The sequence below is a fragment of the Micromonospora sp. MH99 genome, assembly GCF_021442385.1.
Taxonomy (GTDB): domain Bacteria; phylum Actinomycetota; class Actinomycetes; order Mycobacteriales; family Micromonosporaceae; genus Micromonospora.
Map to the genome: position 1 here is coordinate 1 of NZ_MUZA01000049.1, position 50821 is coordinate 50821.

Consider the following 50821-nt stretch of genomic DNA (forward strand, 5'->3'; position numbering starts at 1 on the left):
TGACGGTGGCGGCTGGTGGTCCCGGCAGGGACCGACCGGGGCGGCGGCCCCCGGCCCGGCCGCGCCGCCCGCCACCCCGGTCACGGCCGGCACGAACGAGCGGGGCCTGCCGATCCGCGTGCCGATGGCGCAACTCTCCGCGGTCACCCGCCCGGCCCAGCCCGAGTCGGCGCCGGCGCGCGCCGAACTGGACCCGGAGGCGGTCGGTGGCATGCTTTCCCGGCTCTACAGCGGGGTACGGCGTGCCGAGGCCGAGGACACCACCGAGATACCGGTGCCACCCTCGTGGGGGCACGACGAAGGAGGACGACGACAGTGACGACGTTGAGCCAGGAGGCACGTGACCTGAGCTGGCTGGTGAGCGCGTTCGCGGAGCGGGTGCCGGGTGTGGCGCACGCGGTGGTGGTCTCCTCCGACGGGCTGCTGGTGGCCATCTCCGACCATCTGCCCCGCGACCACGCCGACAAGCTCGCCGCGGTGACGTCCGGGCTGATGAGCATCACGGCGGGCGCGGCACAGATGTTCGACGGCGACATCGTCAAGCAAACGGTGGTCGAGATGGGCCGGGGCTACTTCCTCGTGATGCAGGTCCGCGACGGGTCGATCCTGGCCACGCTCGCGGCCGGCGACGCGGACATCGGCGTGGTGGGCTACGAGATGGCCCGGTTGGCGAAGCAGGCGGGGGAGATGCTCACCCCTGCCCTGCGGGCGGAGTTGCAGCAGGCGCTGCCCCGCTGAACGTTCCCGACCGGAACCCGGACGGTCACCGGCTCACCCGGAGCCGAGCCGTCCGGGCCCGGCCGTCCGGGCGGCCCGCTCAGAAACCGCCCTCGGCGATGACGGAGCGGTACCAGTGGGCGCTGCGCTTGAGCACCCGACGCTGGGTGGTGTAGTCCACGTAGACCAGGCCCCAGCGTTGGTCGTACCCTTCGTCCCACTCGAAGTTGTCGAGCATCGACCACACGTGGAAGCTCTCCAGCGGCACTCCGGCGCTGATGGCGCGGTGCGCGGCGGCCAGGTGGTCGCGCAGGAAGGTGATCCGGCCGCTGTCGTCGACGGTGTCGTCGGCGGCCAGGGTGTCGGGGGTGGGCAGGCCGTTCTCGGTGACGGTGAGCGGGATCGGGCCGTAGTCACGGGTGACCCGGGTCAGGATGTCGTACATGCCGTCGGGGTAGATCTGCTGCCAACCGGCCTCGGAGGTCGGCCACCGGTGTTCGGTGCTGCCGTCGGCGGTGACGTAGATGGGCGTGTAGTACTGCACGGCCAGCAGGTCGACCGGGGCCGAGATCACCGCCAGGTCGCCGTCGCGGATGCCGCGCACCATCCGGCTCTGCGGGCCCAGGTCGGCCAGCACATCCTGCGGGTAGCTGCCCTTGAGCAGCGAGTCGAGGTAGAGGCGGTTCTCGTAGCCGTCGTACAGCTGGGCGGCGGCGGCGGCCTCGGGGGAGTCGTCGGTGGGGTAGCAGGGGTGCAGGTTGAGCGCGGGACCGATCCGGCCGGTGCCGTCGGCGGCGCGCAGCGCCCGGACCGCGAGACCGTGAGCCAGTTGCAGGTGGTGGGCGACGAGGTAGGCGGCGTCCGGGTCCTGCCGGCCGGGCGCGTGGTGGCCCATGAGATAGCCGTTCTGCACGACGGTCTTGGGCTCGTTGATGGTGAGCCAGACGGGCACCCGGTCACCGAGGGCGGTGAAGACCGCGTCGGCGTAGTCGGCGAAGCGGTAGGCGGTGTCGCGGAACTCCCAGCCGTCGGCGTCCTGCAACGCCTGCGGCAGGTCCCAGTGGAACAGGGTGGCCATCGGGGCGATGCCGCGCTCGTGCAGGCCGTCCAGGAGACGGCGGTAGAAGTCGAGCCCGCGCTGGTTGGGCGCTCCGGTGCCGTCGGGCTGGACGCGGGGCCAGGAGATGGAGAAGCGGTAACTGCGCAGACCCAGGTCGCGCATCAGGTCGAGGTCTTCGGCGTACCGGTGGTAGTGGTCGGCGGCCACGTCGCCGGTGTCGCCGTTGCGGGTGCGCCCGGGGACACGGCTGAAGGTGTCCCAGACCGACTCGCCGCGGCCGTCCTCCTTGGTGGCGCCCTCGATCTGGTAAGCGGAGGTGGCCGCGCCCCAGCCGAAGTCGCGGGGAAAGCGCAGCGGGCCGGCGGGCCCGGTAGGTATCGACATGGATTCTCCTCGTGGATACGGGGCCGCCGCCGAGATTCGGGAGCGCTCCCAGAATAGGCCAGGAGCGGCCGGCCCGGTGAGCCGGCCGTCAGGGCGGCCGGCGTGGCGGGTCGAGGCGGGTGAGGGCCCCGGACAGCGAACGAGGCCGACCGGGCGGCGCTTCGCGCCTGTCCCGTCGGCCTCTTTTCCCATTGTGTACGGGGGTTTAGTGTGGGGACGGGGGAGGGCAACCCCCGTCCCCACCGTAACTGCACACACACGGGCGGAATTTGGGTCCTGCCGTGCGTGTCGCGCGGGAGCCGGGCCACGCGAGTGGCTCTGGTTCCACCTCCCTCCCTGTGGCGGGATGATGGCTGACGGCGGCGTCCGGGCTGGCCCGCCGTCGGCCTTCGGGTTGGTTCCCCGGGCCCGCCACGAGGACGGTCCCGGTGATCTTCCAGTTGGAACCTTTGTCGATGGAAGCGCTCCCATCGACCGATGTTGCGACTGTAACGCCCGTCACGCCTTTGTGAAAGACCCAAAACGAGATCGAAACAACTGGGTGATCCCGCCCCCTGTGCGCTTGTTGTGGGAGCGCTTCCATGGCACACTGTCGATTCAACGCGACAGGAGCCAGATCGCGTGGGCTTGGGTCCGCCGAGGGCAGCCGGCAGCACGACTTCCGGTCACGGCACCCGATCGCAGCCGGCGGGACCCCCTCCCGCGCGGGCCGCACCGCCGTACCCCGGCCGGGCCCGGGGCGACCACCTTCCCGGCGCCTCGAATCCCCCGCGTACCACCACACCCGCGGGCAGGCGCCTCGCCGGGGACCATCCCGGCCTGGTCCGAGGAGACACCGCGCACATGAGACAACTGGCACGACGCCGCCGAGTGGCGATTCTCGCCGCCGCCGCGCTCGCCATCGGCGGGGTGACGCTGCCCGCCGGCGCCGCGCAGGCAGCACCCGCCTGCGACGTGGTCTACGCGACCAACGACTGGAACACCGGCTTCACCGCGAACGTGACCATCAAGAACCTGGGCGACGCGGTCAGCAACTGGACCCTCAAGTGGACCTTCCCGAACAGCAGCCAACGGGTCACCCAGGGCTGGTCGGCCAGGTTCAGCCAGTCCGGCAGTGAGGTCACCGCGACCAACGAGTCGTACAACGGCAACCTCGGCACCGGTGCTTCCACCACCATCGGCTTCAACGGCTCCTACTCGGGCAGCAACCCGAAGCCCACCTCGTTCACCCTGAACGGCACCTCCTGCAACGGCACTCCGGCCAACCAGCCGCCGACCGTCTCCCTCGCCCTGCCGAGCGGGCCGTTCACCGCCCCGGCCGACGTGCCGCTGACCGCCACGGCCAGCGATCCGGACGGGACGATCAGCAAGGTCGAGTTCTACCGCAACGGCCTGCTGATCAACACCGACACCACGGCGCCGTACGCGTACACGCAGGAGGACCTGCCGGCCGGCAACTACACGGTGCAGGCCAAGGCGTACGACAACGCCAACGGCATCGGGGTCGCCGAGAAGGCGTTCACCGTCGGCGCCGCCAGCGGCCCGACGCTGATCGCCACGCCGTCCGCGGTCAGCGTCAACGAGGGTGGCACGACCACCTTCAACCTCAAGCTCAGCGCCGCGCCGACGACCAGCGTGCCGGTCACCCTCACCCCCAGCGGGGACACCGACATCACGGTCTCGCCGACCAGCGCCACGCTGACGCCGACCAACTGGAACACCGGGGTCACCGTCACGGTCGCCGCGGCGGAGGACACCGACACCGTCGGCGGCGCCGCCACCATCACCGCGTCCGCCACCGGTCTCGCGCCCCTGGCGGTCACCGCCACGGAGATCGACAACGACACCCCCGGCGGCGACAACGCCTACATCAAGAAGTTCCTCGACCAGTACGGCAAGATCAAGAACTCGGGCTACTTCAGCCCCGAGGGCGTGCCGTACCACTCGGTCGAGACGTTGATCGTCGAGGCGCCCGACCACGGCCACGAGACCACCTCGGAAGCGTTCAGCTTCTGGATCTGGCTCGAGGCCCAGTACGGCCGCGTCACCCAGAACTGGGCGCCGTTCAACAACGCCTGGACGGTGATGGAGAAGTACATCATCCCGTCGCACGCCGACCAGCCCACCGCGGGCTCCGCCGGCACCCCGCAGTACGCCGCCGAGTACAACCTGCCCAGCCAGTACCCCTCGGCGTTGCAGCCCAACATCTCCGTCGGGCAGGACCCGCTCCGCTCGGAGCTCCAGTCCACCTACGGCACCGGCGACATCTACGGCATGCACTGGCTGATGGACGTCGACAACACCTACGGCTTCGGCCACTGTGGTGACGGCACCACCAAGCCGGCGTACATCAACACCTTCCAGCGGGGCACGCAGGAGTCGGTGTGGGAGACCGTCCCGCAGCCGTCCTGCGACACCTTCAAGCACGGCGGTCAGTACGGCTACCTCGACCTGTTCGTCAAGGACACCGGCGCTCCCGCCAAGCAGTGGAAGTACACCAACGCCCCGGACGCCGACGCCCGTGCCGTGCAGGCCGCGTACTGGGCGCTGACCTGGGCCAAGGCGCAGGGCAAGCAGGCCGACGTCGCCGCCACCGTGGCCAAGGCCGCCAAGATGGGCGACTACCTGCGGTACGCGATGTTTGACAAGTACTTCAAGAAGATCGGCAACTGCGTCGGGGCCAGCACCTGCCCCGCCGGCAGCGGCAAGGACTCGGCGCACTACCTGCTGTCCTGGTACTACGCCTGGGGCGGCGCGTACGACACCAGCCAGAACTGGTCCTGGCGGATCGGTTCCAGCCACAACCACTTCGGCTACCAGAACCCGTTCGCGGCCTGGGCGCTGACCAACACCCCGGAGCTCAAGCCGCAGTCGTCGACAGCTGTCGCCGACTGGACCAAGAGCTTCGACCGGCAGTTGGAGTTCTACACCTGGCTGCAGTCGTCCGAGGGCGGCATCGCCGGCGGCGCGACCAACAGCTGGGACGGCAGCTACGCCCAGCCGCCGTCGGGCACCAGCACCTTCTACGGCATGTTCTACGACGTCGACCCGGTCTACAACGACCCGCCGTCGAACCAGTGGTTCGGCATGCAGGCGTGGTCGATGCAGCGGATCGCCGAGCTGTACCTGCAGACCGGCAACGCGAAGGCCAAGGCGCTGCTGGACAAGTGGGTGCCGTGGGCGATCGCCAACACGACCGTCGGCACCAACTGGTCGATCCCGTCGGACATGAAGTGGACCGGTCAGCCGACCACCTGGAACCCGTCCAGCCCGCAGCCCAACACCAACCTGCACGTCGAGGTGATCAGCAAGGGCCAGGACGTCGGCGTCGCCGCCTCCTACGCCCGGATCCTGATCGCGTACGCGGCCAAGTCGGGCAACGCGGCGGCGAAGACCACCGCCAAGGGCTTGCTGGACGCGCTCGACGCCGCCAGTGACGCGAAGGGCGTCTCCACCACCGAGACGCGTGGCGACTACAAGCGCTTCGACGACGTCTACGACGCGTCCACCGGGCAGGGCCTCTACGTCCCGCCGGGTTGGACCGGGAAGATGCCGAACGGTGACGCCATCGCCGCCGGCAAGAGCTTCCTCGACATCCGGTCCTTCTACAAGAACGACCCGGACTGGCCCAAGGTGCAGGCGTACCTGAACGGTGGTGCGGAGCCCAGCTTCAACTACCACCGCTTCTGGGCGCAGGCCGACGTGGCCATGGCGTACGCCGACTACGGGACCCTGTTCCCGAACGGCTGACAACGACCCGGGGTGGGTGGAGTGCCCCGCCCACCCCGGGGTTCGGCCGGGTCCGGGGGAACGACGGGACCCGGCCGGCGGACGGCCTGACACCCACGGTCAGGCCGGGGTGGGCCGGTCATCTGGCCAACGCAGCGGGTCGACCGGCCCACCCCACCGCCCGGACTGAAGACTGCCGCGAAAAAGCCCAGAAATTCCGGCTGTCGCGGGATCACACCACAGAGGATGACGGAGTAACGTACGTCACCGGAGAGGCCGCTCCCCCCGTGGCGGCCTCTCCACTTTTATGCCCGCCGGGACCCTTGCCCGGCCTGCTCGTCGGGCCGGACGTCCGGGTCGCCGGTGACCGGGTGACGCAGCCCCGGGTGCCCGGTCGGCAACGACCGGCGCAGCACCACCCAACTCACCGCCAGCGCCGCCGCGACCAGCGGCCAGGTCAACGCGATCCGGGCCACCACGAGCGCGAGCACCTGCCCACTCAGGTACAGCGGGACGAACACCGCCACCCGCACCACATAGGTCGCCGTCCACACCCAACTGGCCCTGCCGTACCCGCGCAGCAGCGCCGGGTCCCGCCGCCACCGGGTCCGCTGGCCCAGCGCCGCGCCGACCAGCACGCCGAGCAGCGGCCAGCGCACCACGATGCTCACGGCCCAGGCCAGCGCGCTGGCGGCGTTCGACAGCAACTGGATCAGAAAGAAGTTCTCGGCCCGCCCGGTCCGCACCGCGATCAGCGCCGCGACGCAGACGGCGAGCAGCCCGATCAGCACCGAGCGCGGGCGGTCACCCCGCCGCAGCCGTACGCCGGCCACCACGACGCCCACGGCGAGCGCCGCGCCCACCCCGGCCCACAGCGACTCGCCCCCGATCAGCCAGCCCAGCGCGAACGCCACCGGCGGCAGCGTGGCGTCCACCGCGCCCCGCCGACCGCCCAGCAGGTCCGCCAGGGACTCGACCGGGGCCGTCCCACCGGCGTGTGGACCGGCCGCCGTCGCCCGGTCCGGCCCGGGCTCGACCTGGCCGGACTCCCGCCCCGGTGTGCCGTCCACCGCCACCTCCTCGCCTCGGTCCCAACCTAACCGGCGGGAGCCGGTGGGCCACCGACCGACCGGCCGGCACCGGCCGCTACGGTGTGCGGATGCGCGCGACGGCACGGGGTTGGACCGCGGTCTGGTTGGTCGTACTGGCCCTCGTCCAGGCGGCCGCCCTCCTCGCCGTCTGGCGGGTGGCCCTGCACACCGAGATCGGCCAGTGGGTCGACACTGTCGCACTGACCGGCAACCAGATCGGCCACGACCGCATCGACGGTCCGGTGGACCGGATCCTCAACGCGATGTCGGTGGTCTCCCTGCTCGCCGCCACCGCGATGATCGGCTTCATCGCGCTCATCCGGGGGCGGATCGCCCTGGCCGTCACCGCGACCCTGCTCATCGCCGGGGCGAACGTCTCCACCCAACTGCTCAAGTACGGCCTGAGCCGGCCCGACCTCGGCCTCGACCCGGACCGGGCAGCGGTGGGCAACAGCCTCCCCAGTGGGCACACCGCTGTGGCCGCTTCGGTGGCGGTCGCGCTCATGCTCGTCCTGCCGCCCAAGGTGCGGGCCGTCGGCGCCTTCGTCGGCGCGAGTTACGCCGCCCTCGCCGGCGTGGCGACCCTGTCCGCCGGTTGGCACCGGCCCAGCGACGCGGTCGCCGCCTACCTGGTGGTGGGTGTCTGGGCGGCGCTGGCGGGACTGGTCCTGCTGATCACCCAACGCGAGCAGGCCCAGATCGCGCCCGGCGACGCCCACCGTGTCGCCGCGATCGTGCTCGGCGTGGCCGGCGTGCTCGCCCTGATCGCCTCCGGGCTGGCCCTCACCTGGCTGGTGGACCTGCGCGGGACCGGGCCGGAGGAGTTGAGCCGCCGCCCGCTCTTCGTCGGGTACGCGGGCAGCGCCGCCGGCATCGCCGGCACGATGGCGCTGGTGATGGCGCTGGTGCTGACCGTCGTGCATCGGCTGGTGCCGAGGGTCAAGGGGTGAGCCGACCGATGGACCCGGTTCGTGCCGCGTTCCGTGCCGAGTGCGGACGGCTCACCGAGGTCCTGGCCGAGGTGGACGACGTCGACCTCGACCGGCCCACCCCCTGCCCGCCGTGGACCGTCCGGGAGTTGCTCGCGCACGTGCGTACCGGCGCCGGACGGCTGGCCGACATGCTCGCCGCCCCCGCACCTCCGCGCGCCGAGGTGGACGCCGCCCGCTACTTCGGCGCGGCGAAGTTCACCCCGCAGGTGGACACCGACCGCATCGCCGGCGGCCGCCGCGACGCGCAACAGTCGAGCGGGGAGGCGTTGGCGACCGGGTTCGAGCGGGCCTGGCGGACCGCCGACGCGGCGGTCGCCGGAGCCCCGCCCGATCGGGTGGTCCGGACCCGGCACGGCGACGCGATGCTCCTCACCGAGTTCCTGCGGACCCGGGTGGTCGAGGTGGGCGTGCACGGCCTGGACCTGGCGGCGGCGCTGGACCGCCCGTCGTGGCTCACCCCGCACGCCGCCGCGGTGATCGCCGAGCTGCTCACCGCGGGGCGACCCGCGCCTGCCGCGTTGGGCTGGGACCGGCTGACCCTGATCCGCAAGACCACCGGACGTGCCGCGCTGACCGGCCCGGAACGGGCCGCGATCGACGCCGCCGGCTTCCGCTGGCTCGCCTTCGGCCGCTGACCCGACCGCCCTGGCCCGTCACCGGGTGCCGCTGCCGCCGGCCCGTCCGGTCAGCTCGCCGGGCGGGGTGCGGGAACGTGCGGGGCGACGCCCCGCAGGTGCGTGAGCACCACCGGGTCGATGCGGCCCGGCACCAGCCGCTCCTCCAGGTTCTCCAGCCCCGCCCAGGAGAACAGCGCCGCCTCCGGCCCGTCGTCGCCGACCGGGTGACCCAGCGCGGTGAGCAACGTCGCGACCTCGTCGGCGACCGCGCCGCTCAGGTCGAGCAGGGTCGCCGGGTCGGGCCGGCTGAACAGCAGGGTGTGCACGGCCAGCAGCCGGCCCAGTTCGGTGACCGGGTCGGGGTGGTCGTCCAGCCGCTCGGCGAACGGCAGCGCCGAGGAGGCCAGCCACGTGTCGCCCAGCGCGTCGACGACCTCCGGGCCGGTGAGGATGTTGCCCTGCGCGGCCCAGCCGTCGCCGGTGCGCCCGCCGGCCCACGGGTGGCAGGCCGGGCCGGTCCAGCTCGCGCCCGGCCCGCTGACGCCCACCACGCCGAGCTGCCGGTGCTCCCGCTCGGCGTCGGCGGCGACCAGGCCGGCCACCACGTCGGCGGCGCCCACTCCGGTGCGGAGCAGAGTGAGCCCCTGCGGGCGGTAGGCGAGGTTGACGTGCGCCTGGGTGGCCAGCGCGCCGACCTCGGCCTGCGCGGCCGGCACCAGCGCCCCGGCGGCGAGGAACTTGCTGGCCACGACGACGCCGTGGCGGCGGCCGTCGGCGGATCGGGCGACGAGGGAGAAGGTCACCCGCCGAGACTATCCGGCCGTTCGGCGTACGCCGACGGCTCAGAACGGCGTCGCGGCGGCCTCCGGCGGCCCACCCCGCGCCCGGCGGGCGTCGGCGACCGCGACGCCGCCCAGCACGACCACTCCGGCGGCCGACGCGGCCAATCCCGGCAGGAACAGCAGCGGTACGGCCACCGCCGCCAGCACCAGGATGGCGATCCAGCGTGACGGGGAGACCCGCCCGAACACCTCGTACTCGAAGCGGGCCCGGCCGGCCAGGAACAGCGCGGGTCCGCCGAGCGCCATGGCCAGCCACGTCGGTGGGGCATGGCCCAGCGGGTGGTCGATGATCAGCTCGTAGCCGACCGCCGTGGCGGCCAGGCCGACCACCATGACGAGGTGCGTGTCCGCCGCCGAGCGACCGATGTTGGCCGGGTGACGGGCCGTCATCACCGCCTCGGCCAGGATCTGCCCGGCGCGCTGGACGTAGATCCGCCACAGCATGATCGACGTGGCCACCGCGAGCGCGAAGGCCCAGACGTGCCCCGACCCGTACGGGCCCTTGCTGTACGCGAAACCGGCCACCAGGATCGTCTCGCCCAGCGCCACGAGGAAGAACTGCTGGTACCGCTCGGCCAGGTGCTCCCCGGCGATCTCCCACTTCGAGACCGTCGACCGGCCCAAGCCCGGCACCGGCCAGCCGCACCGCGCCGCCAGGTACTCGATGAGCAGCGCCAGCGTCCAGAGCATCACCTGCCCGTTGGTGGCCAGCAACGCCCCACCGATCCAGAACACCCCGCTGACGGCGAACACCACTGTCATCCGCACCTTCAGCCGGCGGTACGGATGTGGCCCCAACGCGATCGACAGGATCAGCGGCCGGGTCACCTGCGCGATGACGTACGCCGTCGCGAACATCAGCGAGGTCTCGCTGAAGGCCCGGGGGATCGCGACCCCCATCACCATGCTGGACACGAGCGCGGTCAACACCACTGTCTGCAGCGGCGCCCGGTACGGGTCGTAGCGGCTGGTCGTCCACGCGGTGCCCTGCCAGACCGACCAGAGGGCCAGCAGCAACAGCAGTGTCTTGCCACTGCCGGTGACCGCCGCCCAGAGGTGCTGCCGCGCCGGGCTCTCGGTCAGGTCCTCGAACGCGCGCGCGGAGATCCGGGTGAGCGCGAAGACGTAGACCAGGTCGAAGAAGAGCTCCAGGAACGTGGCCCGACCGGGCGCGACCGCCGCCGGGACCGGCTCCAGGTGTCCCGCCGCCCTGGAACCCATGGTCAGCGGCCTGCGCCGGTGCTCCGGTCCACCTCGAAGTGGTAGCACCTCGGCCGGGGCGCGCGGCCGCGAACCGGCGATTCTGCCCACTTCGGGGATCTTGCTCGCGGGCACCGTCAACGGGCACGATCGATCGGTGACGAATCGATGGGGCATGACGGTGCCGTTGGGCGGGATCCCGCTGGCCGATCACCAGGCGGTCTACACGACCCTTGATCGCGCCGGGTTCACCGACGTGTGGTCCTCCGAGGTCGCCGGGACCGACGCGTTCACGCCGCTGGCCCTCGCTGCGGCGTGGCAGCCGCGGCTGCGGCTGGGCACCGCGATCACCCCGGTCTTCACCCGTGGCCCCGGGCTGCTCGCCATGAGCGCGGCGGCGCTCGCCGAGGCGGCACCGGGCCGGTTCGCGCTCGGCATCGGCGCGTCCTCGCCGGTGCTCGTGCGGGACTGGAACGCGGTGCGGTTCGACGAGCCGTTCCGGCGTACCCGCGACGTCCTGCGGTTCCTGCGCGCCGCGCTGCGCGGCGAGACGGTGGACGAGGTCTACGACACCTTCACCGTGCGCCGGTTCACCCTCGAACGGCCACCGGCGGTGCCGCCGCCGATCCTGCTCGCCGCGCTGCGCCCGGGCATGCTCCGGCTCGCCGGCGCCGAGGCGGACGGGGTCATCCTCAACTGGCTCAGCGCCGACGACGTGCCTCGTGCCCTCGCCGAGCTGGGTGAGCGGCGTGCCGGCTTCGAGATCGCCGCCCGGATCTTCGTCTGTCCCACCGAGGACACCGCGTACGCCCGCACCCTCGGCCGCCGGCTGATCACCAGCTACCTCACCGTGCCGGCGTACGCCGAATTCCATCGGTGGCTCGGCCGCACGGAGGCGCTGGCGCCGATGTGGGAGGCCTGGGCGGCGGGTGACCGGCGTGCCGCCAGCGCGGCGGTGCCCGACGAGGTGGTCGACGCCCTGGTGCTGCACGGCTCGCCGGAGCGGTGCCGGGCCCAGGTCCGCCGCTACGCCGACGCCGGCGTGGACGTGCCGGTCCTCGCGCTGCTGCCCACTCCCGAGGTGACCGCCGGCAGCGCCGCCGCCCTGATGACCCTCATCGCCCGGTTGGGCACCGAGCCCGTGGGAGCGTCCGCGTGAACCTGACCGACCGGATCGCGGTGGTCACCGGCGGGGCCGGTGGCATCGGGGCGGCACTGTCGCGGCGCTTCGCCGCCGAGGGCGCCGCAGCGGTGATCGTCGCCGACCTGGACGCCGAGGCGGCCCACGCGGTGGCCGAGGGCATCGGCCCGGTGGCGCACGCAGCCGCCCTCGACGTCACCGACGAGGCCCAGGTCCGCGCGCTCGTCGACGACACCGAACGACGCTTCGGCCGCATCGACCTGTTCTGCGCCAACGCGGGAGTGACCACCGGCGGGGGAGTGGAGGTCGACGACGCGGCCTGGGACCGCGCGTGGCGGGTCAACGTGCTCGCCCACGTCTACTCGGCGCGCGCGGTGCTGCCCGGCATGCTCGCCCGCGGCGGCGGCCACCTGCTGCACACTTGCTCGGCGGCAGGGGTGCTGACCGCGGTGGGCGACGCCGCCTATACCACGACGAAGCACGCCTCGGTGGGCTTCGCCGAGTGGCTCGCCATCACCTACCGGGACCGGGGCATCCGGGTCAGCGCCCTCTGCCCGCAGGGTGTGGACACCCCGATGCTCGCCGACGGCATCGTCGAGGGCCACCTGGGCGCCCGGGTGATCGCCGCCTCCGGAGCGGTGCTCAGCCCGGACCAGGTGGCCGAGGCGACAATCGCCGGGCTGGCCGAGGAGCGGTTCCTGATCCTGCCGCACCCGGAGGTCGCCGACTACGCCCGCCGCCGCGCCGAGGACCCGGACGGCTGGCAGGCCGGCCTCCGCAAGCTGGTCCGCCGGCTGACCGCTTAACGCCCCGGGACGCGTCCGGCGACCAGGAGGTGCGCGCTCGATCCGACCAGCGCTGGCTCGGTGCTGTAGACGCGGGCCAGATCCAACGCCGCGGAGAAGACCGCGTCCTGCCCCGGCCCGCCCGCCGCGGCCTCCGCCGCCGTCCATGCCGGGCCCTCCACCCCGTGTACGACGACGTCGGTCAGCCCCGCCGCCGAACACTCGTCGGTGATCTCCTCGACCCGATGGAAGTAGGCATGGGTGAAACCGGTCCGTGGATCGTTGGTGCCGTCGGTCAGCAGGCTCTCGGCCTCGTCGAGGAGTCGCTCGTCGAGGCGTCCGGTGGCGGCGAAGTCCAGCGGGCCGGCGAAACGGGAGATGGCGGCGGCCACGACGTGACCGCCGGGGCGGGTGACCCGGACGGCCTCCCGTAGCGCCTTCAGCCGGTCGGCACGGTCCACCAGGTGGTAGAGCGGCCCCAGGAGGAGCGCCACGTCGTACGCGTCGTCGGCGTCGGGAAGCGCCCGCGCGTCGGCCACCCGGGCCTCGATGGACGGCTGGCCGCCGCGTGCCTGCGCGACGTGACTCGGCACCAGGTCGACGAGGCGGACCTCGTAGCCGGCACCGGCGAGGGCCCTCGCGTACTCGCCGGTGCCTCCGCCGATGTCCAGGACGCGGGCACCCGGGCCGGGCAGGAGATCCCGCAGGAGCTGGGTCGTGCGGATCCATTCCAGCCGTGCCTGGGGGCGGGCGGACAGCCGCTGGTCCTCGCGGTAGCGCAGCGTGTAGTAGTCGACGATCTCGCTCGTGTGCTGATCCACCCCCTGATGCTCGTCGTCGCGCCTACCGGCCGCCACCGTGTTTCCGCGCCGGCGCGCGACTCCTCCCTCGAAGGCGGGAACGGGTTCACCTCCGCCGGGGAGGAGGCGCGCGTCCGGCCCGCAGATCATCGGTTCATGAATGTCACTCGATCCGCAGCGATCTCCCGGGTGCGGCGACGGGCGGTGGCCTGCGGCGTCTTCGTCGTCGGTGCGACTGCCCTGCGTCTCTACTGGATCGCCCTCGATGATCGGAACGCGCATGACATCCACTGACCCGGGCCGTACCTGGGCCGCCGCTCCCGCGCCCTGGGCTGTCGGGGCCGCGTACGCCGTCCCGCTCTGCGTCCTGCCGTCCGCGATCTGGCGACTGTCCCTCGTGTTCACCGACGACGCCGTCACGACGTGGTACATGATCTTCCTGTCCGTCCTGTCGATGGGCCTGGCCCTGTCGACACTCGGGCTGGTGCACCACTGGGGACAGCAGGTGCCGCACTGGGTGCCGCTGTTCGGGAGGCGTTCGATCCCGGCACGCCCGGTCGTGCTCGCCGCGGTGGTCGGCGGTTCGTTGCTCGTCGCCATCTGCCTGTACCTGGTGCTGAACAGCACGTTCCACGTCGTGGACCGCGGCTGGGTGGGGATGGGGCGCGACGAACCGGCGCGCACCCCGCCCGGCTGGGACGTGCTGCGGTACTACGCCCCGCTGGCCGCCTGGGGCCCCCTGGTGATTGCCGTGGCCGCCGACTACGGCCGCCGCGCCCGGCTCCGATCCCCCCAACCCGCCACCGGTGATCAAGAGGTTCGGGTCAGGAACGGGTCCTGACATGACGCGAACCTCTTGATCACCGCGCGGGTCGGCGGGGGTGGGAGTGGGGGGACCGGCGGGCCTGGTGCAGGGGGGAGGGGTGGACGGACCAGAGCAGGCGACGCCACCAGGGGCGGGCCGAGCGCAGGTTGGCGACGTAGGCCGTGGCCACCTCGGCGGCGCGGGCCGCCTGATCGGCCGCCGCGGCCTCGGGGGCGAAGCCCACCTGATTGAGCAGCGTCGCCAGTTCGTCGACCGCCGGCTCCGCACCGGGTGTGGCGCTGCCGGTCGGGCCGCTGCCAGGTGCGCTGCCACCGCTGGGCGTGCCTGCTCGGGCTTCGGCAAGGGCCTGACGGGCCTGCGCGGCCACCTCGGTCGCCGCCAGGTCGTCACCGACCGGACGGCCGGCCAGTCGCAACGCGTCGGTGACCTCCCGCCAGGCGCCGGCGATGCGCTGGCCGGGGTCACCACCCGCCAGCCGCTTGCGGGTGAGGGAGCGGCGCATCGCCACCAGGGTGAGCAGCAGCGCCCCCACCAGGAGCAGCAGCGCACCGCTGCCTCCCGCGACCAGCACCGGCGTGGACGCGCCACCCCGTGCGGGCGGGCCCTCGGCGGCGGCCACCGGCTCCGGCGACGCGGTCGGCTCCACAGTGGGCGCCGGCGCCTCCGACTGCGGCGGGTCCTCCGGGGTCGGACGGAAATCCTCCTCCACCGGCCTCGGCTCGTTCTCCGGGCGGGGCAGCGGGTTGAACGCCACCCAGCCCAGCCCGTCGAAGAGCACCTCCGGCCAGGCGTACGCGTCACCGGCCCGCACCGGGCCCTGACCACTGCAGGAGAAGCCGACCACCACCCTCGTCGGCAGACCGGAGAGCCGGCCGAGCACCGCGAACGAGGCCGCGAACTGCTCCGACGTCCCGCGCTGCCCGCCGCCGTTGCGCGGACCGAAGAGGAAGAACGCCAGATTCGGGTACGCGTGCCCGCTCGGCGCGTCGGCCACCACCCGGTAGTGCTCGGCCAGGAACTGCTCGATCGCCACCGCCCGCTCGTAGGGGGCGCCGTTCTCCTCGGCGAGCTGTGTCGCCAACCGGCGCATCGGGTCGGGCACCCCGTCGGCGACCCGCAGCACCCGGGCCACCTCCTCGCCGGCCGGTACGTTCGCGGTGGCCAGCAGGTTGTTGTCCGGGCGTTCCCGGGCCGACGTCACCGTGTACCGCAGCCCCGGCGTCAGTCCCTCCGGCCTGATCAGCGTGCCCGTCGCCGGGTCGTACGCCACCCGCGCCCCGCTGACCTCGCGCGGCGTCGCCACGGCCGGCAGCAGCCGACCGCTCAGCTCCGCCACGGTGATCTCCTGCCGAACACTGTCCACCGTGCTGTCCCGGGCCGGCGCGGTGGCCGGCAGGATCCGCCCCGCGTTGCGGTACGTCGCGCCGACCCGCCAGGTGATCCCGTCGTAGTCGCTGAGCACCGCCAACCGGATCTGTACGCTGCGACCCGCCTTGGAATCGTCCGCGCCGCCGGTCGCCTTCGGGTCGTTCGCTTCGCCGGCCGGCGGGGTGGCACCCACCGTGTTCACGTCGAGGAGCTTCTGCTCCGGGCGCAGCGCCCACCCGGAGATCCGGATCAGGGGGTTCTCGTCGAGCGTCTGCACCTGCGGTGGCTCCACGTACCGGCGCGGATCCACCGGACGCCCGTCGACCTGACCGGCGACCACCGGTCCGAGCAGCGCGACCAGGCCGATCACCAGCGCGACGCCGAGCGCCGCCGAGGCCGCGAGCCGAAGCCGTACCGCCGCGCGCGTCCCCGGGGCGAGACCGGCCGTCGGGTCACCGCCGGCCGACGGCGTACCCGAAGGCGCGGCCAGCCCGACCGCCGCGACCGCGACGAAGGCGACAGTCGTCCCGATCGCCGGTTCGGCGTTCGGGCCGACCACGTAGAGGGCCGCCGCGTAGAGCCCCGCCGCCGGCAGGTAGCCGAGCAGCACCCGGCCGGTGCGCAGCGCCACCTCCGCCCCGGCCAGACCGGCCAGCCAGGCCGCCACCACCGGGACCAGCACCGTGTCCGGTGTGGGCTCCACGGGAATCATCGCGGTGAGCAGCCGGGGAATGCCGTTGCGGGCGGCGTCCGCGCTCACCTCCAGCAGGCTGCCCGGCAGGTCGGCGTGGGTGGCGGCCAGCCGCAACGCCCACAGCGTCCATCCGGCCATCGCCGCCATCGACACCGGTGCGACAAGCCAGGACGGCAGCCGTCGGCTCGCGACGCTCACCAGCACCGAGCCCACCGCCGCGCCGATCACCAGCCGGGTCAGCAGGTCGCCCGCGTACACCCGACCGAGCACCACCCCGGCGAGCGCGGTGAGCGTGATCAGCGCCAGCGGCACGACGGCCGCCCGCAGCGCGCGTACCACCCGCGCCGCGGCGCTCGGGCCGCCGCCCGCCGGCGGCGCCTGTCGAGGGGCCGCCGTCTCCTCCTGCGGCGCGATGCCCGTCACCACCGGCGTACCCCGTCCCACTCGGCGGCGAACTGCGCGCCGTCCGCCGCGTCGACCACCACCAGGCCGGCAGTGCCCGCCGGCGTCGGCTCGGCCGCGCCGAACACCCCGACCACCACCGACGGGTACGCGCCGCGCAGCGCGCCGACGTGTCCCAACCCGTCCCGACCACCGGGGCCGGTCAGGAAGACAAGTGTGTCGCCGAGCCGATCCTGGCGCAGCCGGGTGGTGACCGCGCGCAACGCGTCGGCCTCGTCGGACAGGTCGGCGGCGGCAAGCCGGTCCAGGGGCCCGAGCGCGGGGCCGTCCCCGCCGTCGCCCTGCTCCGGGCCGACCAGCAGCATCAACACCGGCAGGTCCGCGCGGTGCGCGGCGGTGACGACCGACGCCGCCGCCTCACACGCGGACTCGAACGACTCGGCCACCCCGCCGGACCGCTGCGGATGCGCGGCGGCCCGGTTGTCCAGGAGGACCACCAGGCGCGGCAGGCTGGTGTCCACGTTCTCGCGCACCATCAGCTCGCCGACCCGGGCACTCGTGCGCCAGTGCACCCGACGCAGTTCGTCACCCACCACGTACTCCCGCAGCGAGTCGAACGTGATCGACCCGTGCGGCACACCGTCCACCCGGCCGTCGAGGCTGCGCCCCGCGCCGCGGGGCACCGCCGTGAGCGGATGGATCCGGGGATGCACCCAGACCGGCGTCGTCCCGCCGTACGGGCGGGCCAGCGCCACCAGACCCAACGGGTCGCGCCGCGTCACCCGCAGCGGACCGACCGGCACCACCCCGCGGCGGTCGGTCGGCACGTCGTAGCTGACCTCGGTGTCCCGACCGGGCCGCAGGCGCAGCAGCGGCACCGGCACGGCACGGCTCCCGCACCGGTCCTCGGCCAGCAGGTTCGCCGAGCGCAGCCGGCCGGCGTTGCGCACGGTGAGCGTCATGCTCGCCGGCTCCCCGCGCGCCACCCGGTCCGGGTCCGCCTGGCGGTCGACCACCAGTCGGGGCCGCCAGGCCGCGGTCAGCGCCGCGTAGCCGACGGCCGCGCCGGCCGCCGCGCCGAGCAACGTCAACTCGGGGTACGCGAAGCGGAACCCCAGGCCGAGCAGGACGACGGCGGCGACGAGCAGCCCGACTCCGCGGGCGGTGATCCCCATGGCGCTGCTGCCGGTCAGCCCTGCACCGGGGCGGGCTGCCCCGACGGCAGCGGCACCGGCACCGAGGCGATGGCCTGGCGCAGCACCTCCGCAGGGGTCACCCCGCGCACCTGCGCGTCCGGGGTCAGCAGCAGCCGGTGCGCGAACACCGGCTCGGCGAGCGCCTTCAGGTCCTCCGGCATGATCCAGCCCCGACCGTCGATCAGGGCGTACGAGCACGCCGCCCGGGTCAACGCGATCACGCCCCGAGGGCTGACCCCGACGCGTACCTGCGGATGCGTGCGGGTGGCGGCGGCCAGCCGGACCGCGTACGCGTAGAGCGGCTCGGCGATGTGCACCCGGCGGGCCATCCGGACCATCTCCCCGACTGTCGCGGTGTCGGTGACCGGGGCGAGCGCCTCGGGGGAGCGGACCGTCGCGCCGCGCAGCACCTCCACCTCGACCGCCTCGTCCGGGTAGCCGACGGACAGCTTCACCAGGAAACGGTCGAGCTGCGCCTCGGGCAGCCGGTAGGTGCCGTCCATCTCGACCGGGTTCTGCGTGGCGACCACCAGGAACGGCGCGGGCACCGGGTGCCGGACGCCGTCCACAGTGACCGTGCGCTCCTCCATCACCTCCAGCAGCGCCGACTGGGTCTTCGGCGACGCCCGGTTGATCTCGTCGGCGATGACGATGTTGGCGAAGACCGGCCCCGGATGGAACTCGAAGTCACGGGTCGCCTGGTTGAAGATGGTCACGCCGGACACGTCCGAGGGGAGCAGGTCGGGCGTGAACTGGATGCGCCGCCACTCACCCTTCACCGTCGCGGCGATCGCCCGCGCCAGGGTCGTCTTACCGACCCCCGGCACGTCCTCCAGCAGCACATGACCCTGGGCGAAGAGCGCGGTCAACGCCAGCCGGACCACCTGCGGCTTGCCGAGCACCACCGCGTTGACGTTCTCGGCCAGCCGGGCGGCCAGGGCGGCGAAGCCCTGCACCTCCGGCTGGGTGAGCGGCTCGTGGGTGTTCACGATCGGTGGTGCTCCTCGGCTGGTGGTTCAGCAGGTGGGCAGGACGTTGATGTTGTCGCCGCCTTCCAGGTTGAGCCAGGCCCACGGGATGTAGTTCTTCCCGCTGTACTCGACCTGCACCCACCAGGTGCTGCGCTTCTGATCGTTGTAGATCCACGAGTCGACGTCCTCGCCGGACTTCTTGCAGTACGCCTTCAGCCGGGTGCCGGGCTTCGCCCAGCCCTCCTGCTTGTCGTTGTCCTGTCGGGGCACCGAGAAGATCTCGTTGCCGTTGCGGCCGTCGACCTCCCTGTTGCAGTACGTCCGCTGGTCGCCGTCGGGCCCGTTGTTGCACGTCGCGATCCCGTACAGCGGCTCGGTGCTGTCCGCCCGCTCCGCGGTGCCCTTACCGGCGGCGTTGCTCGCCGTCACGGTGAACGTGTACTTCGTGCCCGGCGTCAGACCCGTCATCGTGATGCTGGAACACGCCCCGGCCTTCGCCGGCTCACCCGACGTGCTCAGCGAGCAGGTGGCCTTACCGCCGCCCGCGTCCACGGTGAACGTGACGGTCGCCGACGTGGCGGTCGCCGACGAGCCGGTGACCGTGACCCGGGGCGCGGCGACCGTACGGGCCGTGGCGGTGGCCTCTGGACCGGGCCCGGCCTCGTTGACCGCCTTCACCTTCACCGTGACGTTCTGGCCGTTGCCCAGCCCGGTGACTGTCGTGCGGGTCTCGGTCACCTCGCTCGTCCTGCCACCGACGTCCACCTGGTACTTCGTCACCGGTCGGCCATTGGCCTCCGCCGGCGACCACTGCACGGTGACCGCGCCCGGCTGGTCGGCGACCGTCCCGGCCTGCAGGTCGAGCGGTCGACCCGGCGCCGCGAACGGCACCACCGTGTTGCTCACCGGCGACGCCGCCGAGCCCGCGCCCTTGTCGTTGACCGCCACGACGGTGAACGCGTACTGGGTGCCGAACTCCAGCTCACCGGCCGGCACCACCAGTTCCGTCTTCGTCGACTCGCCGGCCGGCGCGTTCGTCCCCGCCGACGTGGCCGTCACCGCGTACTTGGCGATCTTGTTGCCCTGCCCGTTCGCGGCCGGCCACTTCACCACCACCGTGCCGTCCGGCCGCTCCTGCGCCGTGACGCTGGCTGGTGGATCGGGCACCGCTGCGGTCGGGGTCACCGGATTGCTGCTGCGCGCCGGGCCGTCACCCTTGGCGTTCACGGCGTGCACCGCGAAACGGTACGTCTCGCCGTTGGTCAGCCCCTTGACCTCCACCGAACGCTGATTGGCGCCCACCTCCAGGCGTTGACCGGCACCCTGCACCACGTACCTGATGATCTCGGCGCCGTTCGCGGCGGCCGGCCGCCAACTCACCCGGGCCTGGGCGTTGCCCGCGGCGGCGGTGACGCTGCGCGGCGCGCTCGGCTTGCCCACCCGGGGCTTCTTCGGCGGGGGCGGCGGCGGGGGAGCCGGCGGCGGGTCACCGCCCAGCACGTCGTTGGCGTACTTGTCGACCTCGCGCACCTGGTGCTTGTCGTCCACCACCCGGGCCGTCGCCGAGTCGGGCGAGTTGATGAAGAGGTGGTTCTCCCGCACCTCCATCTCCAGCGGCCCGTTCGCCCTGCCCTTGATCGTGTCGACCAACTGGCCGCCCGCGTCGAAGGAGTAGATGGTGCCGGTCGCCTCGTCGGCGCAGTAGAACCGGTCCGCCCAGGCCACCGCCGGGCTCAGCCGGTCGCCGCTGCCCGGCACCGTGAACGCCCGCTCCTCACCGGCGTCACCCACGACCAACACCCGCCGCTCGGCGGGCACCGTCACCGGCACCCGCGGCCCGGAGGTGCGGGTCGGCATGGCCGCCGGGCCGGGCAGTGTCAACGGCGTCGGGCGGACCTCGCCGCGCTGCACCCGCACCAGCCGGGCGGCCGTACGGTCGAGCACCGCCACCCCGTCGTCCAGGGTGGAGACCACCAGCTCGTGGCTGGCGTCGGCCACGTCGTACGTCTCGACCCGCTCCGGGCTGAGCCCGCCACCTGCCGGCGCGGCCGAGGCCGGCGCGGACGGCAGCTTCGCGGCGGTGATCGCCGAGACCGTGCCCTCGCTGGGCACCGCGATCCAGAGCCGGCCCTCGCCGTCGAACGTGCCGCCGGTGATGCCCGGGGGATAGCGCACCGGCTCGCCGACCGGGCTCAACGACCGCGGGTCGAGCTGCCGCACGATGCCCTGCACGGCGTCGACGACGAACGCCGCGTCCTCGTGCAGGGCGACGCTCACACCCAGGCCGGGGGTGGTCGGCGTGGTCGCGGTGAGCTGCAGCGTGGCCAGGTCCAGCGAGCTGATCTGCCCGGTCTGCAGATCACGCAGGATCAGCAGCCGATCGGTCTGGGCGACCTGCATCGGGTGCCGGCGGGCACCGGGAACCTCGGTGCGGGTGTCCACCCGGGCGGTGACCCCGTTGACCCGGGCCAGCTCGCTGCGGACCGCGCTCCACAGCCAGGAACTCGCGTCGTAGTTGGCCACCGCGTTGTCCGCCGCCCCCAGCCCCAGGACGGTCAGCCCCATCGCGGCCAGCAGCGCGGTGACCGTGCCGACCGTCACCAGCCCGCCGCGCAGTCGGGACCGGGAACGGGGGGCGTCGGTCCGCTCGGCGTCGTCGATGCTGGCCACAGCCGGCTGCCTTCCCTGAGTCGTGGCAGGTGGCGTACGCCTCGCGGCGACCCCTCCCCTGAGCCGGGTGCCATCATATGGCTCGGCCGGGAACGGGGGAACCCGCACCGTCACCCCTGTGGATACCGAGCGTGCGCAGTGGACGCCCAGCTCAGCTCGACGATCGCGAACCCGACTGTGTCGACTCGGCGGCGCGGACCGCTCACGATCAGCTCGGCGGTGTGGACCGTTCCCGCTTGGTGCAGACCTGGCTCGAGGTGGCGAAGCTGTCCGTGGAGTAGACCGCGAGCACTGTGAAGCAGTAGTCCACCCGGGAGCTGAGACCGTTGATGGTGTGGCTGGTCCGCCCCGGTTCCACGGTGGCCATCACCCCCAGCGCCAGACCGGCCCGTCCACCGGCGACCATGAACGGCACCGCACCCCCGGACGGGTCCGTCCAGGTCAGAGTGATCGTCACGAGGTCGTCGCGCAGCTTCAGGTCACCGGGAGGGGGACCGCTCACCGCCGGCGCCGCCGTCACCGCGTCGCTGGCCGGGGGCGGCGCGTCGTCGCGGTTCAGCACCACCGCGCCCAGGCCGGCGACCGCGACCAGGGCAACCCCGGCCGCCACCGCCGCGCCGATCAGCGTCGCCCGGCTGCGACCCGTCGAAACACCCTCATCGGCGTACGCGGTCGAGTAGGGGTCCTGCTGGTACCGCTGCCCCGGATACACCTCGTGGCTCTGCTGGTAGGGCTGGCCCAGGTACTGCTGACCGGACGGGTACTGCGCGGCGGGCGGCGGCGTGACGGTGGCCGGCGGCCGGTAGGCCGCGGGCGCGAGGGGCGCAGCCGTCATGTCCTGGGGCCGGGCCGGCTCCGGCCCGACGGCCGGGAACACCTCCGTCGACGCGGACGCGAAGCCCGACGGCTCACCCTGCACGGTCGGCGACGGTGGTCTCGCGAGCGGCATGCTCTCGCCGCCCGCTGTGGACAGGCCGCCCAGGGTGGGCGCCCCGCCCGGGGTGGCGACGTTGCTCGGCGTGGGCACACCGCCCAGGGTGGTCGCGCTGTTGGGTGTGACCGCGCTGGTGGGTGTGACCGCGCCGCCCAGGGTGGCCGCGCTAGCGGGTGTGGTCTCTGCGGCGTCCGTCCGTGGCGGGTCCACGGGGTCCCCGGCAGTCGTGGGTAGCGGATGCGGGGGCGCACTGCTGCTCCAGGGGGGAGCGGTCAGTCCCCACGGTGGCGCGCTCACCGGTGGCGCGCTCACCGGTGGCGCGGAGACGGGCTGGCTGTAGCCGGGTGGTCCGGACACGGGGTAGGGGTGGGCTGGTGGTCCGGACACGGGGTAGGGCTGCGCTGGTGGTCCGGACACCGGGAACGGCTGCGCCGGTGGCCCCGACACGGGGTAGGTGTGGAGGGGCGGCGCGGACACCGGCGGTCCGTAGCCGGGTGGTCCGGACACGGGCTGGGTGTGGGCCGTCGGTGGGCCGGAGGCGGGGTGGGGCCGGTCGGGCGGTCCAGAGACGGGTTGGCCGTGCTCGGGCGGAGCCGACACCGGACGCGAAGGGCCCACGGCCGGTGCGGAGGTCGGGCCGACAGGCGGCGCGGAGACCGGCTGCGTCGCGCTGGCCGCGTGGTGCAGGGGTGGCCCGCTCACCGGGCGGGAGGGCGCCGGGTCTGGACTCGTCGGGATCGTCCCGGAAGGCCCCGGCCCGTCCGTCGTGCGGGTCGCCCCGCTCGGCCCGGCCGCTGCGACCCGGGCGGCCTCCTCGGCCAGCAGGGGCTCGATCTGCCGTACCTGAATGGTCGGGTCGGCCCACCGCGGAGCCGGCGCCGCCGGTGGGGGTGCCGAGGGCGCGGCGGAGGTCTGCGCGGCGACAGCCGGGGCCGGACTCGTCGGGTGGACCGGAGGGCGAGCCGGATCCGCGGCCGACGGCGTGGAGGGCGGCGCCTCGACGACCGGGTGGATCGGCTGGTCACTCGTTCGCTGACGCGGCGGTGCGGGTGGTAGCTGCTGCGGGACGTACGGCGTCGGCCGGCCGGCGGCCGGAGGCGGCGGCGTGACCGGTGGCCGGGGTGACGGCGGCGGCTGCTGCTCGGTCCGTTGGCGCGGCGGCACCGGCTGGACGGGGGTTGCCGGCGGTGACATGACGGGCGCGGGCGGAACCGGACGCGCGGGCGTGGCTGGCGCCGGTGACATGACGGGCGCGGGCGGGACCGGATGCGCGGGCGGTGCCGGCGTCGGCGACATGGGTGACGAGGTCGGCGCCGCATGGGTGGGGGCCGGGGGAGGCGGTGGGGCCCAGGGCGACGCAGGAGCCGGACCATCGCCCGCCGCCGGGCGCATCGCGGCCAGGGTCGCCAGGGACAGCGTCGGACCGGTCAACGCCGATCGGGCGTCGGAGTCCTTCGTCGTGGCAGCGGGGGCGGACGTCGGCGGTCCGGCGTCCGGCCGGGTCTGCCCAGGGCTGGCCTCGCCGAGGTAGTCGCGGGCGGCGCGTATCACCGGGTGGTGCTCACCGAGCACGGCGGGCCCGGCGCTGGCGACGCGCGTGTAGTTGCGGCGGGCCTCGTGCCTGTTGCCCAATTCCTCGGCGACCTCGGCCAGTTCGAAGGCGAGCGCGAGCATCGTCGGCTCGGAATGGTCCCAGCGCCGCTCGCCCGCCGCGAAGGCCTCCTCAAGCACCCGGCGGGCGGCAAGCGGGTCGTCCGCCTCGCGGTGCAGGCGGGCCAGCAGGTGCGCGGTGTGCAGCGTCTCGGGGTGGTCCTCGCCGTACGGCGGACGGGCGGACCCGACAGCGTCCGCAAGCAGCTGCCGGGCAGTGCCGAGGTCGCCCTCGGTGCGCAGTGCGAGGGCCCGTTGCTGGACGGCGGCCAGAGGAGAGGGATGGGACACAGGGCAATGCTGCCCGGCACGGGGCCGCCGACGCTACCCGGGCTCACACCCGATCCCGCTTCGGTGACCTCGCGTGACGGGTGTGAGCAGGGGCGGGAGGGCGACCGGGCAGGCGCCGGTGGGCGATGTGCATGATCCACGAGCGCCGTGTACAGTAACTCCCCGTGCGGCTCGCCGTGCCGACCTCGGATGGAAAGATCATCTGGGCGGCGAGGTAGGCTGAACGAGCAGGTCCGGGTGGCGGAATGGCAGACGCGCTAGCTTGAGGTGCTAGTGCCCGTATAGGGCGTGGGGGTTCAAGTCCCCCCTCGGACACAAACAATTGCCCCACGGTGCGCGCTGAGATCGGTTTCAGCGTGCACCGTTTGCGCTTCTGGGTGGTATGTCAGCCGTAGGCCCAGCTGGCGGTAGACCTCGGCTTTGTCCGCGGGGTCCGCGTCGCGGAGCACGGTGACGATGTTCCCAAGGGCCCGACCAGCGTGATGATCTCTGCCTGGGTCATTCGGCGTGGCGCGGCGGAGTTCCCTGCGTGCAGCTCCGTTTCGGCTCGGGTCCGTTCGGCCTGTGTCTGGGCTATCCACTTACTGACGACCGAGGGGTCGGCTCCGGCGTCGAGGGCCGCCCGGTAGCGCTGAAGTTGGCACCCTTGCAGCAGACCAGCGCGTGCTGGCGCCTGTCGGTCGCCTCCGTCATCACTTCCACACGGTCGCGTGGTTGCCGCCCGGTGTGTTCGTCCACCCGGCCAGCATTCCCCGATTGTTGAGTGCCGTCACGGCGGCGGCCGGATCGCCGGTGACCATCCGGCGGTTGCGCAACAGGAAGGCTCGTCGTGGGTCGCCTGCGGTGGTGCCAGCGATCCAGCCTCGTTCGTTGATGCGGGCGTCATACCCGGGAAACTCGGTGCGGACACCCTGGTACCAATGGAAGACCCGGGCCGCCCCGTCCGCCGAGTTGCTCCACCCGACGACCTGACCATGGTCGTTGATCGCGAGTGCCCCGCTGTTGCCGGACGGCGTGCCAAGGTCGATCATCCGGCCACGCTGCCAGAGGAATGCGTGCTGGACTCCGTCCGCCGTGGTGCTCGTCCCAACGATCTGCCCGCGTTCGTTGATGTCGGCTGGCACCGTCTCGTTGCCGCCGAGGGTTCCCAGGTCGGTCAGAGTGCCCCGCTCCCACAGGAAGGCCCGTTGTCCGTTGGACGAGTAGTGCACGCCGATCACCTGGCTGTGGTTGTTGATGCCAAAGGCGCTGCGGTCGCCGACGCCTCCCAGATCGGTCAGGACGCCGCGCCGCCAAAGGAAGGCGCGGGTCAGGCCACCACCGATGAACGTCTGATTGTCACCGACGACTTCGCCCTTGTCGTTCACCGCCAACGCGGTGCCCGTACCTCGTTCGTCGAGCGTGCCCAAGTCCTGCGGCCGGCCCTGCCGCCACAGGCACGGGCGTGCCGGGTGGACTGCGGACTGACAGAATCCGACGACCTCGCCGCGCTCGTTGACGTCCCGCGGGAGGCTGCCGTTGCCGCCGGGCAGCGGACGCAGCACCGTGTGTTTCCCGGCCTGCCAGAGGAATCCGAGCGGCGGTTGGATCTCTCCGTTGACCGTGTTCGTCGCGGTGACGATCACTTCGCCGTGGCTATTGATGTCCGACGCAGAACTCGACATCCATCCCGCCGGGTGGATGTCGACCGCTGTCGGCCTCCTCGGCCCGGACGCCCACGCCGGCGCCGCCGTCAGCAGCGGAAACGCAATGAGCAGCGCGCAAACGAGCCGTCCGATCAGACGGGACATGGGTTCTCCCAACCACACCGCAGGAATGACCGAGGGTCCGGGGCCGAGATTCACCATTTCACCCGTACTCCGGCCAAGGCAAGACAGAGGGGGGCATGCAACCAGTATCTGATAGACGACCCCGTTCACCTGGCGTGGCTAACCAGGATTCGGTTTCGGTTGTCCACCGAATCCTTTGCCTTAAGGTCGCCGCGGCACTGCGGGCCGCCCGGTAGTTCAGGCGGCAGCGGCGAGAGATCGTCCGCCCCAGCGGATGCCTTTCTCGCTGCGGACGTGGCTCGCTCGCGCGTTGGGCTGCCAGGACATCGGCGTGGCGAGCGTGGGTGTTGCGCCAGCGCAGGTAGGCGTGCGGTTTGCGGGCCAGGACGGGGTGGTTCGAGCCGGCGATCACGAACGTGCGGAGCGGCCCGAACAGAGCGCGCCGTGCGTACACAACACTTTCGTCGCTCCAAAGACACGGCAAGGTCCTGTGCTGACGTGTGACTGTTCCTCACGGCCTCGCCGAGCAGGGTTCAACAGTTGCTGGCATCGTCGAGGAGGCGGACGGCCTACCACTTGTCGTGGTGCCCTTGCGCGAGTCGCTCGTGGTTGAGGTTGAGGTTGAGGTTGAGGTTGAGGCACCTTACTGCTTGGGCGAGCGACGCGATAGGCCGGCCAGTGTCCTCCATGCTGACCACCGCGTGGGAAGCATCGGCCATCCCGCGTTTCTGCGCGTCGTCTGCTTGGCTGAGGTGGGTCACGAGTTGGCTGAGGTGGGTCACGAGGTCGGCGAGGTCGAGTTCGGAAGGTGCGACTGTACGCAGGTCTCTTCTCGGATGCCGAGGGTGGCGGCGGTGCTCGCCCCATCCGCCAGATCAACTCGTCAGCGATGGTTTCTCGCTGGAACCTACGGGCGGACCTTCGAGGTGTCGCGGCCGACGATGTACCGGGGTCCTGAAACGCGCTGGCGTGACGGCCGGGAGGTGAAGCCGCAGTCGGCGCTTTCGGCAGCTCTACTGCGGTTGGCTAGGGTCAGCGCCGGATGAGGCCGAGTTGGGTTGCGGTGGCGACGGCGGCGGTGCGTGAGTCGACGTCGAGTTTGGTGTAGATGCGGGCCAGGTGCGATTTGACGGTGCCTTCGGTGAGGTAAAGGCGCGCGCCGATGGCCTGGTTGGACAGACCGCCGGCAACGAGGGTGAGAACTTCGATCTCGCGGAGGGTCAGGGCGGCGTGGGGCTCGCGTAGCCGGTGCATGAGTCGGTCGCCGACTGCGGGTGCCAAGGTGGTGCGGCCGGTGGCGGCGGCGCGCACGGCGGCGGCGAGGTCTTCAGGTGGGGCGTCTTTGAGCAGGTAGCCGGTGGCGCCGGCTTCGATGGCGGGCAGAACGTCCGCGTCGGTGTCGTAGGTGGTGACGACCAGTACGTGAGGTGCGCCGGGTCGGGCGGTGATCGCGGCGGTGGCCTGAGCGCCGGTCATCCCTTGGCCGAACTGCAGGTCCATGAGAACGACATCGATGTCGCCTTGGGTGGCGCGGGTGACGGCGTCCTCGGCGGTGGCGGCTTCGGCCACGACTTCGAGGCCGGGTTCGGTTTCCAGTACGGCGCGCAGACCGGCCCGGACGACGGGGTGGTCATCGGCCAGGAGCAGGCGGATAGGGGTGTCGGTCACGGGCGCACCTCGGTGGTGTGCTCGGCGCGGGGGGTGAGCGGCAGGCGGGCGGCCAGAGCTGTGCCGTGGCCGGGGGCGGAATCGACGTCGAGGGTGCCGCCCAGGGACACGACTCGGGTGCGCATCGCGGCCAGGCCGAACCCGCCGTCATGCGCCTGTGGTGCGGGAAGCTGGTCGGGGTCGAAGCCGGATCCGTCGTCGGTGATGTCCACGGCGACGTGGTCGCCGAGGTAGCTGAGGGTGAGGTCGGCGTGGGTAGCCTCGGCGTGGCGCACGGTGTTCGCGAGGGCGGACTGGGCGATGCGCAGCAGGGCTGTCTCGTGCGCGGCTGGCAGCGGCCGGGGTTCGCCGGTGAGGTGGAAGCGCGCGGTGAGCCGGTGGCGGGCGCTGGTGGTGGCGCACAGCTGTTCCAGGGCGCCGGCCAAGGTGGTGTCGTCGAGGGCGGGTGGTGCGAGCGCGGCGACGAAGCGGCGGGCCTCGGCGAGGTTGTCGACGGCAGCCTGACGGGCCTGGCCGACGTAGTGGGCGGCTTTCGGTGCTGTGCTGGGAAGAGTTCGTTCGGCGGCGCGCAAGAGCAGCTGGATGCTGGAGAAGCCCTGAGCGAGGGTGTCATGAATTTCCCGGGCGAGGCGCTCACGCTCGGCGAGCACGCCGGCGGTGTGCTGTGCCGCAGCTAGGTCGGCGCGGGTTGTGGTGAGTTCATCGATCAGCTTCCGGCGGTGTTCGCTCTCGCGGTACAGCGCCTGATAACCCCACACCACCGCGATCGCCACAGCCGCACCCAGGGCCGGGCCGATCACCACCGCTACGCCGAAGGTGCCTTGGTGGGCAGCGAAACCAATGATGGCCGCCGCCGCCGTGATCACCACGGCCGTCAGGCCGGCACGGCGGGACAGCAGGTGTAGTTGCAGGAAGTACAGGGGAAAGGCCACCCACACGGCGTCCGCGGACAGAGCCAGCAGGATCAGCCACAGAGCGCCTACGGCGGTCAGCCACACGCTGGCGGCCCGCCGGGAACGGCTGAGAGGGGGCAGCAGTGGTCCGACCGCGTAGACCAGCCCACACGCTACGGCCACCGCAACGACCATCCCGGCCTGCGGCCGGCTGTCGGTTGCCGCCCGTGCGGCGGCCAAGACGAGCAGGCCGACGACGAGTAGGTGCAGACACCAGGTCAGGACTCGGGTGGCGGGCGTCAACGCCGCGTCGGTGGTGTTCACAGTTATTCCAGCCTAGGCAGCAATCCTGCGGGCCGGCCTCAATCGAAAGTTAGAACCGGCGGGCAGCCTTTCGACGCGCCGATTGCCGCCTTCGGCCAGAGGCAGACCCAGGGGGTCAGGGGCGACGGTGGAGGCCAGCCACGTTCGCCCTGATGAAGGCAGGTAGAAGCAGTGTTCGTCGCGTGGAGAGACCTGAAGTTCGCCAAAGGACGCTTTGCCCTGATGGGAACCGTCATCGTGTTGATCACCATGCTTGTCGGGCTGTTGTCCGGGTTGACCGCTGGCCTCGGTCAGCAGAACATCTCCGCAATCACCGGGCTGCCCGCCGACAAGATCGCGTTTGGCACGCCCGGCGAGGGTGAGAAGCTGTCGTTCTCGAACTCGACCGTCAGCGAGAAGCAGTGGCAGCAGTGGGCCCACACCCCGGGGGTGATCCGGGCCGAACCCTTGGGAATCACCACCACCAAGGCCACCTCCGATACCAGGAGCACCGGGGTGTCCGCCTTCGGCGTCGAGCCCGGCTCAACCCTCGCCCCGGCCAGCGGCAAGATCGGCACCCACGCGGCCGTCTTGTCCGACGCCGCCGCCAGGAATCTGGGTGTGACCGGGGGCGACACGTTGACCCTGGGCGGGCAGCAGGTGAGCGTCGCTGCCGTGAGCGGCGACGCCTCCTTCAGCCACATCCCCGTCATCTGGACCAGCCTGGACCTTTGGCAGAAGCTGGCACCCCCCGTCGGTGAGACCGACGGTCTCGCCGCCACCGTCATCGCCCTCGACACCAACGCCGGCGTCGACGTGCAAGGCACCGATGACGTCGCGGGCACCCGGACGGTAGCCACGGATGACTCGCTGTCCGCCATCGGCTCCTACACCTCCGAGAACGGCTCTCTACAGCTCATGCGCGGCTTCCTGTTCGCGATCTCCGCACTCGTCATCGGGGCGTTCTTCACCGTGTGGACCATCCAACGCAGCGGTGACGTAGCGGTGCTCAAGGCATTGGGTGCCTCCACCGCCAACCTGCTCAAGGACGCGCTCGGCCAGGCCGTCGTCCTGCTCAGCGGCGGCACCCTGCTCGGCACCGGCATCGCCGCCGGCCTCGGGGCCCTCGTTGCCGGCGCGGCCGTGCCGTTTCTCCTCACGCCCGCCACTGTCCTCGTCCCCGCCGCGGTGATGATCGCGCTCGGCGCGCTCGGGGCCGGCCTATCCATCCGCCGCATCACCTCCGTAGACCCACTGACCGCCTTGGGGAGCGCCCGATGAGCTTGCACCTGCACAACATCACCCTCACCTACCCCGACGGCGACGCCCGTCTGACCGCCCTCGACCAGGTCACCCTGAACGTGCCTAAGGGCAGCCTGACGGCCGTCGTCGGCCCCTCCGGCTCCGGCAAGTCCAGCCTCCTCGCCGTCGCCGCCACGCTCACCACCCCGGACGCCGGCACCGTCACCATCGACGGCACCACGACCACCGGCATGAACCTCAGCGACCTCGCCACCCTGCGCCGCAACAAGATCGGCATCGTGTTTCAGCAGCCCAACCTGCTTGCCTCTCTCACCGCCGCCGAACAGCTCCAGGTCATGGCACAGCTCGACGGACGCGCCCCAGCCAAGGCCCGCAGCCGCGCCATGGAGCTACTCGACGCCGTCGGCCTCGCCGCCCAGGCGCAACGGCGCCCCCATCAGCTATCCGGCGGACAGCGCCAACGAGTCAACATCGCCCGAGCACTGATGAACAACCCCACCGTGCTCCTGGTCGACGAACCCACCAGCGCCCTCGACCACGAACGCGGCGCCACCATCATCGACCTGATCACCCGCCTCACCCACCAGCAGGCCACCGCCACCGTACTGGTCACCCACGACCGCACCCACCTCACCACCGTCGACCAGATCACCGAAGTCCAGGACGGCCGGCTCACCGTGCCTGCCCATGCCTCCAGCCGCTGCTAGGCGGAAAGTTGTGCCGATCCAAAGGCACCGGCCGGGGCTGTGCTGGCACACGGCCCGGCCGCGTTGCTGCTGCCGGTAAGGGGCTGCCTCATTCGGCGGAATCGCGACGAAGGGCGGTCAGAACGGCTTGGGTGGCTGCAGCCTGCGGGGTCGACGTCCTCTGTCAGCGGCCCATAGATGCGCTCCTGCCGGGCCCCGGCGTCTCCTACACGGCAGTCGCGGCGCTGCCGACTACCGGCACCATCGACAGCGTTGGCGTGGCCAAGGCGCCGTACCGGGAAAGCTGTCACCCGGACCCGGACGCCGACGGTGGTCTTTTCTGGCACTGCGGCGCGGGTCGCGCCGAGCAGCTCGGTCACGACCGCGTCGGGACCGGACAACGCCCACGGGTGGATCCAAGTGACGCCCCACCGGTCAGGGTTGAGTCCCGCCACGATCGGCACGGAACGTTGACCCACCACGTGTTGCGGGCCTTGCGGGGCGCGGCCGCCGATGACGACGAGCGGGCCCGGCGTGGAGGACCACCCTCCACGCCGGGCCCGTCCGTAGCGCTCCTCATGCCGGTTCCGGCTCGGCGCCCACGATGGGTGGCAGGTGGTGGTCCGTCCGCGGCATCGTTGGTGGGTCTTGCTGTCGCTGGGTGGCCATCCTTCACGAATACGAATTTGCTGCGTGACCTGGGTGGACGAGGTTCTGCCAGGGTCAGGGTCAGGCGGGCCGGGCGCGGGCGTAGACGTCGCCCGAGTTGGCCTCGTGGGGCAGCGCCCGCAGGTACGCCGCCACCTCGTCCGCCGGCCGCCAGCCTTTGAGTGCGAACGTCATCTCGTCGCCGAGCGCCACGGTGAACCTGGTGAAGCCCAGGCGGGTGAGCCGGTCCAAGCAGTGCGCGGCCAGGCCCCGTTCGATGGTGGTGAACTCGAAGGACAGCGCCGGCAGGGGGCGGCTCAACCCGGCCAGCACGGCGTCCTCGAACCCCTCCACGTCGATCTTTACGAAGCCCGGCACCCCGTGGGCCGCGACCAGGGTGTCGAGTGTAGTTCCGGCCACCTCGATCTCGACGTCCCAGATCTCGTCCTCCCAGCCGCCGGCCCCCTCGGCGGCCTGCAGGAAATCCGCCGACGCCGTGGAGATCGTCGGGTTCGCCGAGTTGACGTGCAGACGCATCGGGCCGGTACACGCCCCGCACGCCGCCTCCACCACGGTCACCCGGTCGTCGTCCGCGTAAATGGCGCGCAGGGCCTGGGTGCAGAGCGGTTGCGGCTCGACGGCCACCACGCGAGCGCCCAGCCGCCGGAAGCTGCCGAGCCGGTCACCCACGTGCGCGCCGACGTCGAAGACCAGGTCCCCTGGGCGAACCAGGGGCGCGTAGAACGCGTCCATCGCCGCCTCGCGAGCCGGGTCGCCGTAGTACGCCTCCAGGGAGCGGCGCAACCCGGACAGGGTCGGATCCGCCTTGAGTGCCTCCACCGCTCTGGAGTCGTCTACCACTGGTCCAACCGTAGTCGCGTCCGGAGCAACGCGAGGAGGATTCGCATCCATACTCTGGGCAGCGCCGGGTATCAAGCCTCCAGGAGACGCGGGCCGTAGCCCCCGTTTGGCAACGGCTACGGTCGCCGTTGACGCCACGGGCGAGTGCGCGACGTCCAGCGCGCCGCGGTCGTAGGCCGGTGTCGTTACGAGCGGACGAGATCGTGGGCCGGGCCAGGTCGTCACTCCAGGGCATGGCGTGGTCACGCTCGAACGCCCGATGCAGCCGGTCGCGGACCGTTTCGCGGCGCAGCCGGGCGGCCAACCTGGTCGGCCTCCGGTCGGCAAAGTTGAGACCGTTCACCGTGTCGGCCAGGCGGTGATCTGCCGCCGAGTTGAGCGTGACGTCTGTCCCAGACGCCGAGGAACCGGTTGACGCTCTCGCCGCCGGTAACGACCGCGTCGCGGCGGTTCCAGCTAATTTGGCAGACCAGGATGGCTACCGCGGGTCAGCGCTGGTCGGGCCCGGCGTCGCGCCGCCGGTCACTGTCGGCCTGTCCAGCCGCGGAGAGAAAGGCGTTGTAGCGGGCGAGGTCGTCCTCTTCGCCGGTGGCTTCGGCCCGGTCGGCGGCCCGGTCCAGGCGGGCCTGCTCGCGCTGATCGGCGCGGATCCACTGGCTGATCAGGATGACCATGACGACGACGGCGGGTAGCTCTCCGAAGGCCCAGGCGATGCCGGCGCCGAGCTTCTGGTCGGTCAGCAGGGGCGACGCCCAGGTGGGGTGCACAGCGACATACCAGTCGGGGGCGATGACGGTTGTGGTCTGCATGAGGATCAGGCCGAAGAAGCCGTGCGCCATCATGGACGCCAGGTGGATGATCACCAGAAGGGGGTGGGGGAGGCGTCGGCGGCCGGGATCGACGCCGATGAGCACCCAGAACAGCAGATAGCCGGCGACCACGAAGTGGGTGAGCATCGCCACGTGACCGAGGTGGGAGCGCATCAGGACGCCGAGCAGGTTGCTGAAGTACAGGCCGAACAGGCTGGCGCTGTAGATGCCGAGCGCGACGAGCGGGTGCGTGAGCAGTTTCGTGACGCGGCTGTGGACCAGGATCAGCAGCCACTCCCGGGTGCCGCGTACCTGCGGAGCGGCTGGTCGGCGCAGGGCGCGCAGAGCGAGGGTGACCGGAGCGCCGCCGACCAGCAGGATCGGCACCAGCATCGACAGCACCATGTGCTGGGCCATGTGGGCGCTGAACAACACGTACGCGTAGCGGGCGACGCCGAGGTTGGTGGTCGCGGCGAGCAGCAGGATGCCCCCGAGCCAGCTCGCCGTTCGGGCGACGGGCCACCGGTGTCCCGCGACGTGCATCCGCCGTACGCCGGCCAGGTACCCGCCGATGCCGAGGGCACAGAGGGTCAGGAAGAACATGTCCGGCAGCGGCTGTCCGAGTAGGCCTTCCGCGCTGGGCGCCGCGGGCATCGGGAAGCCGAGCAGTTCGGTGATCGGGTCGGCGTCGATGCCGGCTTCGGCGACAGGGGTGGGGCTGCGCGACAGCGCCACTGCCAGCCCCACGGTGGCGGCGAACACGATCAGTTCCCCGGTGGCCAGTCGACCGAACGCCCACCGCCTCCCGGCGCGCATCGCCGGCAGGGTGTGGGAGCGGTGTACCGCGCCGAGCGCGCCGAGGATCAGTACGGCGGCCAGCTTGCCGAGGATCAGCCAGCCGTAGCGGGACTGCCAGAGTTCTTCGATCGTGCCGAGGCGTACGGCGGCGTTGGCCAGTCCGCTCACCGTCACGGCGACGAAGCAGCCCAGGGCAAGGCGGCTGTACCGGGCGGCGGCGTCGGCCAGCAGGCGGCTGCGCCGCACCATCAGCAGGGCGACGAGCCCACCGATCCACACTGCGGCCGCAAGGACGTGCAGGGCCAGGCTGGTCACCGCGATCTGGTGATTTCCCGCCCCGGCGGCGTGACCGGTGAAGGCCGGCGGAAGCACGGCGACCAGCGCCAGGATCGAGACCGTCGCGGTCAGCCCTCGGGACACCCCGACGCGCGCCAGCAGTGCCACGGTCAGGGCGAGCCCGGCCTGCAACATCAGCGACTGACCTTGCGAGATCGTGGTGGCGAAACTGACCACGGTCGCGGGCTTGAGCGTCCCCAGAGGCTGCCCGAGCAGGTCGGAGACCGTCAGCACCGTCAGCGTCAGTGCCGCGATCGTCCATCCGAGCGCGGCGAGGCTCGCTCGCCGCAGGAGCAGGTAGCCGTGGGGCGAGACGCTACGTCCGTCGCCGGGCAGCAGGAACGCGGCGGCCACCAGCATGCCGACGGTGAGGGTGCCCAGGCCGTTCGAGAGCAGCCGGATGACCGGTAGTGCCCACGCCGTTGCCGGGCCCGCGTCCGGCAGGCCGGGTATCGCGGCGGTGAGGGCACCGCCGACCCGCAGGCCGAGCAGCAGCAGCGCGAGGCCGGTGGCAGCGATGGCCGCAGGACCCAACCAGTTGTACGCCCCGGACGCCGCGCGTTGCGCGGTCCGGGGTTGTCCCGCGAAGGTCGCCGACGCTTCGATGGTGGCCCGGGTGCTACCAGGATCGTCGGAGGTAAGCCGCCGGGAATCTGTGTCGGACACGTGTTGACCTTGACCTCTGCAGTGATGAAGTGACACGACCGCACGAGAGCGGTGCGGTCATCGGCGCTTCGCCCGCCGCCACAGCAGGCCGACACCCACGACGACGAGCACGGCGAATACGGCGCCGGCGACGAGGATGCCGACAGTCAGGTCGTCGTCGGATTCCACCGACGAAGCGTCGGACGCGGCGTCGCTCGGCGTGCTGACGATCGGCGCGGCCGTGGAACTGGGGTCGGCCACGGTGAACGGGTACGAACCCTGGACCGGGTGCCCGTCGGTGGAGACGACCCGGTAGGCGACGGTGTACGTCCCGTTCGGCAGTGCCTCGGTGAGCTGAACCGACCCTCGTGCTCCACCGACGACCGGGTCGCCGGTGGGGATCTTTCGCTTGGCGGCGTCGGTGAGCACGATTGTGGTGAACGTGGGGTCGAGCCGTTCGGCGAATTCGAGCGCGATCTCGGTGGGCGCGCTGGACAGGGTCGACTCCTGGACCGGGGCGGCCGACCGCAGCGTGTTGTGCGCCCAGGCCGGGCCGGCCGGGATGAGGATCGCCACGACGACGGCGAGCACCGTCGCGCCGAGCCGTACGACGAGGGGCCGGGACGACGGTACGGTCATGACGAAACTCCGGTTGGCGTGGTCATCCGAGGACCTGCTCGCCGACCCATCCTCCCGGCGGACAACCGGGCGGGATGGCGAAGACGGCGGATCCGATCGGGGTGGTCCATTCGTTGAGCAGGTCCCGGTCGGCCAGTCGGCGTTGGATGGGCAGGTACTGCCGGGTGATGTCGGCCTGGTACGAGGTGAAGATCAGTCCGGCGTCGGCGTGGCCGTCGGCGTTGGGGACACCGTCGTAGTTGTAGGGCCGGCGCAGGATCTTGAATCGGTCGTCGGTGACGTGTGCGCGGGTCAGGTGGGAGAAGTCGGGGATAACGGTGAGCCCGTCGGGGCCGGTCGCGGCGAAGTCGGGTTCGTCGTGCTCGGCGCTCCCGGTCAGCGGTGCGCCGGTGTCGAGGCGCCGGCCGACGGCGAGTTCGCGGTCGGTGCGGCCCAGAAGATCCCAGGTCTCCAGGTTCATGCTGATGCGCCGGACGACGAGGGTGGTGCTGTCGCGCAGCCATGGCGGGCCGTCGGGTACGAAGACGGCCGAGTCCATCGGCGTGCCCGGGCGGGGGTTGGCGGTGCCGTCGAGTTGACCGAAGAGGTTGCGTTGGGTGTGGCCGCCCGGCTCGACGCCCGGACTGCGGCGGAAGCCCTGCTGGACCCACCGGACGGTGGCGAATGGCCTGCTGTCCTTGAGCAGCACCCGCTGGGCGTGCGCGACGGTGATCGCGTCGTCGGCGCAGATCTGGAGTAGCAGGTCGCCGCCGGACCAGGCCGGTTGGAGCCGGTCGATGCGGAACGCGGGCAGGTCGGCGACCGAGGCGGGACGCCGGTCGTCGACACCCGCGGCGCGGTAGAGGCCCGGGCCGAAGCCGAACGTCACGGTGAGGCGTGCGGGAAGGAGCCCGAGTTCGGCCTCGGTGTCGGCCAGGGCGGGCTGCCCCTGGGTGAGCCGGGCCGCGTCGTCGGTGAGCAGCCGCAACATCCGGCCCAACGCCGCCCGGTCGGTGCCGGCCCGCAGGCTGAGGGACACGAACGAGGCGTGTGCCTGCGGTTCGGTCGCCACCCCGGCCTGTCGGGGCCCGTGGAAAGGCTCGACCAGGCTCCCGACGCGCGCCACCGGCGTCGCGCCAGCGGCCCGCCGCCCGCCCCGGTCGGTACGCATCGCGGCGATGGCGGCTGCGCCCGTGAGCGCTCCTCCGGCGGCCAGGGTCCCACCGGTGAGCAGACGGCGCCGGCTCACCGGGCGGACAGGCGACGTGCCGGTCACGATGCCGGGCTCATGCTCATCTCCGGCGTGGCGCTCATACCCGGCATGGGCTCGCCGTGCCCCGGGGCGTAGCTCTCCTGAGCGCCGGTGAACGGCTTGGCCACGGCGGTGAACTGCTGGGTCCTGCCGTCGGCGAAGGTGAGGGTGAAGGTGAGTTCGTCGCCGGCCTGCACAGGCGTGGTGAGATCCATGAGCATCAGGTGGTCACCACCGGGCTCCAACGTGTGGGTGCTCCTGGCCTTGATGACGATGCCGCCCTGCTTCTGCTGCATGACCATCTTGCCGTCCTTCATGGTCATCTCGTGCAGCTCCATGGGGGAAGCCGAGGTCGCGGCGCTGGTCAGCGTCACATCGGTGTCCCCGTCGTTGACCAGGGTTCCGAAGGCCGCCGTCATGCCCTTGTCGGCCGCCTTCACCCACGGGTCACGGATCGTGACCACGCCGGCAGGGGACCCTGCCGACACCGACGGGCTCGGCTGCGCGGCCGACGACGGGTCTGACGATCCGCACCCGGTGGCACCGATCGCCACGAGCGCGGCGGCGACGGCGAGGGCGACGGACGAGCGTCGGTGTGAGCCGAAAGGGCTGGTGGTGCGCATGAATTCGCCTCCGATGGTTGCTGCTGCTCTGTTGGTCGGTCACTGCAGCACGAAAGTTCCAGGCAGGCGGGTAATCGCCGCCAAACGGTCAAAACGTCGCACGGCACGATGCGGCTCTTGCGGCGGTCGATGACGCGGCGGCCGATCGCGGCACGTCGGCCGTACACCTTGTCAAGGCCGCTCTCGTGCGGACGTGGCGGCAGTCATTGCCGTGGTCCTCGCGCTGACGCTGTTCGGCGCGGCGATGCGGCCGGCGCTCCTAGCTGCAATCCGCACGGTGAGTGATGAATACCGACCTGCCGCCACGACGACCGGCAAGGTCCCGCAAAGACTCGCGCTTTCCCGAACGCCGGTCCGGTAGGTGCAGCGATCGGATAATGAACCGTGAGGCCTGATTTAGCTGATTTGAGGGGAATTTATGAGTCGCCTACCATACGTGGACGCTGCCGACGCCCCAGTGGCGGTTCGCGAGGCGTTGCAGGCCGCGCGTCCCCTGAAGTTCTTCCGCATGATGGCGAACGCCGAGACGGCGTTTCCGGACTGGATGCGCTGGGGAGGCACGTTGCTCAAGGACTTGGCCCTCGACCCGCTGCTCCGCGAGATCGCGATCCTGCGAGTTGCCCAGCTGAGCGACGTCAGGTACGAGTGGGTTCAACACGAGCCGATCGCCCGCTCCGTCGGTGCCACAGACGAGATGATCCACGCGCTCGGACGCGACGAGATCGAGGCCGACTGTTTCTCGACAAACCAACGGCTTGTCCTGCGTTTCACGACCGAAGTCGTCCGCGACGTCCGTCCCTCCGACGACACCGCCGCCGCCGTGACAGGGCGATTCTCCCCACGCGAAGTGGTCGAACTCCTGATGGTGATCGGGCAATACATGATGATCGCCCGGGTCGCCGCGACAACGGACCTGGAGCTCGACGAGCCGATGGGCGCCGGCGTCTACGGCACCGCCGGCTGATGGCGCAGGCTCCCTAGCCTGCTCGGACGGGAGCGGCGGCGGGAACGCGGCAGCCCTATCGTCCCTCAGCGGCGACGAGTCCCGGCAACTGGCGAGGAGCATTGATGCCCACAGGGAACAGGACCGCCCGGAGGTCGTCGTCGGACTGGTGGCGACCCCGCCGGACCACCCGGCCCGGGTGGCCTCGGCTCACCGCCGAGTTGGCCGGCCGGCTAGCCGAGCGGGTGGACGCGGACGTGCGGTGGACCGTCCGGGAAGGCTGGGGTGCGGTAGCCCGCGCCGCGACGGTGGCGTTGAGGCGATGATCGAGGATCTTGCCCAACGGCGTGCCGACGGCCAGTGGGACGTCGCGATCTGTCTGACCGACCTGCCGCTGCACGCCGACCGGGCGCCGTTGGCGACCTGGTCCGTCTGGTCGCGAGCCCGGACAGGGTGGTGAGCATCGCCGACATCAACGCCCCGGCGTACGGTGTGCACCTGTCGCGCGGCTCTGGTCCCGGAGCGGACACACCGGCACTCGAAGGAATCGCCGCCGCCGGTGACCTCGCCGAGCGGGGCCGTTTCACGGTGCCGGTCGCTGCCGTGTTCGCCCTGCAAGAGGCGGCCGCCGCCCACGAAGTTGAGTGAGTCCCGCCACGCGCGGGGAAAGATCGTGCTGACGCCGTAGCGTACCCACCGGCCGTGAACGCGGATCAATGGCAATTCCGATTGGGCGCTCGACGTCGCTCTCGACGGTCGTCGTTCCCCAGCTCCGGGGCCGTTCAGTTGCTGTCGCCCCGGGCCCCTGCGCCAGGAATGCGATCGCGGGTGCGTGGGCGCAGTGTCATGCCCCGGCTGAGACTGTCAGAATCCTCTGTGAGGAGCCGGTTCGCGGAGGTGTGGAGAAGGTATGAGTGACTGGAACGACAAGATCATTGTTGAGTTTCGCGCTAACGGCGGGCAGGTGGGCGGTCAGTTCGCTGGAGCGCCGCTGTTGCTGTTGCACACGGTTGGCGCCAAGAGCGGCGAGCCGCGCGTGCACCCGATGATGTACCAGACGGTGGACGGCGGCTACGCCGTGTTCGCGTCCAAGGGCGGTGCGCCCACCAATCCCGACTGGTACCACAACCTGCTCGCTCACCCGCAGGTCAGAGCGGAGATCGGTACGGACAAGGTCGAGTTGGTCGCCAGAGTTGCCGCCGGGGACGAGCGGGATCGGATCTGGAGCGCGCAGAAGGCCGCGTATCCAGGCTTCGCCGACTACGAGCGGAAGACCAGCCGCCAGATCCCAGTCGTCGTACTGGAACCCGCGCCTTAGGCCGAGGCGGCCCAACCTCCGGTGACGGCGTACGGGCGGCCGGACCACGGTTTGTCGCGTTCGGGCGGGGTACACCGCCGCGAGTGGCGAGCAGCCCTGGCCGGGTCACCCGGCTTGGTCATCGAAATGCTCCGGAGGGGCCGATGTCGCGTGCGTCAGCGCCGTCAGGCGGGCTGGAGATGTCCGACGGCGTGGTGGAGTTGCGTGTCCATGGGGCTGCCAATGCAAACGCCGGCCAGGTTCTGGGCGTTTCGGACGTCGAGCAGGTCGCCGGCGACCATAGCGGCGGTTTTTACCGACCCCGTCGGCACTGTTCGTGCAGCAGTGGCGAACGGGTGACGTTGGAGGCGTACCGCTGGGCTGATCTGCCCTCCGGAACCGTGGTCCGCACACTCTCGCTGGTGTTCCTACTGCCGTTCATGCTGGCCAACCTGTCGATTTGGATGCGACCGGCGAACCCTGGCTCGGATGCGACAGTCAGATCCCTGTGCCGGCTACTCGCGCTCACTTTCACCGCGCTGTATGTTCTCGCCTTCGCCGGCGTCATGCTGGACCTGATCGCGTGGAAGTGCATGGGGTCGGCACACTGCCTGGCCGGGCGCACCTGGTTGTCCTGGTTGGGTGGGCAGCCGGTGGGCCTGCGCCTCGCGGTGCTCGCTGTGGTTCCGGCCACCGCCATCGGTTTGCTCTGGCGGGCCAGCACGCGGCCAGGGAAAATGTTCGACGCGTTCCGCGCTCCCGCGGGTGAGGTCTCCGAGCATCGGCTCAGCGGGATCGGTCAATGGGATGCCGGTCCGCTGGTGGGTCGGCTGCGCTCGATTCACGTCGCGGCGGCGTTCGCGACACTGGACGTCACTCTGCTCGCGGCCCGTGCCGCAACCGGCGCCTCGGCGAGCACTATCGCGCTGGCCGTGGCCGCCGGGACCGTGCTGGCCACGTGCGTGGTTCTGCTCTGCATTCCTGCGTTGATCGACCGGGCCGCCTCGAATCAGCGGTGGGACCGGATCACGCGCACGGTGCGGACGGTCGCCGTGGCTCTGACCATTGTGGTGACGGCCCACGTCCTGGATAGCCCGGAACCGTGGCACGAGGGAGGTGGGCTACCCGGCTACGGCGCCATTCTCACCTCGCTGTTCGTCGTGCAGACGACCCTGCTGGCCATCCTCGGGGCTGTGTTGCTCTGGGGTCGGGTCCGGCGGCGGGACGCCATTCCGCTGTTCGGTCTGGGCGCACTGGTGATCGCGGCCAGCGCGGTAAGTGTGGCGGTGGCGGTGTCCGCCGAGCTGGTCTACCGGGTGGCGGATTTCCTGGACCGCGACGCCCCGACCGGAGAGGGCCTCGCCTCCGGTCTGCCACCGGCACTCACCTGGGCGATCTTCGGCTTTTTCCGGACAGTGCTGTTCACGCTGGTGGTAGCGGTTCCGGTAATCCTCATCTCTCGACGCCGCCGGCTCCGTGCCGCGGCGGCGATTGTCGCCTGCGACTACCCGGGCCGCCCGCCCGGAGCGGCGACCCGACTGCGGCAGGTGCGCAAGGCGATAGCCAGGGCTCGCTTCACGGAGAGGCTGATCCCGTTGGCGGTGGTCTACGCCTGCCTGGCCGGGGTCGGCACTGCCACCACCACCCTCGGTCTGCTGGAGTTGCTTCCGAGCGAATCGGTGCAGCGGTACGCACGGCTGCCCGGCGACCTGATCACCTTCTCAATCGCATTCGGGAGCTGGGGGATCGCCGCGATCATCCTCGGCCTGACCGTCGGCGGAATCTTCGCCTACCGGACAGTCGAATTCAGGCGCCATGTTGGTGTCCTGTGGGACCTGGGCACGTTCTGGCCCCGGGCGGCCCACCCGTTCGCGCCACCCTGCTACGCCGAACGAGCCGTGCCGGAGCTGACCCGACGAATCACGTACCTGGTCGGACGCGGCAACCTCGTGCTGCTCACCGCGCACAGCCACGGTTCGGTTCTGGCGGCCGCGACAGTGCTCCAGTTACCGCCTCAGGTCAGCAGCCACGTCGCCCTCCTCACCCACGGGTCACCACTGAGCCGGCTCTACGCGCGACTGTTTCCCGCCTTCGTCGACGACGAGGTGCTGCACGAGATCGGCGCTCGCGTCCAGTGGCGGTGGGTGAACCTGTGGCGCGATACCGACTCGGTTGGCGGCTGGATATTCAGCGCCCACCGGACAGTCGCGCCGGTCACCGTCGGCCAGCCGGCGGCAACCGTGGACCGCCGGCTCCGAGACCCCGCCGATGTGGTGCCGCTACCCGGCGACAGTGTTCCGCCGCCGATCCAGGGACATCGGCCCAGCGGATCGGACCTGCGGTACGCCGAGGCCGCCCGCGAGTTGATCGAGCGTCTTCGCCAGCCGATGGGCTCCGGGTCGCGTCCGGGGGACCCGCCGACCGGGCAGTGACGGACCCGGGGGAGTGGCCGCGCCGAGGTCCTTGTTCATGAACACGACGACCACCTTCGCGCCGTCGGTCGAGGTCGCTCACAGGGTGGCGAATCCCTGCCGCCAGGACGGATAGGTCGGGGTCCAGCCGAACTGTGTGCGGACGTGGTGGTTGCTCGCTCCCCGCGCCCAGCCATGCCGCTCGCCGCCGGTCACCGCTGGTGACGGCACATCGACCGCCGCGCAGAACGCGGGCACCCACTGCGAGGCTGCGGCTGGCTCGTCGTCGCAGACGTTGACCACGCCGGCGGGCCACTCCAGGGCGGCGACCGCGGCGGCGACGGCGTCGTCGATGTGCAGCAGGCTGCTCACGTCCGCGTCGGCGGGGACCTTGCCGGCGGCGGCGAACTGCGCCATCAGACCGTCCCGGGCGTACCAGGTGTCGGGTCCGTAGAGGGTGCCGTACCTCAGCACGACGCCCTCGGGCGCCTCCTGAACGGCGGCTTCGAGCGCGGCGGCACCGGCCACACTGGTCTGTCGTGGCTCTGCGGCGTCGAGGTCGAGTGGGGTTTCCTCGGTCGCGGGCTCGGTGCCCGGTTCGTACGCCCAGGCGATGCTCTGTGCCACGATCCGGCGTACCCCGGCGGCGAGCGCCGCGTCGACCAGGTTGCGGGTCCCGGTCCGCCGGAGTCGCGAATTGGCGGCGAAGTCGCCAGTGCTCAGGTTGGTCAGCTGGTGCATCACCACGTCAGGTCGGGCGTCGCGAACGGCGGCCGCCACCGCGTCCCGGTCGAGCACGTCGACGGCGACCGGGCCGTTGCGGGCCAACCCGATGACCTCATGGCCCTGGGCGGTCAGGATCGGCTCGAGTCGGCGGCCGATGACGCCTGTCGAACCGGCGAGAACAATACGCATGATGTGCCTCTCCGTCAGTTCGGCCGGGATGAGCGGCGGTCCTGACGCTGTTCGAGCTCCTCGGAGCTCACCAGCACCAGCATTTCCTGGCCGGGCGCGCACACCATCACGACCAGGAATTTGCTCACCCGATCGGGCAGGTTGTTGGCGGACCGGTAGTGGATGACGTCGCCGCCGGGTTCCCAGAACGCCTCACCGGCCTTGATCACCCGTTCGGCCTCGCCCTCCAGCTCGAAGATCATTTCGCCCTCGAGCATGTAGCCGAAAACCGGGCCGGAGTGCCGGTGCGGCGGTGTGCCCGGGTCGCCCGGTGGCAGTTCGATCGTCGCTGTCATCACATGCGAGCCCTCCGGCAGTTCCGCCGGCATGGCCGTGCCCAGCAGCACGACCTCGTTGTTCCCGATCTTCATGGTCTGCATGAATCGAACGTATCCCCGACCGGACCAGCAGACTGGACCAGTTAACGGCCAGCCTGGTGGACCAGTTCGCACAGCCCGGACAGCGCCTCCTGCCAGGCATGAGCCGGTGGCGCCGCGTACCCGAGGACCACTGCCGCCTTCTGCCGCTGATCCGTCGGATCGTGCCAGTAGCCGTTGCTGTGCAGGCCGATCAGATGCAGCCCTCGGCGGCGGCCGGCCTGGATCAGCCAGCGCTCCTGGGCCACCGACGCCAGCGGCAGCAGTGCGTGCATGCCGGCCGCGATGCCCTCCAGTGGGGTCGCGGTCACCTCGGCCAAGCGCTCGGCCAGGTCGGTCCGGCGGCGCCGGTAGGTCAGGCGCATGCGGCGGATGTGGCGGTCGTAGTCGCCGCGCGTGAGTAGGTCGGCCATGGCGAGCTGGTCGATCGCGGACACCGCGGCACCGGCCTCCAGGATCGTCGTCGTCAGTTCGCGACGCAGAGGCTCGGGTACGACGAGCCAGCCCAGGCGTACGCCCGGCGCCAGCGACTTGCTCGTGCTGCCGGCGTACACGATCCGCTCTGGCGCCAACGCCTGCATTGAGCCCACCGGCCGCTGGTCGTAGCGGAACTCTCCGTCGTAGTCGTCCTCGATCAGGAGCGCGTCGCGCTCCCGTGCCCAGGCGATGAGCCGGTAACGGTGACCTGGTGCGAGCACCACGCCAGTCGGATGCTGGTGCGCCGGGGTGAGCAGCGCGGCCTGACCTGCCGCGTCATCGGGGTTGGCGCCGCCGGCGCCGACAGTGAGCGGGGTGACCGTCAGGCCCGCGGCGCGCAACACCGAGCGGTGCGGGGCCAAGCCGGGGTTCTCGGTGGCGATGGCGCGTGCGCCGCGCCGATGCAGCGTCCGTGCGAGCAGGGAGAGGCCCTGGGTGAAACCCGCCGTGATCACCACCGCGTCCGGGTGGCAGAGAACTCCACGGGTACGCGCGAGATAGCCAGCTACCGCCACCCGCAACCCGGGCAGTCCCGTCGGGTCGGGGTAGTCCAGCGTGCCCCGCGAAGCTGTTGTCAGCGCCCGGCGGACGCTGTCGGCCCAGGCCGTTCGAGGGAACGAGCCGAGATCGGGAATCCCCGGCCGCAGCTCGATCATCGGGCCGGCCGGGGCCGGGGCCGACGGCGGCGGCTGCCGGCGCGAGCCGGGCGGGTCATGGTGCACGTCCGCGACCCGGGTGCCCGAGCCGGGTGCTGTCAGCAGCCACCCTTCGGCCACCAGCTGCGCGTACGCCTGCACCACCGTGCCCCGGGCCAGGCCCAGGTCGCCGGCCAGGCTCCGGCTTCCAGGTAGACGCGACCCGGCCCGCAGCCGACCGGTCCGAATACTCTCCCGTAGTGCGCCCTCCAGCGAACGACCCGGGGAACCCGCACCCCGATCGAACTCCAGGTGGAGGTCAAGCGACTTCGACACGAAGCAACGATCTCACCCGTACGCGCCGCGCCGGCACGTTCGGCGACGAGCCACGCGCCGGTGCCCGACCTCGACGTACGCGACTTCGGCGAAGCACGGGATCACCAGGTGGCGCAGGGTCGATCGGGCGGCGGTTGGCGCTGGAACTGGGCCAGTTTCTGTGGGTTGAGGATGATGAGTAGTCGTTCGATTCCGGCGGGGGACGCCTCGATGCTGACCAACGCAACCGCCGTCCCGGGTCGTGCGGCGAGGATCGCGGCTCGGCCGTTGGATTCGACGATCTCCAGTGAGACACCGTTGCCGAACTTTCGCATCAGTCCCAGGACGTAACGCGCGACGGCGCCACGCCCGACGATGGGCACCCGGGCGGCCCGAACGATGCCGCCGCCATCGGCGTAGGAGGTTGCTGTCTCGGCGAGCAGTTCCTCGAGCCGGGTCAGCTCACCGGAGCGGGCGGCGGCGAGAACGGCATGCAGCAGGCGGTTGTGGTCGGCGCGCGCGACCGGAGCGCGCCGCTGCTGGACCAAGTGCGTGCGGGCGCGTCGACCGAGTTGCCGCGCGTACGCCTCGCTGATGTCGAGCACCTCGCCGATGTGCCGGAACGGGTAGTCGAACGCCTCGCGCAGCACATACACGGCTCGCTCGGCCGGGGTGAGCCGTTCCAACAGCAGCAGCACCGCGAGTTCGAGCGACTCGGTGCGCTCGGCCTGCAGCGTCGGGTCGGCGGCGGTGTCGACGGGCTCGGGTAGCCACGGTCCGGGATACAGCTCGCGTCGGGCGTGAGCCGACGTCGCAGCGTTCAGAGCGAGCCGAGAGGTCGTCGTGACGAGGAACCCGATCGGGTCCCGTACCTGGCTGCGATCGGTTTGCTGCCACCGAAGCCAGGCTTCCTGCACGACATCCTCGGCCTCCGCGACACTTCCGAGCATCCGGTACGCAATGCCGAAGAGCCGCGGACGGACCGCGCCGAAGACCTCTAACGCACCGACCAGCGTCCAGTCTGTCTCTCGCCCCACCACGACCGCCCGCCCTCGTCACTTCTATCCCTGATCATGCAGGTGACCTCGAACTGATCCCGCCATCGCTGCTGCCCGTCGGGCACCGGCGCGTACGGATACCCCTGCGCCGCCGTACTACAGCACCGGCGCAGCACGCCAGGGCCCCCACCGCTGAGGCGGAGGGTCCGCGACATGGGGGCGACCCGTTGGATCGGCGGTCTGGCCACCGGCTCGAGGCGGCGACGATTCGAGCAGACCGATACAGATCCGAACGAGCGTGCCGACGAGCCAGGTGAAAGGGCTCTCGATGCGGTCCTGCTGGATCGCCGGCATCGTGTACCAGCCGGTATACGTCTCTATCACCACCTGTTCGGCGACGCCGACCGAACCGACCAGGTGGTACGCGAGGTTCTTGAGGAGACGCCGTTCGGCGACGACGACGCAGAACGCATTAGGTAGCACGTCTGACTGAAATGGGCGGCGAGTTTCGGAAACCACTGGTTCCTCCAAGAGGTTGACGCGCAAGGTTCGGTGACGGGCCGAGTGCGCTCTGCCGGCTCGTTTCACCAGTACGGACCAGGCAGGTCTCCGATTCGTGACAGGTGGCTCAGCGGCCAGCTCCGCTGTCACGAATCAGGCGGCCGTTCGGTCCAGTACGCAGATGCCACGGTGGTTCGTTTCGGAGGGGAGCACGCATGAAGAGAAGCGCTGCGGCGCGCGTGACCGGCGAATCGGACCACACGGAAAAGGTCTGGTTTCTGGCCCTTCAGGGCTTTCCACCCAGTTTTACCCCCCCAATCGGAGAGGCAGAACCACAGTGACAGAACAGCGCGGCGTTGCGGGGCACGCGAATCGGGAGGCAGTTCAGTGCGCATCGCGGTAGCCGGGGGGACCGGCTGGGTCGGACGTCTCGTCGTCAACGCCGTACGGGCTGCCGGCCACGAGCCGGTCGTGCTGGCCCGCTCCACAGGTGTGGACCTGATCCGCGGTTCCGGGCTGGACGAGGCGCTGACCGGCGTGCCGGTCATGATCGACGTCAGCAACATGTCGACGATCAACCGGAAGAAGTCGGAGAACTTCTTTGGCACGGCGACAGGTAACCTGCTCGCCGCAGGCCAGCGCGGCGGGGTGCGGCACCACGTGGCGCTGTCGGTTGTCGGCGCCGACCGGGTGAATTGGGGCTACTACGCGGGCAAACGACGCCAGGAGGCGCTCGTCCTGGACGGTGCGGTACCCGCGACGGTGCTCCGCTCGACGCAGTTCTACGAGTTGGCCGCGCAGATGATCGCCACCATTCCCGGCCCGATCGCAGTGGTGCCCCAGATGCTCATTCAGCCGATCGCGGCCCACGAAGTCGCCAACTGTCTCGTCGAACTCGCCCTAGCAGACCCGGCCGGCCGGGCGCCCGACATCGCCGGTCCACAACAGCTGCGCATGTCGGACATGGTCCGCGGCCTGCTCCGCGCCCGCGGAAGCCACCGCCTTGTCCTGCCCGTCCGCCTTCCGGGAGCGACCGGTCGCGCCATGGCCGGACACGGCCTGCTGCCCACCGGCCCCGGTCCCCGGGGCACACAAACCTTCGACCAGTGGCTAGCCAGCCCGGCGGCGCAGAACACCAACGGGCGGACCCAATGAACGAAGGCCAGTCACCCATCCCCGCCGCACCGCGGGCAACGTCACCTGACGGACGAGAGTCCGCGCTGACCGCGCTGATCCGGATCGCCCTCGCCGTCCTCTTTCTCGACGAACTCGTTGTCGGTTTCTGGAACCAGGTCTTCCCCGAAAGCTTCTACAACCACTTCCCGACCGTCACTCTCACCCCGCCCTTCAGCGAGCACTACGCGCGAGACTTCGGCGGCGCCAGCCTCGGCCTGGCCGTCGTCCTCGGCATAGCGCTCGTCGCACCTCGAGCCGCATTCACCATCCCCGCGGCGGCGGCCTTCTCCACCTTCGCCATACCCCACTTCTTCTTCCACCTGACCCATCTCCATCACGCCAGCCACGGCGAGGCGGTGTACCTCACGACGGCCAATGCCGTCGTCGCCCTGCTCGGCCTCCTCGTCATCGCGCTGACGCTCATCCGTGACGCCAGACATCGCTCAACTCAGGGCGACGCCGCCAGCGGATAACCACAGCTGACTGGACGACGCGGTCGGCTGCGACGGGCCGTCCGGCGTCGAGCACGGGATTCTGCCGACAAGCGGAGCTTGGCGCGCTCCGAATTCCACCGTCAGGACAGCACAATGGAACAGGTGATGGGGGACGAGCAACCAGGCGGGTTACTCAGGGCGCCCCGGGAACGACATCCGGTAGCGCTCCTGGAGCTGTTCTTCGACCTGGCATTCGTCTTCGCCCTCACCCAACTGTCCGGAAGCTGGTCGATGATCTGACCTGGACAGGGGCCTACCAGACCGGCGTGCTGCTCCTCGCGAGGTCGTGGGTCTGGACCCTGATGGCGTGGCTGACCAACCGGCTGGACCCTCACCGCCAGACAGTTCGCGATCTGACCTCCGGCACCGTCCAGTTGCATCGCACCGGAACACGCAAATCCGGTATCCAGCGCCGGCCGATCATGACCTTCGCTGGATACCGGATCTACTTAGCGTCGCTAGACTTGCGCAAGCCTCAGAGTTGCCCTGAGTAGCATCGGCGGTGGGGCAACGGGTCGTGTCGCCCTCGGACACAAACCATTGCCCCACGGTGCGCGCTGAGGTCGATTCCAGCGCGCACCGTTTGCGTTTCAGGCTGGTAGTTCAGCCGGAGATCGAGTTGCTGGTAGACCTCGGCTTTGTCGGCGGGGTGCGCGTCGCGCAGCACGGTGGCGATGTCCCCTAGGGCGTGAACCAGCGCGGTGATCTCTGCCTGGGTCATCCGGCGTGGTGCGGCCGACTCCGGTGGGTGCAGATCGGTTTCGGCCCGTGCCCGTTCAGCCTGCGTCTGAGCGATCCAGCTGGCGACGACCGAGGGATCCGCTCCGGCGTCGAGGGCTGCCCGGTTGCGCTCAAGTTTCGCGTCGCACTCGGCGATGGTTGCGCGAGCGGCGGCAATGGCGGGGGAGGGCTGGTTCCCCGACTGGGCGTTGACCATCGCGGTGATCGTCTTCTCAAGGCGGTCGGGATCAAACGCGGTAGCGAGCCGGGCGTCCAGGGGGTTGGTGAGGGCGTCCTCACGGAGGTTGACGTTGCGGGGATGCTCAACTTCGTTGGGTCGCCGACTTGACCTACGTGTGCACCAGTGTGGGCTGGGTGTACGCCGCGTTCGTCCTCGACGTGTTCTCCCGCATGATCGTCGGCTGGCAGGTCTCCACGTCGCACTAACCGGATCTGGCTTTCGACGCGTTGAAGATGGCTATCTGGCGGGCCGCGAGAGTCAGGGAGCTGTCCTGCGTAGACTCGTCCACCACTCGGACCGAGGAGTCCAGTATCGAGCGATCCGCTACACCCAACGGCTCGCCGAGGCCGGCGCCGTCCGCCTCGGTCGGGTCCAAGGGCGACTCCTATGACAACGCGGTGGCCGAGGCGTTCAACTCGCTCTACAAGACCGAACTCGTCCGCACCCAAGGTCCCTGGCGCGGCCTCGACGACCTGGAGATGGCCACCGTCGAGTACATCGACTGGTACAACGACCGCGGCTACACGGCGAACTCGCACACATCCCACCCGCCGAACACGAGGCCCTACACGCGATGACCCAACCGGTCACCGCACCCCTGAAAACCAGCTAACCAACTCTCCAGCAAACCCGGGGCTTGACAGGTCAGATAGGTCGCCCGGTCTCGGCTGCGTTCCCTTAACTGTAGCGGGAGCGTCTGGCAACCAATGATCCGTTGCCTTGTGGCGGCGCAGCAGCGGATAGCAGGCGGCGATTTGCCGGCGGTAATCAGTTAGCCACAACGGGCCGCCGGACTGCCGGCGGCCCGTTCCGCTTCAGGACCGGTGCGCGGGGTCAGCCCTCCCAGGTGACGGGGGCGGTGTAGCAGCGCTGCCAGCCGGACGAGGTCGATCCGTTGTAGTACAGGTCTACGCAGACCCGCCCCTGGGCGCCGTCGGCGCTGGTGTATCCCGCCCAGTTGTCCCACCACAACCCGATTCCTGTCCCGGCCTTGGTCAGAGCGCCTTCGCAGGTGAAGGTGTTGCGAGGGCCCTCCCACGTCGAGGTCGAGTTCCAGTACTGCAGGATCAGCCAGCCTGTGATCTTGCAGCCGGTGGCGGACGTCGCGTTGGCGCCGAACATGACGTTCGTGCTGAGGGAGGCGTGGTCGTCGTAGAGAGAGACTCTCGTGGCGAGGCTGATCATGGTCGGCCCGTTTATTGTGCCGCCCGCCAGGTACTGGTCCTCGCGAGACTGGGCGAGCGCCGGGGCGTTCTGGGTCAGGATCACTGACCCAGCGACGAGGACGGCAACGGCGGTCCTGGCAAACCACGTTTTAAGCATACGAAGGCCTCTCCGGGTGACGGATCGGGCGGATGACACTGATCAACCTAGCCGCTCGGGCTCCCGGCGATCCGTCCACGAGGGAGCACAGCGAGTGAACTTCAGGTAGCCGGTGAGTACCAGGAGTGGCGTGGAGCTGATGGCTCGCCCGCCGGGTAGCCATCGGCGCACCGGCCGACGAGCGATCAGCAAGAGCCGCTTCCACCACGCGTGGGTGTGCACCCGGCGGACCTCGGTCAGCGGATCCACGCTGGAGGTGAAGCGTCGCGGTGAGCTTGCTGGGAGTCCCCGCGGCTCCGTCGTTTGAGACGCCGATTCCACGGGCAACGCCGTGACTAGGCCCTTCAGGCTGGTGACCTCTTCGGCGACAGCGAAGTGCACATCGTGTGCTGATCTACGCGGGGCTCGGCTCGACAGGGCTGGCCCC

General features: G+C 71.1%; 43 protein-coding genes, 1 tRNA gene and 3 pseudogenes. 22 read left to right on the forward strand and 25 right to left on the reverse strand.

The genetic code is table 11. The annotated features are described in order from the left end of the window. Window positions 1-319, forward strand: a pseudogene (locus B0E54_RS22585) (ATP-binding protein); the annotation flags it as partial. Window positions 320-324: 5 nt separating this feature from the next. Further along, entirely contained in the window at window positions 325-738 is a 414-nt protein-coding gene (locus B0E54_RS22590) for a roadblock/LC7 domain-containing protein (RefSeq protein ID WP_197281421.1), read from the forward strand. A gap of 79 nt (window positions 739-817) precedes the next feature. Here B0E54_RS22590 and B0E54_RS22595 read toward each other — a convergent pair whose 3' ends face one another. Next, window positions 818-2161, reverse strand: coding sequence for a GH1 family beta-glucosidase (locus tag B0E54_RS22595; protein ID WP_234587878.1), 1344 nt, complete (start codon window positions 2159-2161; stop codon window positions 818-820). Window positions 2162-3004: 843 nt separating this feature from the next. Between B0E54_RS22595 and B0E54_RS22600 the strand changes: the two genes are divergently transcribed. After that, window positions 3005-5911, forward strand: coding sequence for a glycoside hydrolase family 48 protein (locus tag B0E54_RS22600; RefSeq protein ID WP_234587879.1), 2907 nt, complete (start codon window positions 3005-3007; stop codon window positions 5909-5911). A 284-nt stretch (window positions 5912-6195) separates the two neighbouring features. On the opposite strand, the gene B0E54_RS22605 is transcribed toward B0E54_RS22600, so the two are convergent. Beyond that, a complete protein-coding gene (locus tag B0E54_RS22605; RefSeq protein ID WP_374109303.1) occupies window positions 6196-6849 on the reverse strand; it encodes a DUF3159 domain-containing protein in 654 nt (217 codons plus the stop codon). A 194-nt stretch (window positions 6850-7043) separates the two neighbouring features. Here B0E54_RS22605 and B0E54_RS22610 point away from each other — a divergent pair, with 194 nt between their 5' ends. Both B0E54_RS22610 and B0E54_RS22615 read left to right on the forward strand, forming a co-directional pair. Then, window positions 7044-7931, forward strand: a complete 888-nt coding sequence (locus B0E54_RS22610; protein ID WP_234587880.1) for a phosphatase PAP2 family protein — start codon at window positions 7044-7046, stop codon at window positions 7929-7931. 8 nt (window positions 7932-7939) lie between these two features. Next, window positions 7940-8608, forward strand: a complete 669-nt coding sequence (locus B0E54_RS22615) for a maleylpyruvate isomerase N-terminal domain-containing protein (RefSeq protein WP_234587928.1) — start codon at window positions 7940-7942, stop codon at window positions 8606-8608. A 50-nt stretch (window positions 8609-8658) separates the two neighbouring features. On the opposite strand, the gene B0E54_RS22620 is transcribed toward B0E54_RS22615, so the two are convergent. Together B0E54_RS22620 and B0E54_RS22625 are read right to left on the reverse strand one after the other, a co-directional pair. Beyond that, the gene (locus B0E54_RS22620) at window positions 8659-9393 is read right to left on the reverse strand and encodes a DUF1028 domain-containing protein (RefSeq protein ID WP_234587881.1); all 735 of its coding nucleotides are present in this window, start codon (window positions 9391-9393) and stop codon (window positions 8659-8661) included. A gap of 39 nt (window positions 9394-9432) precedes the next feature. Next, entirely contained in the window at window positions 9433-10653 is a 1221-nt protein-coding gene (locus tag B0E54_RS22625; RefSeq protein WP_234587882.1) for a low temperature requirement protein A, read from the reverse strand. Between the two features lie 154 nt (window positions 10654-10807). Here B0E54_RS22625 and B0E54_RS22630 point away from each other — a divergent pair, with 154 nt between their 5' ends. Continuing rightward, window positions 10808-11791 (forward strand): LLM class F420-dependent oxidoreductase, encoded by a 984-nt coding sequence (locus B0E54_RS22630; protein ID WP_234587929.1) that lies wholly within the window; start codon window positions 10808-10810, stop codon window positions 11789-11791. Continuing rightward, on the forward strand, window positions 11788-12579 hold the full coding sequence (locus B0E54_RS22635) for an SDR family oxidoreductase (protein WP_234587883.1): 792 nt from the start codon (window positions 11788-11790) through the stop codon (window positions 12577-12579). Before B0E54_RS22630 ends, B0E54_RS22635 begins: the two co-directional genes overlap by 4 nt. On the opposite strand, the gene B0E54_RS22640 is transcribed toward B0E54_RS22635, so the two are convergent. Further along, the gene (locus tag B0E54_RS22640) at window positions 12576-13379 is read right to left on the reverse strand and encodes a class I SAM-dependent methyltransferase (RefSeq protein ID WP_234587884.1); all 804 of its coding nucleotides are present in this window, start codon (window positions 13377-13379) and stop codon (window positions 12576-12578) included. The two genes, B0E54_RS22635 and B0E54_RS22640, sit on opposite strands and share 4 nt — an antisense overlap. A gap of 135 nt (window positions 13380-13514) precedes the next feature. Between B0E54_RS22640 and B0E54_RS22645 the strand changes: the two genes are divergently transcribed. Beyond that, on the forward strand, window positions 13515-13652 hold the full coding sequence (locus B0E54_RS22645) for a hypothetical protein (RefSeq protein WP_234587885.1): 138 nt from the start codon (window positions 13515-13517) through the stop codon (window positions 13650-13652). Beyond that, window positions 13639-14199, forward strand: coding sequence for a hypothetical protein (locus B0E54_RS22650; protein WP_234587886.1), 561 nt, complete (start codon window positions 13639-13641; stop codon window positions 14197-14199). The genes B0E54_RS22645 and B0E54_RS22650 overlap by 14 nt, the downstream gene beginning before the upstream one ends. A 19-nt stretch (window positions 14200-14218) precedes the next feature. Here the strand turns inward: B0E54_RS22650 and B0E54_RS22655 are convergent, their stop codons facing one another. From B0E54_RS22655 to B0E54_RS22675, 5 genes are all read right to left on the reverse strand, one after another. Beyond that, complete coding sequence (locus B0E54_RS22655; protein WP_374109302.1) at window positions 14219-16690, reverse strand: transglutaminaseTgpA domain-containing protein; 2472 nt, start codon at window positions 16688-16690, stop codon at window positions 14219-14221. Continuing rightward, entirely contained in the window at window positions 16666-17823 is a 1158-nt protein-coding gene (locus tag B0E54_RS22660; RefSeq protein WP_234587887.1) for a DUF58 domain-containing protein, read from the reverse strand. The genes B0E54_RS22655 and B0E54_RS22660 overlap by 25 nt, the downstream gene beginning before the upstream one ends. Before the next feature lie 14 nt (window positions 17824-17837). Continuing rightward, window positions 17838-18833 (reverse strand): MoxR family ATPase, encoded by a 996-nt coding sequence (locus B0E54_RS22665; RefSeq protein ID WP_234587888.1) that lies wholly within the window; start codon window positions 18831-18833, stop codon window positions 17838-17840. A 27-nt stretch (window positions 18834-18860) separates the two neighbouring features. After that, window positions 18861-21485, reverse strand: coding sequence for a fibronectin type III domain-containing protein (locus tag B0E54_RS22670; RefSeq protein ID WP_234587889.1), 2625 nt, complete (start codon window positions 21483-21485; stop codon window positions 18861-18863). Between the two features lie 208 nt (window positions 21486-21693). Beyond that, window positions 21694-24360 (reverse strand): tetratricopeptide repeat protein, encoded by a 2667-nt coding sequence (locus B0E54_RS22675; protein WP_234587891.1) that lies wholly within the window; start codon window positions 24358-24360, stop codon window positions 21694-21696. A gap of 231 nt (window positions 24361-24591) precedes the next feature. Between B0E54_RS22675 and B0E54_RS22680 the strand changes: the two genes are divergently transcribed. Further along, a tRNA-Leu gene (locus tag B0E54_RS22680) sits at window positions 24592-24675 on the forward strand. Between the two features lie 377 nt (window positions 24676-25052). Here the strand turns inward: B0E54_RS22680 and B0E54_RS22685 are convergent. Next, complete coding sequence (locus B0E54_RS22685) at window positions 25053-26150, reverse strand: hypothetical protein (protein ID WP_234587892.1); 1098 nt, start codon at window positions 26148-26150, stop codon at window positions 25053-25055. A 479-nt stretch (window positions 26151-26629) separates the two neighbouring features. Here B0E54_RS22685 and B0E54_RS22695 point away from each other — a divergent pair, with 479 nt between their 5' ends. Further along, the gene (locus B0E54_RS22695) at window positions 26630-27175 is read left to right on the forward strand and encodes a hypothetical protein (protein WP_234587893.1); all 546 of its coding nucleotides are present in this window, start codon (window positions 26630-26632) and stop codon (window positions 27173-27175) included. Here B0E54_RS22695 and B0E54_RS22700 read toward each other — a convergent pair. Together B0E54_RS22700 and B0E54_RS22705 are read right to left on the reverse strand one after the other, a co-directional pair. Continuing rightward, window positions 27162-27797, reverse strand: coding sequence for a response regulator transcription factor (locus tag B0E54_RS22700; protein WP_234587894.1), 636 nt, complete (start codon window positions 27795-27797; stop codon window positions 27162-27164). The genes B0E54_RS22695 and B0E54_RS22700 overlap by 14 nt on opposite strands. Continuing rightward, window positions 27794-29014 (reverse strand): sensor histidine kinase, encoded by a 1221-nt coding sequence (locus B0E54_RS22705; protein WP_234587895.1) that lies wholly within the window; start codon window positions 29012-29014, stop codon window positions 27794-27796. Before B0E54_RS22705 ends, B0E54_RS22700 begins: the two co-directional genes overlap by 4 nt. 171 nt (window positions 29015-29185) lie before the next feature. On the opposite strand from B0E54_RS22705, the gene B0E54_RS22710 reads away from it, so the two are divergent. Together B0E54_RS22710 and B0E54_RS22715 are read left to right on the forward strand one after the other, a co-directional pair. Further along, entirely contained in the window at window positions 29186-30274 is a 1089-nt protein-coding gene (locus tag B0E54_RS22710; RefSeq protein ID WP_234587896.1) for an ABC transporter permease, read from the forward strand. After that, window positions 30271-30963, forward strand: coding sequence for an ABC transporter ATP-binding protein (locus B0E54_RS22715; RefSeq protein ID WP_234587897.1), 693 nt, complete (start codon window positions 30271-30273; stop codon window positions 30961-30963). The genes B0E54_RS22710 and B0E54_RS22715 overlap by 4 nt, the downstream gene beginning before the upstream one ends. 708 nt (window positions 30964-31671) lie before the next feature. Here B0E54_RS22715 and B0E54_RS22720 read toward each other — a convergent pair. The 5 genes from B0E54_RS22720 to B0E54_RS22740 all read right to left on the reverse strand — a co-directional run bounded on the left by B0E54_RS22720 (window position 31672) and on the right by B0E54_RS22740 (window position 37532). Further along, entirely contained in the window at window positions 31672-32451 is a 780-nt protein-coding gene (locus B0E54_RS22720) for an FkbM family methyltransferase (protein WP_234587898.1), read from the reverse strand. 488 nt (window positions 32452-32939) lie between these two features. Further along, window positions 32940-35060 (reverse strand): cytochrome c oxidase assembly protein, encoded by a 2121-nt coding sequence (locus B0E54_RS22725; protein ID WP_234587900.1) that lies wholly within the window; start codon window positions 35058-35060, stop codon window positions 32940-32942. 57 nt (window positions 35061-35117) lie between these two features. Further along, the gene (locus tag B0E54_RS22730) at window positions 35118-35678 is read right to left on the reverse strand and encodes a copper resistance CopC family protein (RefSeq protein WP_234587902.1); all 561 of its coding nucleotides are present in this window, start codon (window positions 35676-35678) and stop codon (window positions 35118-35120) included. Window positions 35679-35700: 22 nt separating this feature from the next. Continuing rightward, complete coding sequence (locus B0E54_RS22735) at window positions 35701-36933, reverse strand: Dyp-type peroxidase (RefSeq protein ID WP_234587904.1); 1233 nt, start codon at window positions 36931-36933, stop codon at window positions 35701-35703. After that, complete coding sequence (locus B0E54_RS22740) at window positions 36930-37532, reverse strand: copper chaperone PCu(A)C (RefSeq protein ID WP_234587906.1); 603 nt, start codon at window positions 37530-37532, stop codon at window positions 36930-36932. The genes B0E54_RS22735 and B0E54_RS22740 overlap by 4 nt, the downstream gene beginning before the upstream one ends. Before the next feature lie 436 nt (window positions 37533-37968). Here B0E54_RS22740 and B0E54_RS22745 point away from each other — a divergent pair, with 436 nt between their 5' ends. The 5 genes and pseudogenes from B0E54_RS22745 (at window position 37969) to B0E54_RS22765 (ending at window position 42204) form a co-directional block, all read left to right on the forward strand. Further along, on the forward strand, window positions 37969-38496 hold the full coding sequence (locus B0E54_RS22745; RefSeq protein ID WP_234587908.1) for a carboxymuconolactone decarboxylase family protein: 528 nt from the start codon (window positions 37969-37971) through the stop codon (window positions 38494-38496). Window positions 38497-38797: 301 nt separating this feature from the next. After that, entirely contained in the window at window positions 38798-38935 is a 138-nt protein-coding gene (locus tag B0E54_RS22750) for a hypothetical protein (protein WP_234587910.1), read from the forward strand. Next, window positions 38884-39163 (forward strand): annotated as a pseudogene (locus B0E54_RS22755) (zinc-binding dehydrogenase); the annotation flags it as partial. The gene B0E54_RS22750 and the pseudogene B0E54_RS22755, both read left to right, overlap by 52 nt. A gap of 222 nt (window positions 39164-39385) precedes the next feature. Continuing rightward, complete coding sequence (locus B0E54_RS22760) at window positions 39386-39793, forward strand: nitroreductase family deazaflavin-dependent oxidoreductase (RefSeq protein ID WP_234587914.1); 408 nt, start codon at window positions 39386-39388, stop codon at window positions 39791-39793. 401 nt (window positions 39794-40194) lie between these two features. After that, window positions 40195-42204, forward strand: coding sequence for a hypothetical protein (locus tag B0E54_RS22765; RefSeq protein ID WP_234587915.1), 2010 nt, complete (start codon window positions 40195-40197; stop codon window positions 42202-42204). Window positions 42205-42282: 78 nt separating this feature from the next. On the opposite strand, the gene B0E54_RS22770 is transcribed toward B0E54_RS22765, so the two are convergent. The 5 genes from B0E54_RS22770 to B0E54_RS22790 form a co-directional block, all read right to left on the reverse strand. After that, the gene (locus B0E54_RS22770) at window positions 42283-43098 is read right to left on the reverse strand and encodes an NAD(P)-dependent oxidoreductase (RefSeq protein ID WP_234587916.1); all 816 of its coding nucleotides are present in this window, start codon (window positions 43096-43098) and stop codon (window positions 42283-42285) included. 14 nt (window positions 43099-43112) lie between these two features. After that, complete coding sequence (locus B0E54_RS22775; RefSeq protein ID WP_234587917.1) at window positions 43113-43517, reverse strand: cupin domain-containing protein; 405 nt, start codon at window positions 43515-43517, stop codon at window positions 43113-43115. A 41-nt stretch (window positions 43518-43558) separates the two neighbouring features. Continuing rightward, window positions 43559-44962: a PLP-dependent aminotransferase family protein gene (locus B0E54_RS22780; protein WP_234587918.1), complete on the reverse strand. Its 1404-nt coding sequence runs from the start codon at window positions 44960-44962 to the stop codon at window positions 43559-43561. Window positions 44963-45063: 101 nt separating this feature from the next. After that, the gene (gene sigJ / locus B0E54_RS22785) at window positions 45064-45978 is read right to left on the reverse strand and encodes an RNA polymerase sigma factor SigJ (RefSeq protein WP_234587919.1); all 915 of its coding nucleotides are present in this window, start codon (window positions 45976-45978) and stop codon (window positions 45064-45066) included. A gap of 117 nt (window positions 45979-46095) precedes the next feature. Then, window positions 46096-46458 carry a hypothetical protein gene (locus B0E54_RS22790; protein ID WP_234587920.1) on the reverse strand — a complete coding sequence of 121 codons (363 nt, stop codon included), beginning with the start codon at window positions 46456-46458 and terminating at the stop codon, window positions 46096-46098. 474 nt (window positions 46459-46932) lie between these two features. On the opposite strand from B0E54_RS22790, the gene B0E54_RS22795 reads away from it, so the two are divergent. The 3 genes from B0E54_RS22795 (at window position 46933) to B0E54_RS22805 (ending at window position 48350) form a co-directional block, all read left to right on the forward strand. Then, on the forward strand, window positions 46933-47595 hold the full coding sequence (locus B0E54_RS22795) for an SDR family oxidoreductase (protein WP_234587921.1): 663 nt from the start codon (window positions 46933-46935) through the stop codon (window positions 47593-47595). Next, on the forward strand, window positions 47592-48089 hold the full coding sequence (locus B0E54_RS22800; RefSeq protein WP_234587922.1) for a hypothetical protein: 498 nt from the start codon (window positions 47592-47594) through the stop codon (window positions 48087-48089). Before B0E54_RS22795 ends, B0E54_RS22800 begins: the two co-directional genes overlap by 4 nt. A gap of 114 nt (window positions 48090-48203) precedes the next feature. Next, on the forward strand, window positions 48204-48350 hold the full coding sequence (locus B0E54_RS22805) for a low temperature requirement protein A (RefSeq protein ID WP_234587923.1): 147 nt from the start codon (window positions 48204-48206) through the stop codon (window positions 48348-48350). Window positions 48351-48585: 235 nt separating this feature from the next. On the opposite strand, the gene B0E54_RS22810 is transcribed toward B0E54_RS22805, so the two are convergent. Further along, window positions 48586-49047 (reverse strand): hypothetical protein, encoded by a 462-nt coding sequence (locus B0E54_RS22810; protein ID WP_234587924.1) that lies wholly within the window; start codon window positions 49045-49047, stop codon window positions 48586-48588. Window positions 49048-49157: 110 nt separating this feature from the next. Between B0E54_RS22810 and B0E54_RS32510 the strand changes: the two are divergent. Then, window positions 49158-49684: pseudogene (locus tag B0E54_RS32510) on the forward strand (IS3 family transposase); the annotation flags it as partial. Between the two features lie 221 nt (window positions 49685-49905). On the opposite strand, the gene B0E54_RS22820 reads toward B0E54_RS32510, so the two are convergent. Then, entirely contained in the window at window positions 49906-50340 is a 435-nt protein-coding gene (locus tag B0E54_RS22820; RefSeq protein WP_234587926.1) for a hypothetical protein, read from the reverse strand. Window positions 50341-50821 lie beyond the last annotated feature (481 nt).

Bases quoted from the DNA above. Each gene is read 5' to 3' on its own strand.
- B0E54_RS22810 (WP_234587924.1), bottom strand. From the start codon at position 49,047: ATGGTCAACGCCCAGTCGGGGAACCAGCCCTCCCCCGCCATTGCCGCC.
- B0E54_RS22615 (WP_234587928.1), top strand. From the start codon at position 7,940: ATGGACCCGGTTCGTGCCGCGTTCCGTGCCGAGTGCGGACGGCTCACC.
- B0E54_RS22625 (WP_234587882.1), bottom strand. From the start codon at position 10,653: ATGGGTTCCAGGGCGGCGGGACACCTGGAGCCGGTCCCGGCGGCGGTC.
- B0E54_RS22715 (WP_234587897.1), top strand. From the start codon at position 30,271: ATGAGCTTGCACCTGCACAACATCACCCTCACCTACCCCGACGGCGAC.
- B0E54_RS22740 (WP_234587906.1), bottom strand. From the start codon at position 37,532: ATGCGCACCACCAGCCCTTTCGGCTCACACCGACGCTCGTCCGTCGCC.
- B0E54_RS22595 (WP_234587878.1), bottom strand. From the start codon at position 2,161: ATGTCGATACCTACCGGGCCCGCCGGCCCGCTGCGCTTTCCCCGCGAC.
- B0E54_RS22750 (WP_234587910.1), top strand. From the start codon at position 38,798: ATGATCGAGGATCTTGCCCAACGGCGTGCCGACGGCCAGTGGGACGTC.
- B0E54_RS22770 (WP_234587916.1), bottom strand. From the start codon at position 43,098: ATGCGTATTGTTCTCGCCGGTTCGACAGGCGTCATCGGCCGCCGACTC.
- B0E54_RS22730 (WP_234587902.1), bottom strand. From the start codon at position 35,678: ATGACCGTACCGTCGTCCCGGCCCCTCGTCGTACGGCTCGGCGCGACG.
- B0E54_RS22805 (WP_234587923.1), top strand. From the start codon at position 48,204: ATGGAACAGGTGATGGGGGACGAGCAACCAGGCGGGTTACTCAGGGCG.
- B0E54_RS22800 (WP_234587922.1), top strand. From the start codon at position 47,592: ATGAACGAAGGCCAGTCACCCATCCCCGCCGCACCGCGGGCAACGTCA.
- B0E54_RS22775 (WP_234587917.1), bottom strand. From the start codon at position 43,517: ATGCAGACCATGAAGATCGGGAACAACGAGGTCGTGCTGCTGGGCACG.
- B0E54_RS22650 (WP_234587886.1), top strand. From the start codon at position 13,639: ATGACATCCACTGACCCGGGCCGTACCTGGGCCGCCGCTCCCGCGCCC.
- B0E54_RS22685 (WP_234587892.1), bottom strand. From the start codon at position 26,150: ATGTCCCGTCTGATCGGACGGCTCGTTTGCGCGCTGCTCATTGCGTTT.
- B0E54_RS22600 (WP_234587879.1), top strand. From the start codon at position 3,005: ATGAGACAACTGGCACGACGCCGCCGAGTGGCGATTCTCGCCGCCGCC.
- B0E54_RS22630 (WP_234587929.1), top strand. From the start codon at position 10,808: ATGACGGTGCCGTTGGGCGGGATCCCGCTGGCCGATCACCAGGCGGTC.
- B0E54_RS22645 (WP_234587885.1), top strand. From the start codon at position 13,515: ATGAATGTCACTCGATCCGCAGCGATCTCCCGGGTGCGGCGACGGGCG.
- B0E54_RS22660 (WP_234587887.1), bottom strand. From the start codon at position 17,823: ATGGGGATCACCGCCCGCGGAGTCGGGCTGCTCGTCGCCGCCGTCGTC.
- B0E54_RS22760 (WP_234587914.1), top strand. From the start codon at position 39,386: ATGAGTGACTGGAACGACAAGATCATTGTTGAGTTTCGCGCTAACGGC.